This is a genomic window from Paraburkholderia sp. (assembly GCF_036488795.1).
In the GTDB taxonomy this organism is placed as follows: Bacteria; Pseudomonadota; Gammaproteobacteria; order Burkholderiales; family Burkholderiaceae; genus Paraburkholderia.
In genome coordinates this window covers 1-55,819 of sequence record NZ_DASXHA010000150.1, presented here as the reverse complement: position 1 = coordinate 55,819, position 55,819 = coordinate 1, and the positions used below count along the sequence as shown (strand labels likewise).

Below are 55,819 nucleotides of genomic sequence, written 5' to 3'. Positions count from 1 at the left end.
TCGCCGCGTCGCTGTTGCGCACCAGTGCGCCGATGCGCAAGCCGCCGTCCGGCAAGGTGCCGATCGTATCGAGCCCGCGCAAGTGGGTAATGTCGACGAGCCGCAGCGGACGCTCGACGCCGCCTTTCATCAGGTCGAGCAGGTTGGTGCCGCCGCCGATAAACATCGTTCCGGGTTGCTGCGCTGCGCGCAGCGCGCTGCCGATGTCGCCAGCGCGTTCGTAGGAAATCGCGTCCATGCGGCGCTCCGTCAGGCGTTGCCGGGATTACCGCCGTGCACCGAACGCACCGCGGCAACAATGTTCGCATACGCGCCGCAGCGGCAGATATTGCCGCTCATGCGCTCGCGGATTTCTTCGTCGGAGAGTTGCGGCGGACGGGCTCGCACATCGGCGGTCACGGTACTTGCCGTGCCGCTGTCGAATTCGCTCAACAAGGCAGTCGCCGAGCACAATTGCCCCGGCGTACAGTAGCCGCATTGAAACGCATCGTGTTCGATGAAGGCCTGCTGGATCGGGCTCAGCGTACCGTTGTTCGCGAGGCCCTCGACGGTGGTGATCGTTTCACCCTCATGCATCACGGCAAGTGTCAGGCACGAATTGATGCGCCGTCCTTCGACCAGCACCGTGCACGCGCCGCATTGCCCGCGGTCACAGCCTTTCTTCGTGCCCATTAGCCCAGCGTATTCGCGCAGTGCGTCGAGCAAGGTCACGCGCGGCTCGAGTTGCAGCGAGTAGGTGCGGCCATTCACGTTGAGCGTGACCGGTCGCGGCGGTTCGGGGGCGCGCGCCTGCGGCGGCGCGGCGGCGGATGGCGTCTGCGCCTGCACATGCGGTGCGGCGCCGACAGCGGCGACGGCTGCGGCGGATTGCAGGAAGCGTCGGCGGGATGGCTGTTGAGGGGTGGCGACAGAGGGATCGTCGTCAGAGCCGGCGGGGACTCGATTGCTGGACATGACGTTCTGTTTGCTCCATGAAAGGTCGATGCACTGGCGCGACACATCGGGAGTCCGATGCATCGCGGTTACAGCGATTCATTCACTCAATAGCAATTTCGGTGCCGCGAGGACACGTGACGTCAGATGGGGCGATAGAACGAAGGTGAGTCCTCGGCGGCGCCAAGGCTGCGCGCCGCGCTTAACTATATGCAAAGCGGGAAAGTGCGACGCGCGTTTTATACGGCCAAAAACGAAACACTGTTTTGTGCGATCCAGCGGAGTGCGCCTTGCCGAACCGGCGGGGAGCCCGCGCGAGGCGTCATTGCGCCGGCACTTTCCACGCATCGCGCAGCAACTGCAGGAAGCGGGCTTCGCGTTCGCAGTAGTTCCGGTCCGCCATGACGGCTTCGTTGCATAGCTCGATGACGTCGCGACGCAGTTGCTGGTCCTGCACGTCCGCCGCCAGCCACGCGAGCGTTGCGGGGTCGACCTGGCACACGTCGTTCCAGCTCAGGCATCCGAAGCGTGTCAAATCCTCACAGAGCGTTTGCGCGATGGAGAGCAAGCGGTTTCGATTCAGAAACAGGCGCGTTTCCATGCCGCAACGATCGAGTGCTTCGAGTTCGGTGAGACTGAGGTGTCCGTCGGAAAGCAGACACGCCGCCAGAATGCGGCCCGCCGCCTCGGGACTGTTCGGTTGATAGTGATGCATTTTCTACTCCTTGCTGTTTCGGTAGGGAATGGCCGGCCGAGATGGAGTCTGAAAATTCAGAACGAGTCACCGCGGCAGTTTGAAAGACATGCAATATTTAATTAAGGATGACGAATTGATACGAATGTCAGTTCGGAAATACGGGTGCATCAGTTACGCCATCGGAGTGACCGTGCGGTGGCCGTCAGTCAGGCACCCACACGCGGTTTCGCGTATAGCTGATTACGCGAAACCGGTCGCGAAAGCGTGTCGCCTGAGGGGGTGCCGGAGACGATCTGGATCGGTGTGCCGACGTGACGTCGTACCTCCGCGGCGACGTTTTCATCCGGCCAGCGCAGCCAGCTCGACTTGCGCTCTCCGAGAACGATCAGGTCGACCTCCGACTCTTCGGCGTAAGCGGCGATCGCGCGGCCGACCGTGAAGTTCATCATCGGCAACGTAACCATGCGGGCTTCGCCAGGGTGCGCGTGGTCGTCCAGTACATTCGTGACGCGCGTGACGATTTCGCTACCATGTGCCTGCATGGCCTTCACGAGCAGACCGAAGTCGTAATCGACTACGCCTATGAAGCAGGGCGTAGGGTCGACCACGTGCAGAGCAAATAAGCGTGCGTCGTACTTGCGGGCGACATCGAGGGCCGAAGCCAATACGGTGTCGGGGGAGTTTGCGCTGACGGCAACGAGAATCTTCGTAAACATGTTGAGTTCCTTCCTGTAGTGGAACAGTGAGGCACGACAGCTGGCTGTGCTGTTCGTGATCCATGGCCGTATCATCGCGGCGCAGACTGAGCGAAGAATTAGCGCGACGTGTCTTGCACAAGACAACGGCGAATCGACTGGCACTCATTGCGCGCTAATAAGCGACCGCTACGCTACAAGGCATCGAGTCACAAGGAGCGGCCATGACATCCCGATCCCGGAAGTACGCCAGCGGCGGTTTGCCGCCGCGCCAGAAGCGCAATGGCCGCCGCCTCGTTGCGCGGTTGCTGGTTTGCTGCGGTTTGCTTGTCCCGCCGATGCTGCCGATCGCCTATGCCGCGCCAGTCGCCTGGCGGGAGGACATGCGCTGTGGAACTGACATGTCCCGGCCGGATCGCGCAGCAGGACTAAAGGAACAGGTACTCGAGACACCGAATGGCTCGATCGGATACTTCCGGTTCGGCCAGGGCAGTCCAATCGTGCTGATTACGGGTTATCGCGCGAGCATGGCGGAATGGAACGCCTACTTCGTCGACGAATTGGCGAAGCATCATGAGGTCATCGTCTTCGACAATCGTGGAGTCGGGCGGTCCCAGATGCGCGGCACCCGTTACAGCGTGCGCGATCTGGCAAGCGATACCGCTGCGCTGATCCGGCGGCTGGATCTGAAGGACCCGGCGGTATTGGGCTGGTCGATGGGAGGCATCGTCGCGCAGCAACTTGCGATCGACGAACCGTCGCTGATCTCGAAGCTTATTCTGGTTTCGTCGATGCCGCCCGGTCTGCGCGCTGCACCGCCTTCAGCCGAGGTCGGGCGGGTCTTGTCGGGCAGCGGCAGCGGACATTTCGACCGCGTCATGGGTGTGCTGTTTCCTGCGTCGGCACTGCAGAGCGCCAAAGCGTGTTTTCTCGACGACATGTTCACGCCCGAGGGTTACGCCGAACCGCCCATCACAGACGCGGTGACGCATGCCCAGGACCTGATCCTCAAGCGGTGGAAGCAGGACCATCAGGCGCTCCGGCAACTCGATCGCGTTACGGTGCCCACGCTGATCCTCGCCGGCACGAGCGACACGGTGCTGTGGCCGCGCAATTCGGTTGTGCTCAGCCACGCGCTGCCCAACGCCACACTCGTGGAAGTGAAGTCCGGTGGTCACGCGATGATGTATCAGTACCCGCAGCAGCTGGCCGAGCGGATCGACGGGTTCATTGCGAAGCCCGTGAAGTAATCCGTGAAGTAATCGGAGCGCGTCGCCGGTCAGGCGACGCCGCGTGTATCACGCCGGCGTCCGGCTTGTCCGGCCCAACCGGTATCCGACGACGAGGTGGGATGGTCAATATATCTTGCCGTTGGAAAAACTTATGAAGTGAACGATTTCATTCGAACCAGCCGAACCCCGCCGCACGCAATGAACGTCCTCAGACGGCGAGGGCGTCCGCCGTGTAGCGCGCCTTCGGCGGGCATTGCGGCGTCGTCACCAGCACGGGCATCGAGCAATGACGTACGACGTCCTTTGGCACGTTCTCGAGATAGAGGCGGAACCATCCCGGGTCGCTGCTGCCGACAATCACGAGGTCCGCGCCGAGTTCGCGGGCGGCGCCGCCGATAACCTGCCCGATGGTGATATCGGAGAACGGCAACATGCGGATTTGCGCCTCGCCTTGACAGTGGGCTTCGTCGAGCGCGCGGCTGCTCCGCTCGGCGACCATGCGCCCCTCGACCTGGTAAGCCTCAAGTGTGGCTGCGAAGTCGCCCTTGGCCGGCCTGGAGAGATGCGGTGCCGGATTGACCACGTGCAGCGCGGTGATGCGGGCGCCACATTCGAGAGCGATTTCAATGGCGGATCTCAACGTCGTCAAGTCCGCCTTGAGGCCAACAGCGACGAGAATATGTTTGTACATCTTAGGACTCCTTCAACCCGGTGGTGAATGTGGTGCATCGGCGTGCAGCGTTCGGGAAGCAGAGGGAACCGGCCGGTGCGAGGTGTGCGAAGCGTGTCTATTGCGGTTGTGTGCGTTGGGACAGGATCTGTCCTGCATTGGCCGGCCGGCTCGTGTTCCTATACCTGACGATATATTTGTGCGCGATGGCGATCTGACCGGCCAGCAACACGAAGATCGCGGCCGTGGCGGCCGCGCTGGCCACGGCCAGCGCGATGTCGAAAAATTGAGCGAGCACTTCAGTCATGATGGGTGTCCTCTTGCTGTCGTTGTTCGGCGCGGGCCTCGATGCCGTGAGCGGCTGAGTGCGGCGTTTCCATGTAGCGAATCGTATCGGCCGAAACTTAGCGGTGAATGAGCATGGCCGCCTGGCATGAGGAGTCGCGCTGGAAGGCGTTTTCATCGAACGACGGCAGGCATGACGAACACCATTTAAGGACGTATTTCATGGCGGGAATCTACCGGCGCGCCGGTGCAGCCGGTACCAACGGGTTGCACGAATTGCGAACCCCAGTGACGGCATCTTGCGGCATTGAAGAAAGGAATCCCAATGATTGGGATATTTCAGTGCATCAGTGCATCAGTGAGTCAGTGCGGTTGGTTTTCCTGAGACGGACAACGCGGCTCACGCATGAGTCAGGTCGCCGGACGCGCAGCGCTCAGGACACCAACTGTGCGCCGCACAGGCGGGAGGGGGGAATTGATGGGGGTGGTTGCCAGATCACGGGAAGGTTATCCGAGTGGAACTGCCCGTGACCCGCAAGCATGGCGCGCGGATGGCGGCTGTACCTGTCAGTAAGCCCAGTAACCGTAGCGTTGCGGGTAGCCGTAGACGACCGGCGCCGGCGCGTACACGACGGGCGGTGGGGCATAGGCCGGGACAGTCGTATAGACGGTCTGCGCCGGCGGCGAAATGCTGTTGCCTTTGGACGCCATACATTGCGCGTACGCCGCGTTATAACTTGCCTGCAAGCTGGCCGACGAGTGCTGTACACCGTCTGCGCCGAGGGCACCGCCGAGCAGCAGGCCCGCGCCTGCACCGATTGCCGCGCCCACGCCGGCGTTACCCGCTGCGGCGCCGAGCAGTGCGCCGGCGGCGGCCCCGCCTACCGTGCCGACCGCAGTGCTGCCGACACCGCTTTGCATCGCACTGTGGGACGCCTGGGCGCCGTTGTCCGAGCGGAACGCGTAGTCTCGGCATGCATAGTCTTCCTGCTGGAACTGGCTCAGCGTCTTGCCCTGTGGCGGCAACGCGACCACGGACGGGCCGGTGGGCGGCATTACGGCGCAGCCGGTCAATGCAACGGCGACCAGAACCATGGGTACGGTGGCCCGTGAGATGCTTGAGATTTTCATGATTTTCGCGCTCCGCAGTTCGATGGATGCCATCGTAAAGAGGCTGAATGAGCGCAGAATTAGCTTCGATCCGGTTCGGGCCACGGCGATGGCCGTCAGGCATCCTCGCTCAATTGCATGCGATCGATGGCGGCATTCACCAATGCGCGCGCATCGGCGAAATGCCCGGTCGCACTCGCGATACGTTCGAGGCGCCGATCGACCAGCAAGCTCGCGAGGCCATGTACGTAACCCCAGCCGGCGGTGATCGCCACCGCCTGGGCGGCGTCGATCCCGTCGAACAGGTAACCATCCTGGTGCAGCTGCGCTTGCGCGCCGAACACGCTCGCGAGTGCACGTGCTGAAACCTGACGCGCCTCACGCAGTGAAGGCCGGTCCGGGTCGAGCAGTTCGTTGCGCGACATCAGTCTGAAGAGATCCGGATGTTCGACGGCAAACTCGATGTAGGCATGCGCGATCGCCTTGCGTTTCGACTTTGTCGAACGCAAGCCGCGAATGTGTTCCGACATCGTCTCTGCAAGCCGCGTGTGTCCAGTCGCGGCCAGTTCGCTGAGAACCCCGGCGGTATCGCCGAAGTGATGTTGCGGAGCCGTGTGCGATACGCCGGCTTCCCGCGCAATTGCGCGCAGGGTCAAGCCGCGCAGCCCGTCGCGCTGCAGTACGGTCTCGGCAGCCAGCAGCAATGCTTCGGGTAGCGAACCGTGGTGATAGGGGCGCGCCTCGGCCGCGGCCCGACGGGGACGTGCGCCAGCCGGGGTGCGGCGGGAAGGAGTTCGTTCGCTCATGCAAGGGGCTTAAATTTTCCAGTGGAAAGATATATTGGCGGCTTTCTCGTGTCGAGTCAAAATTTTTGCACTGGAAAGATTGGGACGGCTGCATCACTATGCTGCGTCCACTGGAACAACCGGAAACGGAAAGCTGCTTGCCTGCGCCGTTTTCTTCTATATTGGTAGTTCTGTTTGGCTCACCGGTATCCATCTAAAACTCAAATACGAAGGTGCACTCATGAACACGATACTCGCAGCCCTCGGTTTGAGCATGGTGCTCGGCGCGTGCGCTACAGACAGCACGCCGCCAGTGTCAACGCAAACGTCCACGGAACTGCTGCTATCTTCAGCGGGTGTCTACCAAGGTACGCTCTCTACCGGCGTGCCGATTACGCTTGTCACGCTTTACAACGGCACGGCGTATCTGTTCTATCAGAAGCCCACGGCGGGTGTGATCGTCGTGACAAATGGCAGGCAAGCGGCCGACGGCCAGTTCAAGGGTGCTACCGCAACGGACTACAGCTTGTATCCAGGTGCCAAAGCCTCCGCGGTGCAACTGCAGATCGATTTCTCGCATTCACCGGACGTGAACGGGAAAGTGGCGGCGGGCGACGGCGGCGCCGTGCAATCCACGTTCGCGGCGTCACCGGAGCAGATGCTCGGACAGGGGCCGGCGTTAGCCACCATCACAGGGGCATATAAAGGGAGGATGAATTCGTTACATCGCGGCATGAATGCCGAGATCGTGATTACCGCTGACGGACTATTGGCCGGCATGACATCCGGAGGATGCGAGTTTCGTGGCAACGTATCGCCGAACAGCGGTGTCGACGCGTACAACGTGTCGGTCACGTACAGCGCAACCCCGTGCGCCGCCTCGAACGCGACCGTCAGCGGCAGCGCCGTGCTCAATGACGGCCACCTGTTGATTGCATTGCCCGAGCCGGCCCGTCACGACATTGCGGTTTTTGACGGCGCAAAGTAACGGGGCGCGGCGTTCAAACCTCAATCAATGCCGTGAAACACCGCATCGTCCGGCCCGAGGTACACGGGCGGGCGCCATGCCGCGTCGCGCATCGAATGCTGGACCAGCTTTTCCACGCCCAGCAGCACCGCGAAGATCGCCATCCGCACCGGAATGCCATTGTCGGTCTGGCGGAAAATGGCCAGGCGCGAATCGTGATTCAGGTCGGTGCTCAGGTCGTTCGCGCCCGGCCGGCTGTCGCGCGGCAGCGGGTGCATGATCAGCGTATCGACTCCGCACACGCTGTCGACCAGCGCCTGGTTGATCTGGAAATCCGGCGTGTAGCCTTCGAACGATTCATCCGCAAAACGCTCTTTCTGGATGCGCGTGGCGTAGACGACATCGGCGCCGCGCAGGCCCGCGCTCAGATCATGCGTCTGCTCGATCACGTGATCGTTGCGCGAAATGTGTTCGACGATATAGCTGGGCATTTCCAGCGACGGCGGCGAGATCAGCGTGAACTTGATGCCGCGATACAGCGCCAGCAGCTTCACCAGCGAATGCACGGTACGGCCGTACTTGAGGTCGCCGACCAGCGCGATATGCGAGCCGTCCACAATCTTGCCGAGCCGCGAAAACTCGCGCTGGATCGTGTAGAGGTCCAGCAACGCCTGGCTCGGATGCTCGCCCGGGCCGTCGCCGCCATTGATGACCGGCACGTTGGTGGCGCGCGCGAATTCGGCTACCGAGCCTTGCTCCGGGTGGCGGATCACCAGCGCGTCGACATAGCCGCTCATCACGCGGCTCGTGTCGTAGATAGACTCGCCCTTGGCCATTGAAGAGAAGGTGAAACCCGTCGTGTCGCAGACGGAGCCGCCAAGCCGGCAGAACGCCGCGCCGAAGCTCACGCGCGTACGTGTACTGGCTTCGAAGAACAGGTTGCCGAGCACCGCGCCTTCCAGCACGCGGGAGATTTTCCGGCGTCGCGCGATGGGCTGCATGATGTCCGCGACGCGAAACAAGGCTTCCACTGAGTCGCGCGAGAACTGATCGACCGACAGCAATTGCGGCTTGCCTTCAAACAGGATCTGGCTAGCCAGCGACTTCGCGTCTACGCTTTGCGTATATCCCTCGCCCGGTTCGCCGTTGACGACGATTTCCGACACGAAACGCTCGACGATTTCCGGCATGGCGCGCGATTCCTGCGAATCGTCCGGCAATAGCCAGGTGTCCAGCGCCCGGCGCGATACGCCGATGCGGCTTGCGAACGTGTCGCGGGTCATGTTCAGGCGACGCATGGCGTCACGGAGGAAAGCTTGTTGCGGGACGCTCATGCGGGTCACCTGTCAGTTGGGATTGATGTACGCGGTGCGTATATTAGTTTGGCGGTGACAGAAGTCAAGTATTTTTGCGATGAAGTCCGCGGCATAAGGGCTCGAGCCGGGTTTGGGGAGGTTTGTGCGCGGTTTGCGAAGTTCGCCGGGGTGTGTGCTGCGCCGGGTCGCTCGACACCACGCTCGCGCTGATTCTGGATGGCCGCCTGCAGGTGCTTGCCGGCGACGACATCAATCTGTTCAATACGATTTGCGCGGGCGGCAGCGGCGCGATTGCGGCGTCGGCGCACGTGTGGCCCGAGCGATTCGTGGCGTTGTATCGCGCGCTGCAAGGAGGGCGCCTCGACGAAGGCCGTGCGATCTTTCACACGCTCGTGCCGCTGATCCGGGCGTTGACTTCGGAGCCCAATCCCGGACCTGTGAAGGCCGCGCTCGCCGCACAAGCACTGATCTGCGATGAACTGCGCGCGCCGATGACGCGCGCAAGCGCGGCGTTGCGCGAACGGCTGCGGCACATGCTTGCCGCTTAGGGTGTTTTCGGCGGAGGTTTCACGAAAAGTGCTTCGGAATCCTGTTAATTGAAGAGCAGCGAAACGGCATGCGCGAATTTGAGATGATGCCGTGCAAGCACAGGGGATAATCGGCGCCTTTGTCTTTATCCCACGTCGGGTCTTATCCGACTCACGCTGCATGCTGGTTCGCCTCTTCGCCACCGAGTGTTTGCCTGTTCTGTCCGCGCATCGCGCTCGCCCGGGCCTTGGCGCGGATTCGCTGCGTTACGCAGCGCAGACGGGGCGCCGCTGATGTCCTCGATTCTCGGCGCGACCAGCCAGCTCAGCAGCGGTGCAGTCCGTTTTGTCACGCGACGCGCGGCATGGACGGCCGCGCTTGCAGCCGCAGTGGGGTCGGCGGCACTGGCGTTGGCGGCCGGTATCGCAATTGGCGCGCATCTGCCCGCACACGAATCAACGGGTGCTGATGCCGAGGTCGTGAGCCGCGTCGAGCACGACTTTGCGATCGATCAGCTCGGTAAGCTGAACGCGTCGGTCGCGCAGATCGAGCCGCGCATCGAACGTCTGACCACCCAGGTCGGGGCACTACGCGATTTCGAAGCCCGGCTGAAGACGCCGAAGGCGGCGCCTCGCTTGCCCGCAAGCGCGACTGACGCAGCCACGGCAGATGCAGACGGCGAAGGCGGTCCCCTGCTGCCGCCACGGCGTTGCGTCGAGGCGGCGACGCAGTCTGAGCGGCACGATGCTGCAGCGACGCTCCAGCAACTCGACTGCATCACCGCCACGTTATCCGCGCTACAACAGGAGATCGACGCGCACGAGGTCGCGTACAGCGCGTTCCCCGGGCGCATGCCGGCTGAGGGCGCGCGTTTCGGCTCGCCGTTTGGCAATCGCACGGATCCGTTCACGCATCGTCTGAGCTTTCATCCCGGCGTCGATCTGGTCGCGCCGACCGGTACGCCCATTCTGGCCGCAGCCGGCGGTCGGGTGATCTTCGAGGGACCCAAGGGCGGCTACGGCAATGCGGTCGAGATCGATCACGGCAACGGTCTCGTCACGCGCTATGGTCACGCGTCGCGCATTCTCGTCCATGAAGGCGATCTGGTGCTACCGCATCAGCATGTTGCCGACGTCGGCTCCACCGGGCGTTCGACCGGACCGCATGTGCATTTCGAAGTGCTGATCAACGGTTCGCCCGTCGATCCCACGGCCTACCTTGCGCTGTTCGGCGCCTATCCTCATGGTTGATCTTCGTATGGCCCGCGATGCGGCCAGTCTCGCGCGGCGCGCCTATGCGCTGCAGCCGGTGCGCTCACGCACCGTTCGTGCGGCAATCTGGGTCACGGTTTGCGCATGCAGCGTCGGCGCGGGCGCGGGGGCCATGTACTGGTATGCGCACCGCGTCGAAGCTGAGACAAGCGCGTGCGTCCAGGAGCCGGTCTCGCCGGACAGTGCGCAGGCGGAACTGGAGCGCACCCGTCTCGCGCTGGCGCAGGAAGCCGCCGCGCGGGTTGCCGTGCAAAAGGCCGCCAATGCGGCAGCAGCCGAAGTCAGCCGCCTGAACACCGAACTACTGTTTCTGCGCGCTCAAGGCCAGAAACGCCGCTGATCGTTGCGACAAATCCGGCCGTCGCGTCGGAGGCGCCCCATATGCGGCGAACGTCTTCCTTCCTTAGTTAGAGAGTTTTATGTTCAACAAGAAGAAATCCGCGAGCATCCAGCATGCCAAACTCGCAACCCTGATCGCCCATGACGTGCGCATTACCGGCGACCTCGAATTCAGTGAAGGTCTGCGCATGGACGGTTACGTGAAAGGCAATGTGTCCGGCAAGGCTGGCACGCAGACGCTGCTGGTGCTGAGCGATCGCGGCTCGATTGAAGGCAACGTGCATGGCTATGACGTGGTCGTCAACGGCAAGATTGTGGGCGACCTGATTGCCGACCACTTCGTCGAATTGCAGTCCAACGCGCATGTGACCGGCAATATTCTTTATCAGCAGTTGCGGATGGATTGCGGTGCGTCGGTGGATGGCAAGCTGACTCGGCGTGCGCCTGCACCGGCGCCTACCGTCGTGGGACGCGAGACGCGCGAAGCGGGCGCAAAGGGCGCGTAATGTTTCGGGCGCAGGCCGGTCGATTGCCGCGACAGGCGCTTCAAGCCGACGGCAGCGACGGCCGCGCCTCCGGCTCCTCGAAGCAGCCAATCCCATTCTCAGTCCCCGGTGCCGCGCGGCCCGGATTGGACCTTCGCGCCGCACCCTTGTCCAGATGCGACAGGATGCCCTGTTCGACGAACAGATGCTGCAGGGCCATCATCATCAGGCAGATAACCAGCAGCAGATCGGCCGCGAAAACGATTGCATAGAGCGGCGACGTGGTCGGTGCATCGCTCAGCAACAGCGCCAGATCATTGCGGCGCGTGAGCACGAGCGCGAGCGGCAGCACGGCGGCAAGCGTGGTGATGACGCTCGCGCATACCACCAGCACGCGCGCAGGTCCAAGATCGGGCCTGCGTCTTCGGCAAACTTCGTAGAGCGTCAGCGCGCGAAATGGAAAGAAGAACAGTGTGATGAGCGCGGCGCGACACAGCGGCGACGCATCGAAATATTGCGCGAGGGAGAACAGCACGCAAAACAGGGCACTCACAGCGAAACCCGCCGGTAGCGACACGTGGGAACCGAACAGGACACGCGTGCCGTTCCACAAGAAAATCCGCGCCTGCAAACTAAACGTTGCCGTAGCCACCAGCAGTGCGCGCGAGTCCGATTGGGAATGCGCCGCAAGGCACGCGGCCGCCGCGCTCATCAGAAAGAAGGCTGCAGCCCAGAAGCGGAACGCCACCGCGCGCGCGAACATCCACGACAGCGCGGTTGAAACGACGGCGCTACAGAAGAACGTGATCAGGCAAAGCGCGTTGAAGGTAGCAACGTCGAGTTTCATGAGGCCTCCAACCGGCAAGGGCGTGCTTGTCATGCACGCCGGCGGTGAACCTTCTGCCGGGCCCTGCCGGTATCAATGACATGACGAGGCTTGCCCTCGTCATGTCCCCTTGTACTGAGCCACCCTATACCGCGGCCATTCGATCTTTAAGCAAGGCGCTGAACGCATCGGCGGTGAGCGGCCTGCCCAGCAGGAAACCTTGCATCTCGTCGCACATCATGTCTTTGAGCTTGTCGAGTTGCGACGCCGTTTCGACGCCCTCGGCCACCACGTCCATATCGAGCGAGTGTGCAAGCGCAATGATTGCCGAGACGATCGCCTCGCCTTCCGGACCGTGATCGTCCAGACCATTGGTGAAAAATCGGTCGATCTTCAACTGCTTCACACGAAAACGCTGCAGGTAGGCGAGGCTCGAGTAACCGGTGCCGAAATCGTCGATGGCGATCTCAAAGCCGTTCGCCTGAAATTCGCGGATCATCTCGATGGTACGGGGCGCGTCCTGCATGGCCACCGTTTCGGTGATCTCAAACATGATCTGGTCGCAGGCCACCTGTTCGGCTCGCACGATCTCGAGAATGGTCGCGACCAGATTGGGCTGCGACAACTGGCGCGGAGACAGATTGACGGCCACTTTCATCGACGGCAGGCCGTCGGCGACCCACTGGCGAATCTGCCGGCAGGTCTCGCGCACCACCCAGTAGCCGATCTGCAGGATCTGTCCTGAGCGTTCCGCAATCGGGATGAATTCGAGCGGCGTCAACTCCCCAAGCAACGGATGATTCAAACGGATCAACGCCTCGGCGCCCGCCAGTTCATCGCTGTCGCCGCGGAATTTGGGCTGGAAATGCAGGGTGAAATGGCCGGCAATCAGCGCTTCGTGCAATGCGTGCTGAATTTGCAGCGTGCGCGTCGCCGCTTCGTTCATGCTGGCTTCGAAGAAGCGATAGGTGCTGCGGCCCGCGCGTTTGGCTTCGTACATCGCGGCGTCCGCGTGCTTGAGCAAAGTGTCGACGGTGTCGCCATCCTGTGGAAAGAGCGCAATGCCGATGCTTGGCATGACCTGCAGCGGCTCGTTGTCGCTCCATACACCTTCGCGCATTCGCTCCAGGACGGCTTCCGCGATCAGCCCCGCATCGTGGCTCGACGCAAGGTTTTCCGTCAGCACCACGAATTCGTCGCCGCCCAGACGCGCGACCGTATCCGTGGCGCGCACGCAGACCTGCAGACGCTGCGCGAACGCCGCGAGGACCTGATCGCCGGCCGAGTGGCCGAGCGAATCGTTGATGGTCTTGAAGCCGTCGAGATCCATGAACAGGACGGCAAAGATGTTGTGGCGGCGGCGCGCCAGTGCGATCGCAGAGTCGATCCGCTCGGTGAGGGTCGCGCGATTGGGTAAGCCGGTCAGCGTGTCGAGCGTGGCGAGCCGCACGATCTGTCCGTTCAGGTTGGTTACCGCGCTTACGAGGAAGGTTGTGCGCGCATCGAAGCGCGACAGCATCAAGGTCACGATCAGGATGGCGAACGTGAAGAGCGTCACGGCGGTCGCGAGCCATACGGTATTGACACCGTGCGCCGCGCCGCAAATCGAGCCGGGCGGAAAGTGAGCGGCGGCCATACCCGAGTAGTGCATGCCGCTGACGGCCATGGCCATGACCAGCGCGGCGCCAAAGCGTGCGCGCGTGACGTTGCGGGCGTCGTCGTCACGCAGGTGGCGGGCGATCATCAGGGCGGCCATCGACGCGGCAATGGCAATCGCAATCGAAGCGGCAACCCAGTTCGGCTGATAGTCGATGCCGGGTTGCATGCGCATCGCGGCCATGCCGGTGTAGTGCATGCCGGCGATGCCGAGTCCCATCAGCACGCTGCCCGCGAGGAGATGAGCCGGCGTCAGCTGCGCGCGCGTGGTGACGAAGAGAGCGAAATAGGACACGATCACGGCAATGCCCAACGAGTACGCCGTCAGCGCGAAATCGTAGCCGAGCGAAATGGGCAGGGACAGCGCCAGCATCGCGATGAAATGCATCGACCAGATGCCGACCCCCATTGCCGCGGCGCCACCCGCAAGCCAGGCGTGCCGCAGGCGCGACGATCCAAGCTGCGCAATGCGGCCGGTGAGGTCGAGTGCGGTGTAGGAAGCGAGCGTTGCGACGACGAACGAGACCGCCACCAGCCAGAAGTTGTATGTACCGAGCATGTTAGGTCCAGCCGCGCAGGGATAGACGGCTCTACTGGATATCGACCGCTGGCGGAATTTATTAAATTAAATCAGGTCTCTTCGCGCCCGGGACTTCCCTTATTTCCCGTCATATGGGGTAACGGACGTCTGCACAGGGCCGCGACGGTGTCCGCGGGGCAATCCACGAGTTGCGCGGCGAGGATTTTAACCCGTGAGGCCGACCTGACCCCGAGAGGATCGATTTGGGGGCGGATGGGGCGGCTTGCTCGATCAGAGTGGCGGTTTCAGGTGGCAATATTCTGCCGCCTGAGGCAAATCTGACGGCTTGCGTCGGCGCGAGAAAATGCGTAATCTAACTAGGATTCAATTGGTCGGAGTAACTATGTCCCACATCAGCACCGGCGTCGAATACGGGCTGCATTGCCTGCTTTACCTGACCGGGCCGGGTCAGGGCGTAACCGAGGCCAGCGTGCGGGATCTGGCGGAGATGCAGGGCGTGCCGGTCGACTACGTCGCAAAGCTCTTTACCAAACTGCACAAGGCGGGGCTCGTCATTGCGACGGAAGGCGCGAAAGGCGGTGTCGCGCTCGCGCGGCCTGCGCACCAGATTTCCGTGCTTGATGTCGTGACTGCGATAGACGGCGACAAGCCTTTGTTCGACTGCCGCGAAATTCGCGGACGCTGCGCGGTATTCGGCGACAGTCCGCCAGGATGGGCGACGAGCGGCGTCTGTTCGATACACGCCGTCATGCTGCAGGCCGAGAAGCGGATGCGCGAATCGCTAGCAGAGCAATCTTTGGCTGATTTATCGGTTCGCGTCAACGCCAAAGCGCCGCGGGCTCATGGACCGCACATCGTGAAGTGGTTCGAGGCCAAGGCAACGGGGCGGCGCCGCGATCGAGGCAGTTCCGCGGTTTCGGAGTAAAGAAGCAACCGCGCCGTACAAAGGGCACGGTGCGGTTGTGCTCCCGCGTTGCTGCGCCTGCGGCGCCCTTTAAGCCTCCTGCAACTGCTCTTCTGCCGAGCGGGCACGTTCCCAATGGGCCCATTCGCTGGCAACGCTTGCCAGTTCGAGCTGGGCGCGCGCCAGTGCTTCCCTGCGTGCTGCCTGATCCGAGAACTGCAACGGCTGCGCGTCGACAAACAGCGGCTCGGCCACGCCAATGAATCCAAACGCGGCTTTGAGCGCGGGTGTCAGGGCGTCCATTGATGAGAAGGGCGAGCCCGCACGCAAATCGGCGCCGCGGGTAGTGATGAACAGCACCTTCTGCCGCTTCAACTGGCCTTCAATCCGGCCATCTGCCGTGTTCTTGTAGGTGAGGCCGGTGCGCGTGACGTTGTCGATGAACGCCTTGAAGGCAGATGGCATCGACCAGTTATACATAGGCATGGCAAAAACGAGCGCGTCCGCTTCGAGCATGCGTTGACACAACGCATCCGATGCCGCCAGCGTCGCCTTCATTTCCGGAGTCCGCTCGCTTTCCGGATGGTATGTCGCGATAGCGAACGCCTCGCTGACGTGCGCGGGCGTATCCACCGTGACGTCAAGATAGTCCAGCTCAACGCTTACGCCCTGTTGACGCAGATTTTCAATGAATTGCCGCGACAGCGCGCGAGAGTTGGACCGGTCGCGCTTGGCACTTGAATCGACGTGAAACAGCTTCATGATGATCCTCTTTATTGACAATAAGTGGCGTGCCGGCATTTGCGGCAAACGATTTGGCGGGACCTGCCGTCTCGGGATGAAACGTCGATTCGATCATCACGTCTCTTTAACTACGACTCAACAGATCGTAGTAAAGGATAGCGTATTTCACAGCCGGGATCAAGCGGCGCAAGGCGCGTCCAGCACGGAAACGATCCTTTGGACTGGAACGCGCGCCACACGGGATTCATTTCTTGTCCCACATAACGAGATCTTTGTCGTTGTCGTCGGCGACGAAGATCGCCAGAAGCTTTGCTGGCTTCGTGCTGCTCGCGTTTTCGCTGATCATGTGATGCGCGCCGGGCGCTTCGGTCCAGCTTTCTCCGGCATGGAAAACACGTGCCTCACCGCCGTCCACCTGGCTGCGAATGGCGCCTTGCAACACGTAGCCGACAACGAACGCAGAGCCATGGCGGTGGGCTGGCGATTTGCCGCCTGGTTTGTAGTCGACGATAACGGCAGTCATGGTCTTTCCAGGCACATTCGCGATGGCGGCCTGAAATGCGGGGCTGATGGTTTCTCGTGGACCGTCCATGTCGTGGGCATGGACGACGGGTGATGCGGCAAAAACCGCAACGGCTGCGGCAGCCGAGGCAAGGACTGTTTTGGCAAACTTCATTTCATGGCTCCAGTTCGGACGGGTAGAGGGTGGGTGCGATGCCGCCGGCGAGCAACGCAGCGCTGGCCAGTTGTACGGAGTATGCGCAGCATGATGGTGCGTTATTTGCGGCCCGGAGCAGACAGCAGAGTGCTTCAGGCCGGCACGGCGAGCTTCTCGTTACGAAACTACGACTTGAACTATCGTAGTTGAGAATTTAAAGGGTTTTTGGCGCGAGTGCAAGAGTGGCGCCGCAAGTCAAGGTGAACGCGCGTGCGAATGCATGGCGTGGCTGGCGGCGGCGCCTGCTGCATGGACGTAATCGAGGATACGGCGCCAGGCGAAGGGAGAGATTGCGAACGTCGTCGCAAGGCGCGCTCAGGCCTGCGTCGTGGGAAAAGCAGGCTCGTCGAAGAAACGCCGCGCCAGGCGCGGCGTTTTGGTTTTTCCACCGACAAAACAAGTGTTCTTCTTTTAAGGCCCGGTCTCTATTCAAGCGCTGAAGCGGGACCGAAGAATTCGTAGCGGCTTTGGGCCTCCGGCACGCCCAGCGCCTTCAGATGCTTCTTCACCGCCTTCATGAAGGCAATCGGACCAAGGAAGTAGGCATCCACGTCACGCGTTTCCGGCAACCATTTAGCCAGCAGTTTCTCGTCCAGGTAGCCAATACCGTGTACTTCCCCATCTTCATCGCGCTTTTGTTCATAGCAATAGAAACGCTTGAGCCGCGGATGGCGGCGTGCAAGCTCGTCGATCGTATCGCGGAAGGCGTGCACGCCGCCATGACGGGCAGCGTGGATGAAATGCACGGTCCGATCCGTTTTGAGCGCGGCTTGCAGCATCGCGAGCGTGGGCGTGATGCCGACGCCGCCGCTGATCAGCACGAGTGGCTTGTCGTTCGGTTCGAGCTTGAAGTCACCCGCCGGTGCGAACAGTTCGAGCGTGTCGCCTTCTTTGACGTTCGCGTGCAGATGGTTCGACACCTTGCCGTTGGGCTCGCGCTTTACGCTGATGCGGTATTCGCGATCATTGGGCGCGGCCGACAGCGAATAGTTGCGGCGCACTTCCTCGCCGTTGATGGACAGGCGCACACCGGTGTATTGCCCAGGTTGAAACGCCAGCAGTTCGGCGCCGTCGTCAGGACTCAGATGGAATGACGTAATTTCGTCGCTTTCGCGTACTTTGCGGATGACCCGGAACAGACGCGTGCCGCGCCATCCGCCGGGCGCAGCTTCCCGTTCGGCATACATCTTTTCTTCGAGGCCGATCAGCAGGTCGGCGAGCTGCTTGTACGCGGCGGCCCATGCGTCGATCACCGCGTCCGTGGCGATTTCTGCGCCGAGTACTTCGCGAATCGATCGAAGCAGGCATTGCCCGACAATCGGATAATGCTCGGGCAGGATATTCAGTGCCACATGCTTGTTGATGATCTGGCCGACGAGACCGCCGAGTTGTTCAAGCTCGTCGATGTGACGCGCGTACATCAGCACGCCGTTTGCCAGGGCGCGCTGTTGGGCGCCGCTTGCCTGATTCGCGAGATTGAACATCGGCCGCACTTCGGGATGCTCATCAATCAGCATGGTATAGAAATGCCGGGTCAGGGCTTCACCGCCGCTTTCGAGAAGAGGGACGGTTGCTTTTACGATGGCGCGATGTTCGGCAGAAAGCATGGTGCGGATTCCTTGTTGGATGCAGGTTGAGCCGAGGACGGCTACTGCCTCTCCCTATCCATGTTTCGTGCCAGAGTTAAACCGCTGTTAAATCAAATGGTTGATAAGGTATGAAGTCTATTTGACGTAGTCAGACAGACTGCGTGGATAGTCAAAAAGACTCCATTCAACGCGCCTGGCTCTCTGCATCCCTGCACCAGCGTCCGGACTCTGGGCACACAGTGGCGGGCGCACCATTCACCCTGATCTGCTCTGCATCCAGTTGCAGCGAGGTCAAAGGATCGATATCGAAGGCAAGCTTGAGTGCGTCCCCAACATGGGCATCTTCGATGGGCAACTCCCAGGTCAGGAAGATCTGCACGCAATCGCACTCCGGTGCGAACTCGGCCGCGTTAAAACCGCTGCTGTGACGCTGAATGACGCCATGAGGCTGGCCAGTATCGAATATCACAACCGTTCCCCGGGTCAGAGGAATGCGATGGTCCAAAGCGGGAAAGTGCAGGTCCAGACCCTTGTCCTCGCTCAGGAACAGATTGCAAAAGGCTGCACCGCCATATTGTTCGCCGTCGTGGTGATATCGTGCGCCGCGACAGGCCATCAGCGCGATGTCACTCGCGCCAGGCACCTCGGGTAGCCCAAGCGCAGATGCCCAATCCGACACTGCCTGCACGCAGCGGGTGTAGTCCGGCCAGCGCATTCGCGCGCGGGCCAAAGGCATGACTTCAACGTCGCCGGGCTCCAGAACCATGCGCGACGACGTCTCCCGCTCCCAATCGGCAAGCAGACGTGCAGGGGGCTCAGGCACGTCGAGCGTGCCTGACAGGACGATGTCACTCACGCGTCGACTGCGGATGGCGTCGCCGCTCCAGAAATAGGAAGTGAGGATGTCTTGCACGCGTTGCTGTCGGGAGGATAGGTCTGATGCATTGTAACGACTCCACCCAGGCGCCTCGGCGCAAGCCGGCACTGGCCGCCTGCCGGCAGCCAGTGCATTTTTTGCAGCAGATCGTCTTTAGACAGTGAGTGGCGCGTTTTGCGGAAACAGCGCGCGACGAGTCTCCTCGTCGAATTCCGCTTTCAGCGTGAGCGTTTCCTTCAATGCCTGGGCACGCACTGCGGCCGGACGAGCGGAGATTTCGTCTATCAGTCGCTTGACGTGCGGATAGTCGGTCAGTCCTTTCTCGCCGAGAATGTAGCCCGCGAAACTGGCCCAGCCCCACAGCGCCATATCGGCGATCGAGTAGATATCACCAGCCAGGTATCGCGAGTCGGCGAGGCGCGCATCGAGAATGCGGTAGTGGCGCTCGACTTCTTTCAGGTAGCGATTGCGCGCATAGGGCAGCGGCTCCGGCGCGTGATGCAGGAAGTGCACGGCCTGACCCGAGAACGGTGACAGTCCGGTTGCGACGAACATCAGCCACGAGAGCATCTGCGCGTGCTGTGACGGCGTGGATGGCACGAACTTGCCGTGTTTCGCGCCGAGGTGCAGCAGAATGGCGTGCGAATCGAACACGGTGATGCCATCTTCGACGATAGCCGGCACCTTGCCGTTCGGATTGATCTTCAGAAATTTGGGCTCGTGCTGCTGACCCTTGAACGTATCGACGGCCACGAGTTCGAACGGCGTTTGCAGTTCTTCGAGCAGGAGCGCCACTTTTAGCGGGTTCGGCGAGGGGTGGAAGTAAAACTGCAGCATGGGATTTCCTTGTTGATAAGAAGGGTTCAAAAGCCGGGTTCAAAAACCGGATTACCAGGGCGAGGCCAATCGCGCACACACAGGTTGTGCGTGACAGATGTGCAGCTTCGTTGCTCGAATGGTGGACTGGGCCGATGTTTTTGCCGTACGATTTTTCCGATGTACACGTTCGATGGAGTCGAACATGTTGTCCGAAGAAGAACTGGCGCTCCTCGACGCGATTCGCGAAACCGGCAGTCTGTCGCGCGCGGCGGCGCGGCTTGGCAAGGCGCCGTCGACTGTCTCGCATGCAGCGCGACAGCTTGAAACCCGTTTTGACGCTTTGCTGTTCGACCGTCGTCGCTATCGGCTGCAACTCACGCCAGCGGGGCTTTTGCTGGCCGAAGAAGCGAGCCGCTTGATGCTGGATATGGCGCGTATGACGCAGCGCGTCCGGCAGGTTGCGAGCGGCTGGGAGGATCGGCTTTGGATCGTGAGCGACGAGATCATTGAGTTCGATCTGATGATGCCGGTGATCCACGCGTTCGACGCGTTGCAATCGGGGGTCAAGCTGCGCCTGACCCATGAAATCCTGAGCGGAACGTGGGAGGCGCTGCGCGATGGAAGGGCGGATCTGATTATTGGTGCTACTAATGAACCGCCCGCGATACCGGGTCTGCGATGGTTCGAACTCGGCGTGATGGAATGGGTGTTTGCTGTTTCACCACGCCACGCGCTGGCGAAGCTCAAGGGGCCGCTCACTCGCGAAGAAATCACGGCGCATCGTGCGGTGGTGGTGGCCGATTCATCGCGATCGACGCCTGGAAGAGTGTATGGACTCGTGGGCGGTCAGGCGTCGCTCGCCGTGCCCAGCATGCGCGCCAAGATTCTGGCTCAGCGCGACGGGCTGGGAGTGGGCTGGTTGCCGAGACGTCGTATCGCTTCACTCCTTAAGCGCGGCGCACTGGTCGAAAAAGCTACGGCGGACCCGCGCGAGCCAAACGTGTTGTACGTTGCATGGCGAGGCGATCAGGAAGGTCGCGCGCTGCAATGGTGGTTGGAACAATTGCGCCAGCCACGGCTTGCCAGGCGTCTGGTGCAAGGCGCCGATCTGTTTGTTTGAGTCACACGATTACAGATCGCCGTCAACTGCCCAGCACATTCGGATCCCGCCACGCTCGTTCGAACGGAAGCCGCCACGCGCGAGGCGCGACGAGTTGATGGATGGCGTTGGGCCCCCAGGAGCCCGGCGCGTAGAAACGAACCGGAGGGGGCGATTCGAGCAGAGCGGTCGATACTTCCCACAACCGCTCGATCCCTTCGGCCGTGGTGAAAAGAGTGCGGTCGCCGCGCATGGCGTCAAGGATCAACCGCTCATAGGCTTCCAGCACTTCGCCGATCAGCCCGGTATCGCGCATGGCGAACTGCAGGCTCAGCTTGTCCAGCCGCATCCCCGGTCCCGGACGTTTGCCATAGAACGAAAGCGACATTTTCGAGGCGTCCGCGAGATCGAAGGTCAGATGATCGGGGCCTTGCGAACCGACGCCCGAGCCCGCAGGAAACATGCTCTTTGGCGGCTCGCGAAACGCAATGGAAATGATGCGCTGTCCTTCGGCGAGGCGCTTGCCCGTGCGCAAATAGAACGGGACACCGGCCCAGCGCCAGTTGTCGATCGAACACTTCAGCGCAATAAATGTCTCCGTTTCGGATTCGGGATCCACGCCTTGTTCGGCGCGGTAGCCCGTGTACTGGCCGCGGACGACGTCGGTTGGCTGGATCGGCAGCATGCTGCGAAACACCTTGTTCTTTTCTTCGCTGATGGGCGACGGTTCCAGCGACGTCGGCGGCTCCATTGCCATGAACGCGAGAATCTGGAAAAGGTGCGTGACGACCATGTCGCGAAACGCGCCGGTTTGCTCATAGAAACCCGCGCGCTTGCCCAGGCCCAGCGTTTCCGGCACATCGATCTGAACGTGGTCGATGAAGTTGCGATTCCAGATCGGTTCGAACAAGCCGTTCGCAAAACGGAAAGCGAGGATGTTCTGGGCCGGCTCCTTGCCGAGGAAGTGATCGATGCGGAAAATCTGCTCTTCTTCGAAGACTTCGTGCAGCCGGGCGTTCAATGAAACCGAACTCGCCAGATCGGTGCCGAAGGGCTTTTCCATGATGATCCGCGAGCGGTCCACGAGGCCCGCTTCCTTGAGCATGCCGACCGCGGAGAGCGCGGCATTAGGCGGAACACTCAGGTAATGCAGCCGCCTGCACTCGCCCTCGAAGCTCTGCTCGGCCTTCAGCACGGCAGTCTTGAGTGCCTCGGCCCCTGCGGTGAGCGGCAGATAGTCGAGATTGGCGGCGAAGGTGTGCCATTCCGGCTCGGCGACCTTGCGAGTAGAAAACTCGTCGAGCGCCTCACGCGCCGTCCGGCGAAAGTCGTCGGGCTGAATGTCGTCGAGTGCGACGGCAACGATCCTGCAGCCCGGAATGAATCCTGCGCTCGCCAGGTGGAACAAACCTGGTAGCAGCTTGCGCCGCGCCAGATCACCGGTGGCGCCGAACAGAACGACGACTTGCGGGAACCGCGGACCCACCCCTGGAGAGATCTTGGCCATCGTGCAACTCCTTAATAGGTTGTCGATGCCTGACGAGGAGAACGCGAGACAGTATATCCGGCGAGCGCGCCCATCAGCGCGCGCTGCTGGAACTTCGCCAGGACGCCCGGGAAGCGCCACCTTTCTTGAGACGGTGGCCCCATGGCGGCCGCCGAGTACGTCCGCGAAACGATCCCAGACTCAATTTGCCTTTGACTGCGGGTTAATCATCGGGTGTTCATGGCGCGGCGCCCGGGTATCTTGCATCACACCGCATGCCCTTGAGCAATGCGGCTCTCGCCCATCACACCTGCATTCGCATCCGCCAGGACGACGCGGCGTATGGCGTATGGAGACTAACCCGTGGCCGAGGCGCGGCGCAGAAAGCTGAAACAGTGCGGGTCAGAGGTAACCTCATTCCCATCGACGGCGAGATTGCCGTCCGTTGGGTGCTGAATGGCCGCGGCATGCCGATGCGCGCTGAATGGGGCTTACCCGACTATCTGCGTGAAGACCAATTGGTGCATGTTGTTCCCCGTACTGAACGCCGGCCGCGGATATCTATGCCGTTTGTTCGCCGCATCATCAACTTTCAGCGCGGATTCGCGCATTCGTCGATTTTCTGTCAGGATCATTGGCGACGCCCGAGCCCGTGAAAGGGAAATCACGTAGCGGGCGCGCTCACAGCAGGCGCTCCTTCGCGAACGCGTCACTACCACCGGTTCTGCTCATGCGTGTGAAATACCTTGCCGTTGCTGCTATTGCCGCCACTGCGGCGGTTGCCAGTATCGTAGCTGTCGTACCGTCGCCGGCCGCCGCCCAGGCGTTCGAGAGCGGCTCGCGCGCCGAACTGTATCGGCGCAACATTCTGGCCGGCAAGGATGTGCAGTGCAGAACCAACGCGTCGTGCGCGGCCCTGGGTGTGGCCGCGCTCGATGCCGGGCGCATCAACGACGCACAAACGCTGGTCGACATGGAAGCCATGCTCGCGGATGCCGCGACCCTGCAGGCCGAAGAAGAGAACTCGCCCAAGGCCCTGATTTCCGCCAACGCGCGTGTTGCGATGGCGTTGGTCCACGAAGGCGACGTGCAGGCCAAACTGGGCGTCTTTCAAGATGCGCGTGCCTATTACAAGACCGCGATCGGCCGCGCCAAAGATTCGCCCGACGACATGGTGCTGAGCCGCGTGATTGCGGTGGCGCAGCAACGTCTGACGAGCGTCGCGGATAAACAGGTCGTAGAGGGTCTGCCGACAACCGGTGTGCACTTTGCGCGCTATCAGAATCTGGGTGCCTGGAGCACGGTGACGCTGACACCGGTGAAAGGACGCCGCGGCGTGTACCGACTCCAGGCGGACCTCATCGATCCGAGCGTCAACCGCGATGGCCAGCCGGTGGCCAACACCGGCACTCTGACGGCGAATGTGCGTTTCTACGGCGCGATCGCGCGGATTGTCGTGTCGGAACCGCCCGGCGCGACGCTCGACGGCACTGCGCGAATCTCCAACGTAAGCGCGTACGATGGACGCCATGACAAATGCCTGCTCGAATTCAGGCTGACCGAACCCGAAACGCTGGATGTTGCAACGCATGGCGCCGCCGGCGCATGCGGCTTCGGCGCAAAGGTTACGGCGGACGGCCGCTACTATCTGAGGACGGGCTCCTAAGCCTCGCTTGTCGCACCTGGAGTCGAGATGGCCGTATCGAATGCAACACGCCGGAGGAACCCGACATGATCGACGTCGTCAAGGACATTGCGACCTTCAACGCAAAGCGCGACCCTGAGCGGCTCGCGATGAAATACAAGCTTATGCGCACCTCGCCGTTCGTGTTTCTGCGCGGCACCTGTCATCTGTTTTACGAACGTCTCGCGCAAGGAAGTGTGCTCGATGCGGCCCCGCCAGTCTGGATTTGCGGTGACATGCATCTGGAGAATTTCGGCAGCTACAAGGCTGATAACCGGCTTGTCTATTTCGACATCAACGACTTCGACGAAGCGTGCCTGGCACCAGGCCTCGTCGAGCTGATCCGTTTGCTGGCGAGCGTGATGGTCGGCGCGCAAGACTTGAAGGTGAGTCGGGCCGAAGCCCTCGCGTTGTGTCATACCGCGGTGGAAGCGTATGCCGCGACGCTGGGTTTCGGCAAGGCGCGCTGGATCGAGGAGGAAACTTCGGAAGGCATGGTGCGCGATCTGTTCGACGCATTGCGCAAGACCACGCGCGTTGATCTGTTGAGCAGGCGCACTGAACTGAGGGGCAAGAAGCGCGTGTTGCGCGTCGACGGAAAGAAGGCGTTGCCGGTCAGCGACAAGGCCCGTGCCGCAGTCACGGCTTTCATGAACGACTTCACGAGTCACGAGGCCAACCCGGATTTCTTTCGCATCATCGACGTTGCGCGGCGCATTGCGGGCACCGGCAGCCTGGGTGTGGACCGCTATGTGATTCTGGTCGAAGGCAAGGGCTCGCCGGATGGCAATTATCTGATCGACCTGAAAGAAGCGCTGCCTTCGTCAGTTGCGCCACGCGTCAAGACGAAGCAGCCCGCATGGGGCACGGAAGCGCAGCGTGTCGTGGAGATTCAACGGCGCTGCCAGGCGATGTCACAGGCCTTTCTGCATGCGGTCGAATTCAATCAGCGCCCGTATGTGTTGCGCGGCTTACAGCCGTCGGAGGATCGCGTTGCGTTGAGCGCGTGGAATGGCAAGCTGCCGCGGCTGGAGTCGGTCGTCAGGAATATGGGCGAACTCAGCGCGTGGGCCCAGTTGCGCAGCGGCGGCCGGCAAGGTTCTGCCATTGCCGACCAGCTCATAGAATTCGGCAACCGCAAGGACTGGCAGATGCCGCTCATCGAACTTGCGTTGCAATGCGAGACGCAAGTGGTGGAAGACTGGAAAACCTATTGCGAGGCATACGATCGCGGCGCCTTTGCTGCGTTTGGCGGCCCGGCGAAAACGTAGCCTCGCCCGAACGGACTCGGCTACGCTTTGCCTAGTTCGCTGCGTTGCCGGGGCCCGCCGAATAGGTTCGACGGCCCCGCAGACGCGCGGCGATGCGGCCGAACGCATAGACCTGCTGCGCAAGCAGCCCTTCACCGTAATCGCGCCCCGTGCCGTGCGGTACCGGCAATTGATCGCGGATGCCGGTCGGTTCCAGTTCGCGGTTCCACGAAGCGGTGCCCAGCATCATGTCCCACCACGGAAACAGCACGCCGAAGTTGCAGCCATAAGTTGTGCCTTCGTGGCCGTAACCAATTGCGTGATGGCGGCGATGAAAGATCGGGCTGACGATGATGCGCTCCAGCAACCAGCCATACGGCAGGCGCGCATTCACGTGCTGCACGCTTTGCATGAAGTTGCTGACGGCAACCAGCACCACGAATTGCCCAGGCTGCACACCGATGAACAGCGAAATCACCGCAAAAAACGCCGCCTGGATCATGTCGTCGAGCAGGTGGTTGCGGTCATCCGTCCATAGCGACATCTGCTGCTGGCTGTGATGCACCGCATGCAGTTCCCACCACACGCCGAAGCGGTGCTGCCAGCGGTGATACCAGTAGCCCGCGAAATCGAGCACGACCAGATAGATCAGGAACGACACCACCGGCTGATCCGTCACGCCGGGCCATAGACTGTCGACGTCGATGCTCGGAATGTTGTGGATCGCCATCAGACTCTGCCAGTGAAAAAACAATGGCTGAATCAGAAAGAAGAACGCCATATTGATGATGCCCAGCTTGGCGATCCACGTGTAGATCACGTCGGCGCGCAACGCCTTGCGATCCGACCAGGCTTCGATGGGACGCAACGCTTCGAGCGGCCGCAACGCCAGGTACATGACGACGACCTGGAGCGCGCCGATGATGACCCAGTACAGCGCGTCATACGTGTCTTCGTCGTAGCCCATCAGACCGAAGCGGTAGAAGAACGGTTGCACGACATCGACATACAGCAGTGTCTGCAGCGCGGACACCATGTTGTCGAGTTGCGCGACGATTTCGTGAAGCATCAGAACCCTCGTTGATTTTTGCTCATGCTAAAGCCAGCCATGACAGCTTGCCATGTGCGGAACTCAGTCCGGATTAGGCGACACGACCGGCGCGCGATTGTCGAAGAAGATACCGTGCGGCGAGCGGCCCACCGCAATGGTGTCGATCAGCTTGTGCGTGGTCATGTCGATGACGCCCACATGCCGCGCGAAACGGAATCCCACCCATAGATAGCGCTTGTCCGGAGTTAGTTCCATGTCGTCCGGTCCGGGCATCAAACCGGTGATGTCGCCGACGTTGGTGAGCGTCGTGTAATCGATGATGCTGATCGTGCTGTCGACGCGATTCGAGACGACCACATGCTTGCCGTCGTCGAGATTGCGGAAGTTGTGCGCACCACGTCCCGTATGAATCTTCTTGATGATCTGCTGCTTGTGCCAGTCCACCACGGTCACGTCGTCTTCGCCGGTCATGCCGACCAGCAGCTCGCGGTCTCCAGGCGTCATCCACAAGCCGGCGGGTTCGTTGCCCACGTGCATTTTCCAGAGCACGGTCTGGGTCGGCAGGTCGATCGCCGCCAGTTCGCCGGAATCCTGCAGCGTGACGAACACGGTGCGGTTGTCGGAGGCGAACGTCATGTGGCTAGGCGTCTTGGCAAGCGCAATGTGTTTGACCAGCGTGATATTCGTGCCGTCGTAACGGTAGATGTCGACCCGGTCCATCCGCAGCGCGGCGGTGACGAACCATTTATGATCGGGAGAGAAGCCGAGCTGATACGGGTCTTCGATCCCTTCGAGCGTGCGCTGGACCGCACCGCTATGCGGGTCGACGAACATCAGGTTGTTCGACACGGAATCGGCCACGATCAATGATTTGCCATCCGGCGTGATCATCAGGTGATGTGGTTCCTTGCCGGTCTGCTCAGTGCCGACCACCTTGTGGCTGGCTTCGTCGATCAGCGTGAGTTCGGCTTCGCCCGAATCGAGCACGATGACGCGATCAGCGGCGTAAGCGGTATTCAAGGGGCCGATCAGAGAGCAGACGACCGCGGCGGACAAGGTTGCCCTCGAAAGAAATGTAACCGGCAAGTAAGACATTCTGTAAAGTATCCGAAGGTGTAGTGCAACACCGAAAGCGAGGTGGTTCTGGAAGTGCAGCAAGGCTGCATTTCTCTAACGTTTCGCGCTCGGGTTTCGATGACGCGCACAGGCGTCAAATGTGAGAAATTAGCATGTATCAGCCGATCAAAACGCGCCGGGACGAATTCATGTGACGTCCAGTCGCATTCGCGTGAGGCATCAATGGACGAACGCGTTCGCAATGAAGCCGCCCGGGCGACGGTGACAGGGCGTACACGCCTCGCAATGCGTGAGGCGCTCGAAGGCCGCCGCCGCGGTGTGGCCATGGTGTTGCCTTTCGCCGGCCCTGCGGTGGTCGTCTCCGTGGCTTACATGGACCCCGGCAACTTCGCCACCAACATCCAGGCGGGTGCACGCTACGGCTATGCGTTGTTGTGGGTAGTGTTGCTGGCCAATCTCGTGGCAATGCTGTTTCAGGCGCTTTCCGCGCGGCTTGGCATCGTCACCGGGCGCAATCTCGCGGAACTGTGCCGCATGCATTTTCCGGCACCCGTCGTCTTCGCGATGTGGGGCGTGAGCGAAATCGCTGCAATGGCCACGGACCTGGCAGAATTTCTCGGCGGCGCGATCGGGCTCGCCTTGCTGTTTCATATGCCGCTCGTTGCCGGCATGCTCGTCACGGCAGCGGTGACTTACGGCTTGCTGCTGTTCGAGAAGGCCGGCTTCCGGCCCCTTGAACTGGCTATCGGCGCTCTGGTCGGAATCATCGGTCTTTCCTATCTGGCAGAACTCTTCATCGCTCCGGTCGCATGGGCTGGCGTCTTTCGGAACCTTGTCACGCCGCAATTGCCCGATGTGGACGCGGTGACGATTGCAGTGGGCATCATCGGCGCCACGGTGATGCCGCATGCGCTCTTCTTGCATTCCGGCCTCACGCAAAACCGCGCCACTGCCGAGAATGACGTCGAACGGCTCAAGCTGCTGCGGTTCTCGAATATCGAAGTGGTGATCGCGCTCAGCATTGCGGGTCTGATCAATATGGCGATGGTCATCATGGCGTCGGGCGCGTTTCACGCGGGGCATCCCGAAGTCGCGGAAATCGAAACGGCTTATCACACGCTCGGGCCGCTGCTTGGCATCGGTGCAGCGGGCATCTTTTTGTTGTCGCTGATTGCTTCGGGTATCTCCAGTTCAGTCGTCGGCACGATGGCGGGACAAATGATCATGCAGGGTTTCGTCGGCTTTCAGATTCCTTTGTGGCTGCGCAGGCTCATCACGATGGTCCCGTCGTTTGCCGTCGTGGCCATGGGGGTCAATGCGACGCAAGCGCTCGTCATGAGCCAGGTGGTGCTCAGTTTCGCACTGCCCGTGCCCATGGCCGCGCTCGTATGGTTCACGTGCCGCAACAGCGTGATGGGCAAGTATCGAAACGGCGCGCTGATGATCGTTACAGCGAGCGCGTCGGCATTGGCCATTGTTGCGCTCAACGTGTTGCTGGTGCTGCAAATGTCGGGAATCGACATGCCGCGGCCTGGCGGTTAGGCGATCCGGAGCCGCTCAAACGACGCTGCGCTTTGAGCCTGTTTTGTCATTCTGTCGACTTCTTTCTGTGCCTCCTCTTCGTCTCGTTGCGAAACAGATGACACGTTCACAAAGCGCGGTCAGAATCAGGTATTCGCCGTTTCCTGAAGACCGTCTGAACGGCTGTCCATCCCTGCAATACGACAACCATCTCTATGCTATCCAGAGGTCACAGCATTTCCTGCGTCATCTGCGCGTATAACGAAGCACCGCGAATCGGCAGCGTGCTGGCGGTTGCTTCGGTTCATCCATTGCTTGGCGAAGTGATCGTCGTGGACGACGGTTCAACTGACGGCACCGCGGAGATCGTCAGGTCGTTTCCGTCGGTGAGGTTGATTCGACGCGAGACGAACGGCGGCAAGAGTGCGGCTATGGCGCTTGGCATCGCAGCCGCGCAACACGAATGGCTCATGTTGCTGGACGCGGATCTCAAGGGACTCGCGCCGGATCACATCAGCGCGCTTGCGGCACCGGTTCTAAGCGGGCGTGCCGAGGTCAGCCTGAGCTTGCGGCAAAACAGTCTGCTGATTTTCCGCATCATCGGACTGGATTTTGTTTCTGGTGAGCGGGTCGTCAGAAAGCAGTTGCTCGACGCGGCGCTCAAGGAAATTCATGGACTGCCGCGTTTCGGCATTGAGGTGTTCATGAACCGGCGCATCATCGCGCGGCGGCTTTCGATTGCGGTCACGCATTGGCCGCACGTCACGCAAGCGCGCAAAACAGAGAAGCTGGGCTACTTGAAGGGCATGCGTGCAGAGTGGCGCATGATTGCAGATCTCCTGAAAGTGACCTATCCGCTTGCGCTGATTTCACAGACCTTGCAGTTGTTCGCATTGCGGGTCGACCATCCGGGTCGCGCGCGCCTTTCGGTGCGTATCAGGAAGCCGCGTGACAATGCGGTGTGATGCGCGTGTTCCCGGCGTCGTGTCTGCTGCGTTCATTGCGTCACAGGCACGCTTGCGCGACGCTTGCACGCAAGTGCGATGAAGCCTGCGGCACCCAGCAGCAACGGGCAATAAAGCGTCGCAAAGCGCCATAACACCAACGCGGTGGCCATTGCCGCGCGCGGCACCCAGGGTGCGAATGCGGCCGCCAGCGCCAGATCGCCGCCGCCTCCGCCGGCAGGCACACCGGTCCATAGCGCAGCGTGCAATACCACGGCTTGCACCGCGAGTACAAAGCCAAGCGGTAAGCGATAGCCCAGTTCGTGCAGGATGAACCATAGCGCGCTATAGCGAAGCAGCCATTGCAGCGTCGTCAAAAGCAGTAACGCCGCGAGCCGCCAGCGTGGCCCCGTCAGCAATAGAACCCATTGCTGGCGCACACTCTGGCGGAACCTGTTCCAGCGTGCCCGTCGTGCTCTCAGCCAGAGCACGCGACGCGCGGCGGCGTCTAACGCGGCGCCAGCCGGCCGGCGGCAAAGCCACAAAGCGCCGATCACAACCGCAATGCCCAGCAAGGAGCCGACCACGACGTGTGACGGGAAATGCGACGTCACCTGTGTCAGCGAACCGAGTGCAAGCAGAAGCGAGAGCGGCACCGCCACCGCAAAAAAAGTCAGATCGAGCGCCTGGTCCGCGCCTACTACGGTGGTGGCAAGCGCCCACGATGCGCCCGCGCGCTGCAATAAACCCATATTGACGCCATAACCCGCCGCACCCAACGGCGAAACCAGAAAGGCAAAGTCCGTGACGACGGTGATGATGAGTGTGCGGATATAGCGCAACCGCAAACCGAGTGCCGTTTGCATGAGATGCAGCTTGCCGGCTTTCGCTGCGGCGCTCAAGGCGGCGCTTGCCGCCAGCGCCGCGAACACGGGTAACGGGACGCTGCGCAGGCCGGCAAGCACGGCATGCGCACCCAGCACGAATGGTGCGCCCATTGCCAGACCCACACCGAGCAGCGCCAGCAACGTGGCCGCGTGACGGATAGGAAGCCGGGTCATGAGGGGAGCCCGCACCCTGTGCAGGGCATGGGCAAGTTTCGCGCGGCCGCTCGCGGGTGCGTTGCACGGCTCAGAGTTGGGGGTTGGCAAATACGTAGAATAAGCATGCAGAGAGCAGGATCGTGACAGGTAAGGTGACTATCCAGGTGAGGGCGATGCGCGTCAGCATGGAGCCTTGCACGCCCTGGCCGCCAGCTATCATTGTGCCCGCAATTCCCGATGTAATGATGTGCGTAGTACTGACCGGCAGTCCGGTGAAGCCCGCTGTGCCGATCAGCACCGAGCCGACCAGTTCGGCGCTCGCGCCCTGGCCTGGCGTCATGTGCTGTTTGCCCAGCCGCTCGCCCAGGGTCCGCACCACGCGCTTATAGCCGATCATCGTGCCCACGCCGAGACACAACGCGCTTAGCACACGCACCCACCACGGCGCATATTGCACCGGCGGGGCCATCTTCTTCAGCAGCTCGGAGGCCTTTGCCTTATCCGCGGCAGGGGCGCCGGGCAGTTCGCCGACGTGCTTGAGTTCGGAAAGGACGTCGTACACCGCACCGCGAAGCTGCGCGCGAATCGCGGTCTTGCCGGAATTCCCGGCGTGAGCATCTTTGAGTTCGACTGCCTCGCTGGCGAGTTGAGGCCCGGCATTTTGCAGCAGCGTCGCGGACTTCAATGCCTGACTTTTAACGTCGTCGCCATACTGCTGAATCAGCGGAATGGCGGCAGCGGCGTTCTGGCTTAGCTGCGTCATCTGGTTGGACGCTTGCGGATTGAGCGCGTATGCCGCGGGCAGCAAACCGATAATGGTCAGCATGATCAGGCCGATGCTTTTCTGGCCGTCATTGGTGCCGTGCGAAAAGCTGACTGACGTGCAGGTCAGGATCAGCAGACCACGCAACCACCAGACGGGCGGCTCGCCTTCTTTGGGCGCTTCGAACAGATGACCGCGCCGCACCACCAGCCGCAGAATGGCGTACAGGCCGCCGGCGAGCACGAGGCCAAGAATCGGCGAGATCGCGAGGCCTTTCAATACTGTCACGATCTGCTTCCAGTCGACGCCTTGCGTCATGCTGCGCGACTTCAACAGCGCGTCGGCAGCGGCGACGCCGATCAGCGCACCGATGATGCAATGCGAACTGCTGTTGGGAATCGCAAATGCCCAGGTCAGGATGTTCCAGAACAAGGCTGCCGCGAAGATCGAGACGAGCATGGGGACCGCAGGTGAGCCGTCGGGTGGCGTGAGCACATCCGGCGGCAGAATTTCGACCAGTGCATAAGCGACGGAAATGCCTCCCACCAGGACGCCTATGAAATTCATCAGGCCGGACCACACCACGGCTTGAACGGGCTTGAGCGATTGCGTGTAAATCACGGTCGCCACAGCGTTGGAAGAATCGTGGAAACCATTGGTCGCCTCGAATGCCAGGACCATCAGCAGACAGACGATCAACATGGCGACGACGATGCCCGACGAAGGCATGAAGTGAACGAGCATTCGCGCTCCCGGAACGGTTAGCGGAAACGTCACGGATTTCGGCACGCTACTGCGTGAATGCGAACGAGGGATCCTATGACGTTCCGATGAACTTTTTAAGTCAGCGATTGTGACGGTCCGGTTCGGCGCCGCCTGCATGCTGGTCAGCATGAACGATGCCTGCAGCAAGGCGCCTGGCAGAAAGGGCGAGTGTGCCTCGCCGCGTGTCGCGCCTAGTGGGAGATCAGGGAAGGCGGCGCATGATCGTCGATGGCGTTGACCACGCTGCGTTGCTCCGCTGCTTTCATCGAATGCAGCGGCAGTGCCACAAACACGCTGACACGCCGCAGAATCTGCCGGAACACCTGTTCAAAGATGCGCTTCTGTTCCGCGGGGCTTTCGCTGGCGGCGAGCGGGTCTGCGAAGTTCCATTCGCAGAAAATCGGATTGCCCGGAAAGCGGGGTGCGTGAGATTCGGACGCTTGTTCGCACATTGCAATGACGACATCCATCACGGGTGCTTGCGGATTCGTATAGATGTCCCAGCTCCTGGGCCGCATCTTGCCGAGCTCGCCCATGGTCGGACGCAATTGTGCGAGCGTTAGCGGGTGCACATCGTCAGCGGGTTCGACGCCGGCGCTAAAGGCTTCGAAGCGATCGGCTCCCAACTGACGAAGCAGCGCTTCCCCCATGATGCTGCGCGCAGAGTTTGCGCGACACAGGAACAACACGTTGCATTTCCGGCTCATCGAAGTACCCCCGTAATATTCTGGTGACAATCTTTGTTGAGAATTCTGTGGGTGGAGTTTGGCGCGCCGATGACAGCCGCCGCTGCCTGGCTGTTTTCGTGTAGGTATTTCTGTGTAGATGTTGAGGCTTGCATCGTGCCGACGCACGAGCGACCATTAGTAAAACAGAGCCGGCCGTGCGCGGACCACGCACAGGGTGGCACGTTCAGTTGTACGTCATTGCTTGAGGACCGCTTGAATCACTTTGCCAAATCGATCTCCATGCACACGCGGATGCATCGAAGCGTAGAAGAGCTGTCCTTTGCCTTTGTTGTTTTGCTGAACCAGCCACTCGCAAGGACGGAAGCGGCGAACCGTTTTGAGCGGCTATGGAACGAGACCAACGAAGCGGCAAGCGCCAGTCTCGGCACTGAGCGTGCGATCAGCTATATCGCGCTGCTGAAAGATATGGATGCCCGGTGGCGGCGTCTGAGAGTGTTGAACTAGGCAGCGCCGGCGCTGATCATGACGGGGAACGGTTAACGGCACCCAGCGCGAAAACTTGAGAACTCTTTTCCGGAAAGTGGCTGTTAGGCGCCCCATGCGGCTCGTCCGGCCAAAGTCATCGGGTGGTCACACACCATCCACGATAATCGTGGCGCTCGACAATCCGACTACTTCACAAGATCGAGCAGCTCTCACGAAAGAGCGCAAAAAGCCAGCCAGACCTCGGGGAATTTCAGAAATGACCATCCGTCATCGCATTACGCTATTGGTAGTATTGATGTTCGTCGCGCTGTCCGCCATTGGCGGCTACGCGGTCTACCAGACGCGGCACAGCGCAAGCGAGGTCAGGCAGGTGACGGAAGGCGTCGTGCCGAGCGCGCTCGCTTCGGCCGATCTGGTCTCGCAGGTCAAAGACGTTCAGCTCGCCATCATGACGCTGGTCTATGCCCCGGACGGCAACGTCGTTGCGCAGGTGCAGGACGAGCTCAAGACAAAGAAGGCGGCGCTTCAACAGGCGCTCGCGCTGCAGGGCCGGGACGCAGCCAGCCATGCGCAGCAAGGACTGGTTTCGCAAGCCTCAGACAGCCTCGAAAACTATTTCTCCGCGATCGACGACACGGCCAAAATGAAGGCCGCCGGCAAGAATGAACTCGCTCAGGCGTATCTGTTCGCCAACGTCGCCCAGTATCGTGACGAACTCGAAGGCATCGTGGGAACGCTGCGCATCGAGAAGAACCGCGAGAAAGATGATGCCATCACGAAGCTGAACGGCACGCTTGCCACGACGACCACCATGATTGCGCTGGTCACCGGCATTGCGATCATTCTGCTGACGTCGATCGGCGCACTGCTTTATCGCCAGATCACCCGTCCGCTGAGCCGCATGCAGGCCATGATGAGCGAGATCGCATCGAGCCAGGACTTCACGCGCAGAGTGCCGGTCGGCCGCATGGATGAAATCGGTCACTCCATCGTGGCGTTCAACGGCATGATCGAAAAGATTCAGGAAAGCTCGCTGCAACTCAAGCAGAAGACAGCCGACATCCAGGCGATGTTGCAGAACATGCAGCAGGGCATTCTGACGGTGGTTGAAGGCGCGGTGGTCCACTCGGAGTACTCGGCCTATCTCGAGGCGATCTTCGAAACGAAGGACATCGCCGGCCGCGGTCTGATGGAGCTGGTCTTTGCGGATACGGAGCTCGGTTCGGACGTGCTCTCGCAAGTCGATGCGGCGAGCTACGCATGTCTTGGCGAAGACGCCATCAACTTCGCCTTCAACGAGCACCTGCTGGTCACCGAAATCTCAAAGCGCATGCCCGACGGCCGCGTGAAGATTCTCGACCTGAACTGGTCGGCGATTACCGACGACAGCGACACGATCGTGCGCCTGATGCTGTGCGTGCGCGACGTCACAGAATTGCGCAAGCTGGCTGCCGAAGCGGGCGAGCAAAAGCGCAGACTGGAAATGATCGGCGAAATCCTTGCCGTGAGCGAAGAGAAGTTCCATCACTTCATCGAGAGCTCGGCGGGTTTCGTCAACGAGAACGAACGCATCATTCGCCAGCACTCGCAAGCGGACCGCGAAGCAATTGCGGAGCTGTTTCGCAATATGCACACCATCAAGGGCAATGCACGCACCTACAACCTGCAGTATCTGACCAACATCGTGCACGAAACTGAGCAGCGCTATCACGATCTGCACCACGCCGAGGCTGACGAGGCGTGGGATCAGGACAGCCTGATGCAGGAACTTGCCCGCGTGCGTGCCGCAATCGAAAGCTACGCGACGATCAACGAAGTGAGTCTTGGCCGCAAGGGCGCAGCACGGCGCGACAGCGCGGAACGTTATCTGATGGTCGACATCGCGCATATCCAGGAGAGCTTGCGCCTGATCGAAGCCGCGAAGTCCGACGACCTGCAGGCGCTTCAATCGATGCGCGATACGGTGCGCCAGAACTTGCGCGTGCTGGGCACGCAGAGCGTGGGCGAAGCGCTATCAGGTGTGCTCGACTCGCTGCCGTCGCTGGCGCAGGAACTCGGCAAGGAAGCGCCGCGCGTGCGGATCGCCGACAACGGTTACCGGCTTCGCAGCGAGGCGAGCGGCATGCTGAAGAACGTGTTCATGCATCTGCTGCGCAATTCGGTGGATCACGGCATTGAAGCGGCCGAAGCGCGTGCGGCACAGAACAAGCCGGCTGCCGGTGCGATCGGCATCGAGGTCGGCCTCGACAAGGGCGCAATGCAGATCACGCTCAGCGACGACGGACGCGGTCTGGCGCTCGGCCGCATTCGCGGCATGGCGGTCGAGAAGGGCTGGATTACAGCGGAGCAGCATCTGAGCGACGAGGAAATCGCCGAACTGATTTTCCGCCCGGGATTCTCCACAGCAGAAAAGATCACCGAGGTATCGGGCCGGGGCGTGGGTATGGACGCGGTACGCGATTTCCTGAAGCGCGAACACGGCAGCATTACGTTGCACTTCACGGACGACCATAAGGGCGCGGCGTTCCGCCAGTTCCAGACGGTCGTGAGCTTGCCGGAGCGCTTCGCTGTCGACACCGTCGGCCTGCCGGCGCGCGACGCAGCGAACGAGGTTCAACTCGATACGATGGCCGATTGAGCGGCTCACCTCCCTGTTCATCGCATTGATGGGCATTCCGAAGGATTGGTTGTGATGCAACAGTATTTCGTCGCCGCCTTGGTGGGCAGCGCGCTCACCGCTCTCGTAGCATGGGCCGCGCACCGGTTCGTCCACGCACGGACGATGCGCCGGCTGCGCGCCGAAGCGGATCGTGAGGCTCAGGCGCTCTCCACGGAACAGGCGGCTCAAAGCGAGCAGACGCTTGCGCATGCCCTGGAAAAGCAGGCGCTGGAGTCATTGCTTGAACAGTTGCGTGAGGATTTGACGGCGCAAACAGCGCAGGCTGAGGCCGCACGCGCGGAACTGAAGGCAGCGCTCGAGGGCAAGGAACAGTGGGCCGGCAAGGCTGCTCAGCTGGCAGGCGAAGCGGTGCGGCTAAAGGGCCTCGCCGCCACCTTCGAGCGTTGGCATGAGCAGATGATCTCGCTGATGACGCAGAACCAGGACATGCACGCGAAGAACCACGAGTTGTCGTCGATCGTGCGGCATGTGGTGATCGTTTCGCTGAATGCGTCGATCGAAGCGGCGCGGGCCGGTCCTGCCGGCCGCGGCTTTGCGGTCGTCGCAAGCGAGGTTCGAGCGCTTGCCGCGCGCTCGGAAGAGCTGTCGAAGAGTTACCGCGAGAGCCTGCACAGAAACGATCTGACGACGACGGCCACCTTCCAGGATATCCAGGCGGGCGGCAAGATGATCACCGCATCGCTGAGCAGCGTCGAGTCGCTCGCGAACCAGTTTCAATCAACGCTTCATCAGGCATCAACGTGATTAGTGGGCACGCGAAGGAAAGTATCGAACGCATCTTCTTCAAGGCGGCCAAGTCGCGCCTGACGATGAGCGCGAGCGATGTCTGCGAGATCGTGCCGGGCGCGCAGGCCGTGCCTGCTGCGAACGTCGTGGTGCTGACCATCTCCGGCATGGTGTTCCGGCTGCTGCTGATTTTGCAGTTCGACGAAAACGACAGCACGCGCGATTACTTCATCAAGGACGCGGTAGAGCGTGAGTTCAGGGAAGTGTTTCTGGAGACCTGCAACCTGTGCTGCGGCGCCGTGAATCAGGAGCTGATCGAATACTTTCCGGATCTGGGCATGTCGACGCCCTATGTGCTGGACGCACGCTGCATGTCGTACGTGACAGCGCTCAAGCCGGACCTGCTTGCGTCGTATGCAGTGACTATCAACGGGACGGTCGCGCTGGGCGCGACGATTTGCGTATGCGCTCACGCACCGCTCGACTTTGACGCCGAAGTCAGCGAGGCTGAAGATAGCGGCGGTGAACTCGAGCTGTTTTGAAATCTGCAGGAAGCAGGGAAGCAACATGAATGAGAACAAGCCGGTCAGCAAGGTACTGGTTCTTGAGGACAGTCCGGCGCATGGTGACGCAATCAGGCAGTTCTGCGACGCGAACAACCTGATTGGCGTGAAGGTGCCGAGGAGCCGTCTGTCGTCGGCGTTGCGCGCGAATATCGATCTGGGCGGCATTCTGGTGTCCGAGCGCTATGGCGGCTCGCTGGAGCACAGCGCCGGAATCGCGCTCAGGATCAACGCGGCGCGCCCCGAATTACCCATCATCATGCGGCGCGAGTCGACTCCGACGCTCGACAATTTGCCCACCGGTCTGGACGCCGTCGTGCGAGGTGCCTACGTGGCAAGCGATATGGCGTCGCTGCGCAAAGTGATCGACGAGACCATCTTCAGTCTCGATTACCCGAGCACGTTGATGCACGGCATCCCGGCGATGACATGCACGGTGCTGGAAAATCTCTTCAGCGAAATGAGCGTGACGGCGAGTGCGCCATGCATCGTGCGCGACCGCATCATCTTTGGCGAGGTGTTCAGCCTGATTCCGCTGGAGAGTTCATGGTGCCGCGGCTACATGATGATGCAGGCCGAAGAGGAGCCGATTCTCGATCTGCTCAACCGTGGCCAGATGTCTGGCGGCGCAGCCGGTTTTCGTGAGTTGAACAGTTTGCTGGGCGAGCTGACCAACATGGTGTGGGGCGCCTTCAGGAATCGCTATGTGGGCGACCTGGAAGCGCTCTCGCGCAGCCAGATCCAGGTGCCGCTGCTGATCAACCATAAGCAGAAGTACATTTCATTCGGCTCGGAGAATCCGCAATTGTGCTTCACCTATCAGTTGACGGATCCGGAGTCGAACCACGCGGTGAAGCTGCATCAGCGCTTTGCATTTAGCCTGAACTGGTCGCCGGAGGACTTCAGGGAATTTTCTCAAGAGGCAGAAGTTGCGGTTGAGGCAGGCGAGCTGGACTTATTTTGATTGATGCTTGATTGATGCAAAGGGGAAACAAACATGTCAAAGATTCTGGTGGTGGACGATTCGAGCACGGTACGCGACGAAGTGGCCGGCTTCCTGAGGAAGAACGGTCTCGATGTCGATACGGCGGTGGACGGCAAGGACGGCTTGAGCAAGCTGAAGAGCAGCCCAGGCATCCGGCTCGTGATCAGCGACGTCAACATGCCGAATATGGACGGCCTCACAATGGTCGAGAAGATCCGCGGCGAGCTCGGCAACAGTGCGGTCAACGTGATCATGCTGACTACCGAAAGCAGCCCCGCAATGAAAGAGCGTGGCAAGGCGGCGGGCGTAAAGGGCTGGATCGTCAAGCCGTTCAAAGGCGAGGCTGTGCTGGAAACCTTCAGGAAGCTCGCAAGCTGATCGTGCTGCGGTCTTGCCGCAGCGACTCGATCTGTGCGTGGGTCAACCCACACTAAGCCCTGCGATTGCGGTGATCCGCCGATCCGAGGTAGACGCGTTATGGAGCGTCGAACGCCTCGTGCAAGACCCGGTTTGATCCGGAAGACGAAAACGCACCCCTCGGAGCAGAGCTAGCCTGCGCCGGTGGTGTATCCAGTTGCACGGCTCTCAGCATTGCGCTCTGAAGCGGTCGTGACGCCCGACAGCAAATCCGCAAACGTTGTCGTCCAATCTTCGATGCTCTTCACGCCGAGCGCGTGTAATTCACCCCGGACGGCTGTAAGCGAAATTCGGCGCGCTTCAGTATCATTGACGCCGAATGGCCCGAGGTAAGCGCCGGACTGGCGCGCACGCTGCCAGGCGCATCGGGCGGGCCGACAATAACCAGCGGAGAATGCACTTGGAATCCGGAACCCCCATCGAGACGTGGTTAACAGAGGAGACGGAAGTACTGGGCCGGCTCAACGCGGGCCCTGGCCCCGGACTGGCACGCCCGGAGCAGATTGCCGGCAAGACAGGCCTGGAAGTCATGCAGGCAATGCTGCAAGGTGAAATCCCTTATGCCGCCATTGCAAAGACCCTCGACTTCACGCTGATGGAAGTCAGCTCAGGGCGTGCCATGTTTCAGGGCACCCCGCTCGTCCAGCATCTGAACCCGCTCGGCACCGTTCATGGCGGGTGGATCGCCACCTTGCTCGATTCGGCGCTCGGTTGTGCAGTGCACACCATGATGCCGGCAGGGCGTGGTTACACCACGGCCGAACTGGGCGTGAATTACGTCAAGGCCGTGACGCCGCGCGTAAAACGGGTGCGCGCCGAGGGCACGGTCATCCATTGCGGCCGCCAGCTGGCTACCGCAGAGGCGCGTCTGTTCGGGCCGGACGGCACGCTCTACGCGCACGCAACGACGACCTGTCTCGTGTTCGAGATCCCACCACGTTAACTGACGTGCAGCGTCGGGGCGCCTGGCACGCTGCTGGCGCGCCCTGGCGCTTTCCATTACATTGCGAGGATTGTCTTCGCCGCGGGGTCGAGCGCGTGTGCTCCGGTCCGGCAAAACTCACTGACGTCTCTTGCCCGCTATCGTCTCCTCCATGCAGCCTATCGTCTCTGTCGCGAACCTGTCCAAAACATATGCCTCTGGTTTTCATGCGCTCAAAAGCATCAACCTGGAGATTCGCCGCGGCGAGATCTTTGCGCTGTTAGGCCCAAATGGCGCCGGCAAAACCACGCTGATCAGCATCATCTGCGGCATTGTCAAGCCGACCCAAGGGAGCGTGACGGTAGATGGCCACGATATCGGCAATGACTACCGCGCTGCCCGCTCGTTGATCGGACTGGTGCCGCAAGAACTCACCACGGATTCGTTCGAAACCGTCTGGGCGACCGTTTCGTTCAGCCGGGGTCTGTTTGGCAAGCCGGCCAATCCCGCTCACATTGAGAAGGTGCTCAAGGACCTGTCGCTGTGGGACAAGCGTAACAACAAGATCATCACGCTGTCGGGCGGCATGAAGCGGCGCGTGTTGATTGCCAAGGCCTTGTCGCATGAACCACGTGTGCTGTTCCTCGACGAGCCGACTGCCGGCGTCGATGTCGAGTTGCGACGCGATATGTGGGCGCTCGTGCGTTCGCTGAGTGCGAGTGGCGTGACGATCATTCTCACCACCCACTATATCGACGAGGCCGAAGAGATGGCGGACCGCATTGGCGTGATCAATGGCGGCGAGATCATGCTGATCGAGGAAAAAGCCGAATTGATGCGCAAGCTCGGCAAGAAGCAGCTCTCGCTGCAGCTTGAAGAGCCGTTGCAGGAAGTGCCCGCCGCGCTCGCCGACTTTCGCCTGACGCTCTCGGCGGATGGCAGCGAGCTGATTTATACCTACGACACCGAGCGCGAACGCAACAGCATCATCGCGTTATTGAAGGCGCTGGAAGACGCAGGCATCCGCTTCAAGGATCTGCAGACCACGCAGAGTTCGCTTGAAGACATTTTCGTCAGCCTGCTCAGAGGTGACCAATGAATATCTACGCAATCCGCGCCATCTACAAGTTCGAGATGGCCCGCACCTGGCGCACGCTGATGCAGAGCATCATTGCGCCGGTCATTTCGACCTCGCTGTATTTCGTCGTATTCGGCGCCGCGATCGGCTCGCGCATCAAGGAGGTGGACGGCATCAGTTATGGCGCGTTCATCGTGCCTGGCCTGATCATGTTGTCGCTGTTGTCGCAAAGCATCTCGAACGCGTCGTTCGGGATCTACTTTCCGCGCTTCACCGGCACGATCTACGAATTGCTGTCCGCACCGGTTTCGTATCTGGAGATCGTGGTGAGCTATGTAGGTGCGGCCGCAACCAAATCGATTCTGCTCGGCCTGATCATCCTCGCTACCGCGGGGCTATTCGTGCCGCTGCAGGTACAGCATCCATTCTGGATGGTGCTGTTTCTGGTGCTGACGTCGGTGACCTTCAGCCTGCTTGGATTCATCATCGGCATCTGGGCGGATAGTTTCGAGAAGCTTCAACTCGTGCCGCTTCTGATCATCACGCCACTGACTTTCCTCGGCGGCAGCTTTTACGCTGTCAACATGCTGCCGCCGTTCTGGAAGGTCATTACGCTGTTCAATCCCATCGTTTATCTGGTGAGCGGCTTTCGCTGGAGCTTTTACGGTCTCGCAGATGTGGAGGTCGGCGTGAGTCTCGGCATGACCGCATTGTTTCTGGCCGTCTTTCTGGGCATCGTTGCGTGGATCTTCAAGACGGGTTACCGGCTCAAGACGTAAGCACGTGGCTTGAGGACTTTCATGGCGGCGCGGCGGTCGGCCGGGCAGGAATTGAGCGCAAACTGTCCTGACCGAAGTGGCGGAAAGTGTATCTGTCGACCCGACGGCCGCGCCGACAGAATGATGACCGGCCGACCATCCTGTTCACTGACTACGCGGATACCCAGCCATGACCCGACTTCGAATCACTACCTGCGGCCACGTTTTCCTCGCCGAAACCAACCCGGATGCGCCGCAGACGGTGGCCGCCTTCCTGAAGCTGCTGCCGTATCGCCAGAAGCTGATCCACGTGCGCTGGAGCGGTGAAGGCTGCTGGGTGCCGCTCGGCGAATTCAAGCTCGAAGACGGCGGCAAGGCCGTGGGCTTCGAGAATCACACGAGCCATCCGTCGGTGGGCGACATTCTGTTTTATCCCGGCGGCTATAGCGAAACCGAAATCATCATGGCCTACGGCTCGTGCTGCTTTGCCAGCAAGCTGGGGCAGCTGGCCGGTAATCATTTCCTCACGGTCGTCGAAGGCAGGGAACATCTACGCGAGGTTGGCGTGAAGGTATTGTGGGAGGGCGCGCAAGACGTGCTGTTCGAACTGGCCTGAGCACCGCTGCGGCTTGCGCGCTCGCAATCCGGAGCCGCTGTAACTGCGCCGCGCCATGACCGAACTCTTCCGGGTCCGCCAATGCGGGCCTTTGCGTTTCTTGCCGGCGGCACGCGTGCGCTGCACTCGGGATATTCATCTGACGTAATGCCGGTTTCAGCGCTGCCGCCCGCATGCGGGCCAAGCCACGTGATACGCTGGTACAGCGGCGCATCCGATGCGCGCCGGCCGACGGTGCGCGCCCGCTTTTCTCCTTCCTCGTGGCGGCAGGCCCTATTTCATGCCCGATACGCAAACACGCCCGCTCCGTGCCTTTGCCGAAAGCCTCCGTCGGCGGCAGGTCGATCTGACCGAGCGCTGGATGAGGGCGGTTTTCCACGACGCGGAGCTGAACGAGGCCGAGCAGCTGACTTACGAACAGCTATCGGATCATGTTCCGGCCATTCTCGAAGAGATCTGCAGCGCGCTGGAAACGCAGGATCTCGACGGGGTCGAGCCGGCCATCGAACGTAACGCGCGCCAGCACGGCAAGCTGCGCTGGCGGCAGGGCTACCGGATCGACGAACTGGTGCGCGAGCTTGATCTGTTCCGGCAGATGCTGGCCGGCCAGATCGTCCAGTTCAGCGACTCGCATGCATCCTTCACACGGCGTCATGAAGAGCGCGCGCGGCATTTTATTGACGAGGCGGTGAGTTTTGTCACGCTGACTTCGATTCGCGAGGTGGTCACCGAACGTGATCGCAAGATCGACGAATACACGGGGCGGCTCGAGCGCGCCAATCACGAGCTCACACTCAAGCAGCGGCTGGTGGGCGATCTGTACGAGTCGCGCATGCAGATTACACGGAGCGTCGTGCACGATTTGCGCAACTTCCTCAACGTGTTTTCCATGGCGCTGCAGCTGATCGCGCGGGCACCCGCGAAGCTCGAAGCGGCGCTTGCGCTGGCCAATCGTCAGGCATCCGACATGAAGGCGTTGGTGGATGAACTGGTCGAGTATTCCGTCGTGCTAGGCGATACGAGTCACCTGACGCTCGAGCCGTTTAGCCTGCGTGAACTCTTCGACGAACTGGTGGCCTCGTGTGGCCCCGCGATCGAAGCAAAGGGGTTGCGCCTCGTTTCCTCGTTCGATGCGAGCTTGACGACCGTGGTGTCCAATCGCCTCAAGCTGAAGCAGATCGCGCTCAATCTGCTGACCAACGCGGCGAAGTACACGAAGGTCGGCGAGGTCTCACTGATCATGAGCGCGGACGGCGACACCCAGTGGCGCATGCGTGTATCGGATACGGGCGTGGGCATTGGCCCATCGGACCGCGAGCGGGTGTTCAAGGAATTCGAGCGCGCCACCGCGGAGGATATTCCCGGCGCCGGACTGGGACTCGCGATCGTCAAGGAACTGACCCGGACGCTCGATGGCCAGATCCGTTTCGATTCTCGCGAGGGTGGCGGAACGACGTTTGAGATTACGTTTCCGGTGGAATTGCGCGCAGCGGAGTGAAGGCGTTGATATCAATGCCAGGGCATTGGGCGAGGCGTCAGGCGCGACCCAGCGCGCCTGACGTTGGAGCATTCAGTGTCCATCCCGCGATTGCCGCCGCGGGATGGCCATTTCCCTCTGTTGCGCCCAGCTGCATCTGGCTGGCTCAGCCAGTCGTCAAGCGGCTGTCAGTGGAACAGCTTGATCGCCTGCAGCAGGGTATTCACCACGCCCCACGCCAGCGGAATCAGCACATATAGCCAGAAGACGGCGAGTTTGACCCTCGAGGTAGGGTGGGCAGTCTGGATGGTGCTCATGTCGGTCTCCTTATTGGTCGCTCTTGAGCTGCGCATCGGTCATGTGATGCCGGTCGTCCACACGCTTGATCAGCAGGTTGCAGATGAAGCCGATCACCAGCAGCACGGCCATGATGTGCACGGTCATCGTGTAGGCGTCCGCCTTGGCCACGCCATGCGTCACTTCGTAGGCGCGGATGTAGTTCACCAGCACCGGGCCGGCCACCCCTGCCGCGGCCCACGCGGTGAGCAGACGGCCGTGAATGCCGCCGACGAAAGCCGTGCCGAACATGTCCGCCAGATAGGCCGGCACAGTGGCGAAGCCGCCGCCGTACATCGACAGGATGACGCAGTAAGCCAGTACGAACAGGGCGATTTGCCCCGATGCCGCGAAGCTCGGCACGAGGTAATACAGCACGGCGCCTAGCGCGAAGAAGACGAAGTAGGTGTTCTTGCGGCCCATCCAGTCAGACGCGGACGCCCAGACGAAGCGCCCACCCATGTTGAAGAGCGACAGCAGGCCGACGAAGCCCGCCGCGGCCGCCGCGCTCACCGAATTCTTGAAGCTTTCCTGAATCATGACCGAGGCCTGGCCGAGAATGCCGATGCCGGCCGTGACGTTCAGGAACAGCACGAGCCAGATCAGATAGAACTGCGGCGTCTTCAATGCCTCGTCGATATGCACATGATTGTGCGAGATCATCTTCTTCTGGTTGGCGACCGGCGGCGTCCAGCCTTCCGGCTTCCAGTCGGGCGCCGGCACGCGGATCGCGAGCGCGCCGATCGACATCGAGATGAAGTAGGCAATCCCCAGTACCACGAAGGTTTCCGCGACGCCGATGCTGGTCGCGCTGCGGAAGTGGTTCATCAGTGCAACGGAGAGCGGCGCGGCGATCATCGCGCCGCCGCCGAAGCCCATGATCGCCATGCCCGTGGCCATGCCGCGCCGGTCCGGGAACCAGCGGATCAGCGTCGACACGGGTGACACATAACCGAGCCCGAGTCCGATGCCGCCAATCACGCCGTAACCCAGATACAGCAACACGATCTGGTGAGTCCACACGCCGAGCGCCGAGACCAGGAAACCTCCGCCGAAGCAGCATGCCGCGGTAAACATGGTGCGGCGCGGGCCGACGTGCTCGAGCCACTTGCCGGCAAACGCAGCCGATAGCCCAAGGCACACGATGGCCAGCGAGAAGATCCAGCCGAGTGTGGTGAGCGACCAGTCGTCCGGCGTGGATTGCGTAATGCCGATCACTTTCGTGAGCGGTCCGTTGAATACGGAAAAGGCGTATGCCTGGCCAATACACAGATGCACGGCGAGCGCGGCGGGCGGCACCATCCAGCGTGAGAAGCCCGGCCCCGCAATGGTGGCCTGTTTGGAAAAGAATGGGGGCGAACCCGGAGTTCGGGTCGGCTCAGTGATGCTGCTCATGGTCGGTCTCCTATGACGGTTTTCATTTTGTTATCGGACTACCAGGGAAATGCTTGAGCGTCATGGGGCGCAACCGCATCCTGTCTCAGGGTCGACCCATATGTTTTTTCATTTCATATTAGGTAAAGACCCGAGCCACATCCCCATGGCTGATCAACGATAGGGCGCACAGAGTCTGTTGGCAATATGAAATGTGAGTGCATGAGTAGTTCACCTGAGGTGTCGATGCGCTACGCATGGATCAAGGGCGGCTTTCTGCGCCGCGTCACGCAAAATGCCGCCCGAAGGCGGCATTCGTTACAGCAAGGCGGAGCAGCGCGCGGCTACTACGCCTACGATCTGAGCCCTCAACGAGGCCTCAAACCGTGCGGCCGGTTTTCATCCGCGCGGCGACCAGCAGCGAGATCAGGCAGCCCACGCCGAGGTAAGCCGCCACCGGATGCCACGAACCACCGGCGAGGCTCACCAGTCCGACGGCGATAAACGGCGTGAACCCGCCGCCCACCACGCTCGCCACCTGGTAGCCGACGCCTGCGCCGCTGTAGCGGTATTCGGTGCCGAACAGTTCGGTGAACATCGGTTGCTGGACGCTCACCACCATGTCGTGTGCCACGTTGGCCAGCATCACCGCGAAGAACACGATCCAGACCGTTGCGCGCGCATCGAGAGCGAGAAAGAACGGCACGGCGCTCAACATGCCCACGACCGCGCCGATCATGTAGATGCGCCGACGGCCGAAGCGGTCCGCGGCCATTGCGAAAAGAGGAATGGTGACACAGCTGAGCGCGCCGACCAGCAGACCGATGGTGAGGAAGAAGGTGCGCGGCATGCCGAGATTGGCGGTCGAGTAATTCAGTGCGAAGGCGGTCACGATATACATCGTGAACAGCTCCGCGAGGCGCAGCGCAATGATCAGCAGAAACGCCTGGGGATTTTGCAGCAAGGCTTCGACGATCGGCAGACGCGCGCGGCGCTCCCCCTTTTCCACGACCTTCTCGACGAATTCTTTGGACTCTTCCATGTTCGAGCGAATCCACAGTGCGATCAGCACCAGCAGCACACTGAACAGGAACGGCAGGCGCCAGCCCCAGGCGAGGAAGGTGGCGTTGTCCATCACGTGGCTGATGATCGACACCAATCCGGTAGCCAGCACAAGACCCACGCCGTAGCCGACCTGCACGCCGCTGCTATAAAACGCCTTCTTTTTCTCGGGCGCGCTTTCGCATGCCATCAAGGCCGCGCCGCCCCATTCGCCGCCTACGGCGAAACCCTGGATGGCGCGCAAGGTCACGAGCAGCACGGGCGCCCACCAGCCGATGATGGCGAAAGACGGCAACAGGCCGATTGCGGCGGTGGACAGGCCCATCATCATCACCGTCAGCACCAGCATGCGCTTGCGGCCGAGGCGGTCGCCATAGTGGCCGAACACGAAACCGCCGAGCGGCCTGAACAGGAAACCGACGCCGAAGGTCGCGAAGGCCGCGAGCGTGCCCATCGCGGGACTGACCTTCGGGAAGAACTGGGTATTGAAAACGAGCGCTGCGACGATGCCGTACAGCAGGAAGTCATACCAGTCGACCACCGCGCCGACGAAACTGCCCAATGCGGCCTTGCGAGCCCTGCTGCCGTTGCTGGCGGCTTCGATACGCGCCGCTGCCGATACTGCTGTGGTCATGACCTGTCTCCGATCCCATGCAAGTGGGTTGCTGTCTATCTGAACTGCGCGATGACCGGATCGGCTGCCGGGCCCGGTTGGCCGGCTAGCGCGCATGGTTCGGCGCAGGGTTCCCCGAACAATAGAGAGATCGCGGGGCTTCGACAATCCGCATTTGAAGCGGATTGCGCGATCAGCGCACGAAAGTGCGCGAATAGCGCGCGTTTTCCGCGTTAACACCAAGTGTGGGGAAGCCTAAGGTGAACCACGGCGTGTCATGCGGCATAGAGCGCCGGAACGCGCCGAGGCAGAGGGGAGATGACAGATTCGTCATGATTGCGTCACTTCGTCGCAAGTGCGCGGCGCCGAGAATGGGTTCCGTCGTATCGCTGTTTTGCACACCCGGCCGGAAGCGGTTCAATCCGGCCAACCTCACTCAGGAGCCCGTCATGAAACTCAACCGCTATCTGGCATTGGCCGCCGTCGCCGGCGCATTGCTGTCGTTCGGTCAAGCCTCGTTTGCGCAAAGCGCCGACACCACCGCCAACACCGGCAAGACCCGCGCCGAAGTCCGCGCCGACCTGGTTCAGGCCGAAGCCCAGGGTGTCATCCCCGGTCACAAGACCGACTATCCGCCGAGCCCGCAACAGATCGCCCAGAACCGCGCCACCTACCAGGCCCGGCACCTGGACAACCGCGTCAACATGGCATTCAACTGATGCACCGCGGCGAAGTCTCAGCGCGCCGGAAAATGCAGATGGAAGCGCGTGGCTGTTGCGTCGCTTTCGACGGACGCGCTGCCGCCGTGCAGTTCCATGATGGTTCGCACGATGGCGAGCCCGAGGCCGGTCGAGCCTGACGGATTGCTGCGCGATCCGTCGACGCGATAGAAACGGTCGAACAGCCGCGACAGATGTTCGGGAGGAATCGGCATACCGGGATTGGCAACCGTGACCGTCATGCCGGCCGCGCCGCCGCTTGCCGAGATCGACACGGTGTCGCCGCGCGGCGTATAGCGCAGCGCATTCGCGAGCAGATTGCCGATGGCCCGGCGGAACAGATCGACGTCGGCATATAGCTTGCCGTCTGCGTTCACCGCGATGCCGATGCCGGCGTCGTCGGCGATGCCTTCGAAGTAGTCCGCGACCCGCTCCAGTTCTTCCTGAACCGGGAATTCAGTCGCCGTCGTCATATATTGCGGGTTGTCGGCGCGGGCCAGAAACAGCACGTTCTCCACCATTCGCGACAAACGTTCGCACTCTTCAATATTCGACACCAGCAAGGCCTGATACTCGTCCGCCGAACGTGAACGCGCGAGCGCGACTTCGCTGGCGCCGCGCATGTTGCCAAGCGGGGTGCGCAGGTCGTGGGCGAGATCCGCCGTGAACTGCGAGAGCCGTTCAAAGCCGAGTTCGAGCCGTGCCAGCATGGCGTTCAGCGCATCGACCAGTGCCTCCAGTTCGCGTGGCACGTGATCTGCCGGAATCCGCGTGTCGAGCTTGCCTACCGTCACGCTCGCTGCGCGGCCCGCAATGTCGCGAAGCGGCCGCAGGGACGCGCGCACCGCCAGATAACCGAGCGCGACGGCCGCGATCAGCGCAGCCAGCGTGGTGAGCATGACGGTGTAGCGGTAGCGCGCGAGCATCGCTTCACGGTCGCTCATCTCGCGGCCCACCACCGCGCTGACTACGGAGCCGTCGCCGAGCGCGATATCGGTGGCGACCCCGCGTATCGTCAGGCCGCTGGGCGTATGCCATTGCTGCACGTCGTGTTCGAGAATGCGGTTCGACGGTTTCACGACCGGCAGATCGTTGATCTCGAAGTGCGACGGATTGCGTTCGAGCAGCACGTTCCCGGCTGCGTCCTTCATTCGCAGAAAAAACGCCTGGTCGCCGAGCACCAGACTATCGAGGCGCGACTCGTGAAGGCGGATGGCCTGCGCGGTCTCCAGCTCGCTCGCGAGCCGGCGCAGATGACGGGCCGTCAGCACGAGGCCGATGTCGTCCTGCGAGCGGATCTGTTGCGCCAGCGCCCGATACAGCACGCTGCCGCCCACGCTGAACACCAGCACCGTGATCAGCGCGAACCAGGCGGCGAGCCGGACGGTCAGCGAGATCCGCTTCATCAGGCATCCTTCACTTCGAGCACATAGCCGACCCCGCGCACCGTGTGCACCAGCTTGACCGGATAGTTGTCGTCGATTTTCGAGCGCAGCCGCCGGATCGCCACGTCTACCACGTTGGTGTCGCTGTCGAAGTTCATGTCCCACACATATGACGCGATCTGCGTGCGGCTCAGCACTTCGCCGCTGCGCCGCGCGAGCAGATGCAGCAGTGCGAACTCGCGCGGCGTGAGGTCGATGCGCTGGCCGGCGCGGCGCACCTTGCGCTGGCTCGCATTGATTTCGAGGTCGCCGATGGTCAGCGTATCGCTCTCGCGCGTCTGCCCGCGGCGCGCCAGCGTGCGGACCCGGGCAAGCAGTTCGACGAACGCGAACGGTTTGATCAGGTAGTCGTCGGCGCCGAGCTCCAGCCCGCGCACGCGGTCTTCGATCTCGTCGCGCGCGGTCAGAAACAGCACGGGGGTGTCCTTGCGCCCGCGAATCTGTTGCAGGACTTGCCAGCCGTCCATACCTGGCAGCATCACGTCGAGCACGATCACGTCGTGGTTGTCTTCGAGCGCGAGGTGCAGGCCGTCGACGCCGTTGCGCGCGACATCTACCGTAAAGCCGGACTCTTCCAGGCCTTTTTTCAGGTACTCGCCGGCCTTCGGCTCGTCTTCGATTACGAGAATCCTCATCTCGGTCGCCTTTCAGGTTGCCTTGGGTTTTGCATGATGCAGATGCTGTCGATGATACCCGGCTCGCACCCTAAAATTCATTACGTGTTTGTCATCCGCGGGCCGGCTGGTCACAAAACGCCGCTGGCCACGCTGCGCCCATCCTTATCGTCGAGGCGCTTGTGTTTTCATGTGGATCGCCAAAGTCGCCGTCCGTCTTCCCTGGACGGTTATCGTGCCGGCGTTTGCTGATCAGCATCGCGCAGTCCGCGTTTTATGCGGACCCGGTGGTGACGGTGATGGGCGGAATCTGGTGAGATCGGGTGACCAGGGCCGCTTCGGTGCCCCCCGACGGCTACTGTTAGAGGAAGCGCTGGCAGAGAAAAGGCGAATAGTTGTCGATGGCGTCCTGGATCGGCGCATGGTGGCCGTACGCCGCTGCCGATACGGCGACCAGCGATGCAATCGCATAAGGCCGCAGCCGTGACGACAGCAGCGGCGTTTCCTTCCAGCTCACGAACAGCAAGGTCACGACCATGCCCAGCGTCCAGCCGGCGATCACCTCCGACAGCGTATGCGCCTTGTCGAAAACGCGCGCCGTGCCGATCAGCGCGGCGAGACCCAGTCCGATCATCAGCGCGATGCGCGTGCCGCTGCTCGCCGCGCTATCGCTCCCGCTGCGCAAGGCAATCAGGAAGGCCATGGGCCAGACCGCCGAGGCGAGCATCGTATGTCCGCTGATGACGCGAAAACCGATGCTCGGAAACTGCACGCCGCAGCCCGCATAGAGGATCTTGGTCACACCGACCATCAGCATGCCCGCGGCGAGCGGCGTGAGCCACACGAGCGCGGCGCGCCATCCCGACAGCGACACGGACAGCCATGCGCAGCAGACGATCGCAAGCGGGAGCGTCAGGGCGGCGTCGCCCAGATCGCTAATAGCAGGCCACATTTCGGATCCTCGCAAACTTCGGAAAGGGACGCGGCATGTCAGTTCACCGACCTGACGAACGCCGGGTCGCGGATCAACGCCGAGACGCTCAGCTTAACCGTATCGTCGAGCGCAATCGTGACGTTGGTGAACTTGGGATTCTTCTGCCGAACGGTTTTGGTGCTGGCATAGACAACGCGGTGCGTGGCCGCGTCGTGGACGATGTAGTGGACCTTCAGCGTCCACACGGCCGGCGAGCGGACGTCGTCCACTGCGAATACTTCGATATGTCCGCTCAGCACCTTGCCACTATCAGCGACCTTGAAGCCGGCAATTTGCAGCTCATGCGCAATGTCGTTGCGAACCGCCTCGTTGATGTCGAATCTGGTCACGATGCCGGTCATGGCCGTGTTTTCGATGCGATTGGCCGACACCCGGCCGGCGCGCGCCGGCTCGTAGACGAACTCGCTTGCGGGGGCAATGCTGAGCGCGCCCGTGGGATGTTCCACCGGCGGCGCGGAATGAAAGAAGCTGAACAGCGAACAGGCAGACAATTGCAGCGCGGCGAAGGCGATGCCGCAGCGCCTGAAGAGAGCGGATTTCACGTCGGGATGGGCAAGCCATGCCGCGCGCCGTGCCTGAGACAGGGCGCACGGCAAGCCAGATGCTGTGCGAGAGAAAACGTGATTTTGTGTCAGAAACAATTCCGCCGAAATGAGACCTGTCCTAAATTTACGATTATGCATTGAGACCCAGACGCCACCTGAAATTTCCGCGTATGGGTGGAAAATCGGCCACGCCCCGTCTTATAAATCGTCCTGAGATGCAAGACTAGTCCTATTTTGTGGCAATACGCCTATCAGTAGACGACAGGTTCCTGTTGACGGGCCGCGCGGTCCGATGTCGTAACCGTGTCCAGGCGGCTTATCCCTCTGTTCCGCGCCGCTGCGACGCGCCGAGGTACGCTCGCCGCTGCCCGCAGCCTTCTGTTTCGACTGCGAGAACCCCTACGCATGTGGTTGTATCAACGTAACACCTTCGCGCGCGCGCAGGTCATTTCCACTGATGCGAGCCGTCAGGCTCATCCCAAAAGCCGATCCTCGCTGGGCTCGGCCGCCGGCACGGCAGTGCTGAGCGGTGCGATGGCCGTGCTGGGCGTGCCTGCGCCGGACGCGGTGCCGGGGCAAAACCGCACGGCCCCGGCTGGCACAGGCGAGATTGAAGTGGAAGCGGCCGGGCTGCGCGCGCCGGAATTTGCCTTGAACTGTGGAACTTCGCAAGAGGTTATGGCAAGCATGTCGTGCTGCGTCACGCGCACGGTTACACGACCGGCTACGCGCATCTCTCGGCTTTCGAGGCGGGTCTGCGAGTCGGTGCGCCGGTGGCTCGGGGACAGCGCCTCGGCGCGGTTGGCGAGAGCGGTGTGGCGACCGGCCCGCATCTGCATTTCGAAGTGCGTCTGAACAACCAGCCCACTGATCCGCTGAAACTGACGAGCCGCGTCCTCGCCGTACCGCTGGCGGGTGCGCAGCGAACCGCGTTCGAGCGCGTCGCGAGCACGGCGCGCGAACAGTTGGCGGCCTTGTCAGGCGAGATGCGTAGCGCGTCGAATCCGTCGTCAAGTGGTTCGCCGGCGTTGTTCTGACGTTGCGTCGGATGAGCGGGTGGTGCTCTGCCCGAGTGCTACCCGTTGTCATCACGCCCAATGTGATATCCCTTATCACGTGTCAATCAGCACACCTCAATTGCGCAGACGCGTGGCATAATTCGCCGGCTTTCATTTTCCAAACCGCATCGCATGTTGCGTCGCCATCTACAGAAGATCGGCAGTATCCTCGGATTGCTCGCAATCCTGATGGCGACGCTCGCGCCCACGGTATCGCAAGCGTTGAGCGCGCACGACAGGCTCAACGTCGCGCTTGCCGAGCGTTGTTCGGTATTGCAGGGCGCGGCGGACAGCGAGCACGGCCCAGCGCACCCGCTCACGTTCCATTGGCAGGCCTGCGGCTATTGCGGGTTGCTTGCGCATTTCCCCGTGGTCCCGCCTGCCGGTGTGGTGTTCGCCACGCAAGCCGCGTTTGCACATACGGTGCTCGTGCATGCAAGCGCCGGCACACACTCTCTTCCTCCTGTCACATCGGCGCAACCTCGCGCGCCGCCTCTGCACGTTTCTTGATGCCGTTATGACCGCGCGGATCGCCGCGTGGCGTACTCGTCTTTCCAGGAAACGCTTATGCACACTCGTACTTTCACACGCGTGGCGGCTCGGCTCGCGCTCGTTTTTAGCGCTGCAATCTGTAGCACGCACGCTTTCGCACACATCACCGCGCAGCCGAATGAAGCCGTGGCGGGTAGCTATTTCGAAACCTCGCTGAAGGTGCCGCATGGTTGCGACGGTTCATCCACCGTCGCGATTCAGGTGACGATTCCCACTGACGTGCTGTCCGTCAAGCCGCAGATGAAACCGGGCTGGCAAGTCGACTTGCAAACCCGTGTGATCGATCCGCCGCTGAAGGGCGAACATGGCGCGGTGATTGCGAAGGCCGTCAGTGCAGTCGAATGGCGTGGCGGTCCGTTGCCGGACAGTCTGTATGACAGCTTCGGCCTGGTGATGAAGCTGCCCGATACACCCGGCAAAACGCTATGGTTCCCGGTCGTACAGACCTGCGAGAACGGCCGGCGCGAATGGACCGGAATTCCCGCTGAGGGACAAAGCTGGCACGCGCTGCCTGGGCCGGCGCCGTTCGTTCGGCTCAAGGTCGTTGACGAAACGGCAGCGCATTCCGCGGCACATTGATCGCGAACCTGGTTCGCATTCCAGATCTATCCAGATCGCGCTGCCTCGGTGCAGCGCAGGATCCTTTTATCATGTATCGATTCATCCAGCGAAGCGGCCTGCTCTCCGGCACCGCCGCTCTTTTTGCAAGCCGCGCGCTTGCGCAGATCGCCGATCCCGCGGCGGCTGATCCGCAGACGCATCTGCTCGAACCCGTGATCGTACAGGGAAGCGCCAGCCATTCACTGACTTCGGGTACGGTCGCCCAACAGAAACGCACGCTCGACGAAACGGCTGGCTCGGTCGGGTTCGTGGATAGCGCGTCGTATGCGGACACCTACGCGTTCACGTTGCGCGATGTCCTGAAGAACGTGCCCGGCGTTTTCGTGCAGAACCGCTATGGCCAGGAGCTGCGGTTGTCGATCCGCGGTTCGGGTATTGCGCGCTCGTATCACACGCGCGGCCTCGAAATTCTGCAGGATGGCATTCCCACCAACCTCGCGGATGGCAGCGGCGACTACTACCAGATCGATCCGCTCGCGTTGCAGGCCACCGAGGTCTACAAAGGCGGCAACGGTCTCGCGTACGGATCGTCGACGCTGGGCGGCGCAATCGATTTCCTCACGCCCACGGCGTCGAGCGCGCCCGCACCGAACCTCGTGCGGCTCGAAGGCGGCAGCTACGGCACGGTGCGCGGCAGCGCGCAGGTGTCGCGTGTGATCGGGCCGCTCGATTTCATCGGCACCTTCACCGTGAATCACGCGGATGGTTTTCGTCAGCACGAACGTGGTCAGTACGAGCAGTTCAATGCGAACGTCGGCTATCGTTTCAGCCCGACCGTGGAGACGCGGTTCTATCTCGGCGCGTATATCGTCGATCAGCAGTTGCCGGGCACCCTGTCGCTCAACGACGCGCTGAACAACCCGACCAAAGCGGCCGCGAGCGCACTCTCGGGCGACCAGGCGCGCAACACGCGCACCGGGCGCATCGCCAATCGCACCACCGTCAGGCTCGACACCGGCCAGCTCGACTTCGACACGTGGGCGATCCACAAGAGCCTGTATCACCCGATCTTTCAGGTGATCGATCAGGACGGCTGGACCTACGGTTTCGCGCCGCGCTATACGGCGACGCTCAACTTTGGCGGTATGCGTGACGACGTGATTGCGGGCGCGCGTTTCTTCGGCGGCAATACGCAGGCGCGGCAATATCTGAACATCAACGGTTCGCGCGGCGCGCAAACGCTGGATGCATCGCAGAACGCCTACAACTACGAGGCGTATGTCGAGAACCGGCTGTTCTTTGTGCCCACCCTCGCGTTGATGACCGGCATCAAGGCGCTGCGCGATGTGCGCGAGTATGTCGACCATGGCGGCCTCGCGGCTGATCCGAACTACCGCTCGGCGAGCCAGACGTACAACGGCGTCAATCCGAAGCTAGGGCTGTTGTGGCAGCCCAATCGTGAGATTCAGGCATTCGCGGATATCACGCGCAGTCAGGACGTGCCGGATTTCACCGACCTCACGCAGACGTTCGCCGCCACCACGCGTTTCACGCCGCTGCAATCGCAGCATGCGTGGACGCTCGAAGTCGGCACCCGTGGCAGCCGCGATCGCCTCAGCTGGGACTTCACTGCGTATCAGTCGCTGGTGCGCGATCAACTGCTGCAGTACACCACCAACCCGGACGTCCCGGCCTCGACGTTCAACGCGAACCGGACCGTGCTGCGCGGTATCGAGGCTGCGGCGTCCGTCGACGTATGGCGCGACATTGCAGGGCCGGGCGCCGGTGACCGCGTCACGCTCTCGGGTTTATGGAACCTGAGCGATTTCCGCTTCAAGGACGATCCGCAATACGGCTCGAACCGCATTGCCGGTGTGCC

The 55,819-nt window shown here is 61.5% G+C and carries 56 protein-coding genes and 2 pseudogenes (1 of these 58 cut by a window edge); 29 read left to right on the top strand and 29 right to left on the bottom strand.

Annotated elements, in window-relative coordinates; genetic code table 11:
* The 4 genes from VGH41_RS22190 to VGH41_RS22175 all read right to left on the bottom strand — a co-directional run.
* Positions 1-238 carry the start of a xanthine dehydrogenase family protein subunit M gene (locus tag VGH41_RS22190; RefSeq protein ID WP_331599744.1) on the bottom strand. 764 nt of this gene lie to the left of the window's left edge, so 238 of the gene's 1,002 nt are visible here — the first part of the coding sequence; its start codon is at positions 236-238; its stop codon lies off the left edge, out of view.
* A gap of 11 nt (positions 239-249) precedes the next feature.
* Complete coding sequence (locus tag VGH41_RS22185; protein ID WP_331599743.1) at positions 250-954, bottom strand: (2Fe-2S)-binding protein; 705 nt, start codon at positions 952-954, stop codon at positions 250-252.
* A 301-nt stretch (positions 955-1,255) separates the two neighbouring features.
* Positions 1,256-1,648, bottom strand: a complete 393-nt coding sequence (locus VGH41_RS22180) for a TerB family tellurite resistance protein (protein ID WP_331599742.1) — start codon at positions 1,646-1,648, stop codon at positions 1,256-1,258.
* Positions 1,649-1,836: 188 nt separating this feature from the next.
* A complete protein-coding gene (locus VGH41_RS22175) occupies positions 1,837-2,346 on the bottom strand; it encodes a universal stress protein (protein WP_331599740.1) in 510 nt (169 codons plus the stop codon).
* A gap of 317 nt (positions 2,347-2,663) precedes the next feature.
* Here VGH41_RS22175 and VGH41_RS22170 point away from each other — a divergent pair, with 317 nt between their 5' ends.
* A complete protein-coding gene (locus VGH41_RS22170; protein ID WP_331599739.1) occupies positions 2,664-3,575 on the top strand; it encodes an alpha/beta hydrolase in 912 nt (303 codons plus the stop codon).
* 190 nt (positions 3,576-3,765) lie between these two features.
* Here the strand turns inward: VGH41_RS22170 and VGH41_RS22165 are convergent, their stop codons facing one another.
* The 4 genes from VGH41_RS22165 to VGH41_RS22150 form a co-directional block, all read right to left on the bottom strand.
* Positions 3,766-4,248 (bottom strand): universal stress protein, encoded by a 483-nt coding sequence (locus VGH41_RS22165; protein WP_331599738.1) that lies wholly within the window; start codon positions 4,246-4,248, stop codon positions 3,766-3,768.
* Between the two features lie 97 nt (positions 4,249-4,345).
* Entirely contained in the window at positions 4,346-4,534 is a 189-nt protein-coding gene (locus tag VGH41_RS22160) for a hypothetical protein (RefSeq protein WP_331599737.1), read from the bottom strand.
* Positions 4,535-5,079: 545 nt separating this feature from the next.
* Positions 5,080-5,643, bottom strand: coding sequence for a glycine zipper family protein (locus VGH41_RS22155; protein ID WP_331599736.1), 564 nt, complete (start codon positions 5,641-5,643; stop codon positions 5,080-5,082).
* Positions 5,644-5,738: 95 nt separating this feature from the next.
* Positions 5,739-6,428 (bottom strand): TetR/AcrR family transcriptional regulator, encoded by a 690-nt coding sequence (locus VGH41_RS22150; RefSeq protein WP_331599735.1) that lies wholly within the window; start codon positions 6,426-6,428, stop codon positions 5,739-5,741.
* 34 nt (positions 6,429-6,462) lie between these two features.
* On the opposite strand from VGH41_RS22150, the gene VGH41_RS22145 reads away from it, so the two are divergent.
* Positions 6,463-7,395 carry a hypothetical protein gene (locus VGH41_RS22145; protein ID WP_331599734.1) on the top strand — a complete coding sequence of 311 codons (933 nt, stop codon included), beginning with the start codon at positions 6,463-6,465 and terminating at the stop codon, positions 7,393-7,395.
* A gap of 20 nt (positions 7,396-7,415) precedes the next feature.
* Here VGH41_RS22145 and VGH41_RS22140 read toward each other — a convergent pair whose 3' ends face one another.
* The gene (locus tag VGH41_RS22140) at positions 7,416-8,708 is read right to left on the bottom strand and encodes an aspartate carbamoyltransferase (RefSeq protein WP_331599733.1); all 1,293 of its coding nucleotides are present in this window, start codon (positions 8,706-8,708) and stop codon (positions 7,416-7,418) included.
* 158 nt (positions 8,709-8,866) lie between these two features.
* On the opposite strand from VGH41_RS22140, the pseudogene VGH41_RS22135 reads away from it, so the two are divergent.
* From VGH41_RS22135 to VGH41_RS22120, 4 genes and pseudogenes are all read left to right on the top strand, one after another.
* Positions 8,867-9,238: pseudogene (locus VGH41_RS22135) on the top strand (dihydrodipicolinate synthase family protein); the annotation flags it as partial.
* Between the two features lie 273 nt (positions 9,239-9,511).
* A complete protein-coding gene (locus tag VGH41_RS22130) occupies positions 9,512-10,468 on the top strand; it encodes a M23 family metallopeptidase (RefSeq protein WP_331599732.1) in 957 nt (318 codons plus the stop codon).
* The gene (locus tag VGH41_RS22125; RefSeq protein WP_331599731.1) at positions 10,461-10,829 is read left to right on the top strand and encodes a hypothetical protein; all 369 of its coding nucleotides are present in this window, start codon (positions 10,461-10,463) and stop codon (positions 10,827-10,829) included. Before VGH41_RS22130 ends, VGH41_RS22125 begins: the two co-directional genes overlap by 8 nt.
* A gap of 79 nt (positions 10,830-10,908) precedes the next feature.
* Positions 10,909-11,334: a polymer-forming cytoskeletal protein gene (locus VGH41_RS22120; protein ID WP_331599729.1), complete on the top strand. Its 426-nt coding sequence runs from the start codon at positions 10,909-10,911 to the stop codon at positions 11,332-11,334.
* 40 nt (positions 11,335-11,374) lie between these two features.
* Here VGH41_RS22120 and VGH41_RS22115 read toward each other — a convergent pair whose 3' ends face one another.
* Entirely contained in the window at positions 11,375-12,160 is a 786-nt protein-coding gene (locus tag VGH41_RS22115; protein ID WP_331599727.1) for a hypothetical protein, read from the bottom strand.
* A 124-nt stretch (positions 12,161-12,284) separates the two neighbouring features.
* Entirely contained in the window at positions 12,285-14,354 is a 2,070-nt protein-coding gene (locus VGH41_RS22110; protein ID WP_331599726.1) for a putative bifunctional diguanylate cyclase/phosphodiesterase, read from the bottom strand.
* 364 nt (positions 14,355-14,718) lie between these two features.
* On the opposite strand from VGH41_RS22110, the gene VGH41_RS22105 reads away from it, so the two are divergent.
* Entirely contained in the window at positions 14,719-15,261 is a 543-nt protein-coding gene (locus VGH41_RS22105) for an Rrf2 family transcriptional regulator (RefSeq protein WP_331599725.1), read from the top strand.
* Between the two features lie 69 nt (positions 15,262-15,330).
* Here the strand turns inward: VGH41_RS22105 and VGH41_RS22100 are convergent, their stop codons facing one another.
* The 5 genes from VGH41_RS22100 to VGH41_RS22080 all read right to left on the bottom strand — a co-directional run bounded on the left by VGH41_RS22100 (position 15,331) and on the right by VGH41_RS22080 (position 20,005).
* Positions 15,331-16,002, bottom strand: coding sequence for an FMN-dependent NADH-azoreductase (locus tag VGH41_RS22100; protein ID WP_331599745.1), 672 nt, complete (start codon positions 16,000-16,002; stop codon positions 15,331-15,333).
* A 226-nt stretch (positions 16,003-16,228) separates the two neighbouring features.
* Positions 16,229-16,660 (bottom strand): cupin domain-containing protein, encoded by a 432-nt coding sequence (locus tag VGH41_RS22095; RefSeq protein ID WP_331599723.1) that lies wholly within the window; start codon positions 16,658-16,660, stop codon positions 16,229-16,231.
* Positions 16,661-17,127: 467 nt separating this feature from the next.
* The gene (gene hmpA, locus VGH41_RS22090) at positions 17,128-18,309 is read right to left on the bottom strand and encodes an NO-inducible flavohemoprotein (RefSeq protein ID WP_331599721.1); all 1,182 of its coding nucleotides are present in this window, start codon (positions 18,307-18,309) and stop codon (positions 17,128-17,130) included.
* Positions 18,310-18,475: 166 nt separating this feature from the next.
* The gene (locus tag VGH41_RS22085; RefSeq protein WP_331599720.1) at positions 18,476-19,204 is read right to left on the bottom strand and encodes a hypothetical protein; all 729 of its coding nucleotides are present in this window, start codon (positions 19,202-19,204) and stop codon (positions 18,476-18,478) included.
* Positions 19,205-19,321: 117 nt separating this feature from the next.
* Entirely contained in the window at positions 19,322-20,005 is a 684-nt protein-coding gene (locus tag VGH41_RS22080) for a glutathione S-transferase family protein (RefSeq protein ID WP_331599719.1), read from the bottom strand.
* A gap of 184 nt (positions 20,006-20,189) precedes the next feature.
* Here VGH41_RS22080 and VGH41_RS22075 point away from each other — a divergent pair, with 184 nt between their 5' ends.
* Positions 20,190-21,107: a LysR family transcriptional regulator gene (locus VGH41_RS22075; RefSeq protein ID WP_331599718.1), complete on the top strand. Its 918-nt coding sequence runs from the start codon at positions 20,190-20,192 to the stop codon at positions 21,105-21,107.
* A gap of 22 nt (positions 21,108-21,129) precedes the next feature.
* Here the strand turns inward: VGH41_RS22075 and zwf are convergent, their stop codons facing one another.
* A complete protein-coding gene (gene zwf, locus VGH41_RS22070) occupies positions 21,130-22,593 on the bottom strand; it encodes a glucose-6-phosphate dehydrogenase (RefSeq protein ID WP_331599716.1) in 1,464 nt (487 codons plus the stop codon).
* Positions 22,594-22,847: 254 nt separating this feature from the next.
* Here zwf and VGH41_RS22065 point away from each other — a divergent pair, with 254 nt between their 5' ends.
* The 3 genes from VGH41_RS22065 to VGH41_RS22055 all read left to right on the top strand — a co-directional run bounded on the left by VGH41_RS22065 (position 22,848) and on the right by VGH41_RS22055 (position 25,527).
* On the top strand, positions 22,848-23,228 hold the full coding sequence (locus tag VGH41_RS22065) for a hypothetical protein (protein ID WP_414696698.1): 381 nt from the start codon (positions 22,848-22,850) through the stop codon (positions 23,226-23,228).
* A gap of 74 nt (positions 23,229-23,302) precedes the next feature.
* Positions 23,303-24,238 carry a hypothetical protein gene (locus VGH41_RS22060; protein WP_331599715.1) on the top strand — a complete coding sequence of 312 codons (936 nt, stop codon included), beginning with the start codon at positions 23,303-23,305 and terminating at the stop codon, positions 24,236-24,238.
* Between the two features lie 65 nt (positions 24,239-24,303).
* Positions 24,304-25,527 carry a DUF2252 domain-containing protein gene (locus tag VGH41_RS22055; protein WP_331599714.1) on the top strand — a complete coding sequence of 408 codons (1,224 nt, stop codon included), beginning with the start codon at positions 24,304-24,306 and terminating at the stop codon, positions 25,525-25,527.
* Between the two features lie 31 nt (positions 25,528-25,558).
* On the opposite strand, the gene VGH41_RS22050 is transcribed toward VGH41_RS22055, so the two are convergent.
* Together VGH41_RS22050 and VGH41_RS22045 are read right to left on the bottom strand one after the other, a co-directional pair.
* Positions 25,559-26,575: a sterol desaturase family protein gene (locus VGH41_RS22050; protein ID WP_331599713.1), complete on the bottom strand. Its 1,017-nt coding sequence runs from the start codon at positions 26,573-26,575 to the stop codon at positions 25,559-25,561.
* Between the two features lie 63 nt (positions 26,576-26,638).
* Positions 26,639-27,652 (bottom strand): beta-propeller fold lactonase family protein, encoded by a 1,014-nt coding sequence (locus tag VGH41_RS22045; RefSeq protein WP_331599712.1) that lies wholly within the window; start codon positions 27,650-27,652, stop codon positions 26,639-26,641.
* 204 nt (positions 27,653-27,856) lie between these two features.
* Here VGH41_RS22045 and VGH41_RS22040 point away from each other — a divergent pair, with 204 nt between their 5' ends.
* Positions 27,857-29,176, top strand: a complete 1,320-nt coding sequence (locus VGH41_RS22040; protein WP_331599711.1) for an Nramp family divalent metal transporter — start codon at positions 27,857-27,859, stop codon at positions 29,174-29,176.
* 194 nt (positions 29,177-29,370) lie between these two features.
* Entirely contained in the window at positions 29,371-30,120 is a 750-nt protein-coding gene (locus VGH41_RS22035) for a glycosyltransferase family 2 protein (RefSeq protein ID WP_331599710.1), read from the top strand.
* Between the two features lie 32 nt (positions 30,121-30,152).
* On the opposite strand, the gene VGH41_RS22030 is transcribed toward VGH41_RS22035, so the two are convergent.
* From VGH41_RS22030 to VGH41_RS22020, 3 genes are all read right to left on the bottom strand, one after another.
* Positions 30,153-31,160, bottom strand: a complete 1,008-nt coding sequence (locus VGH41_RS22030; protein ID WP_331599708.1) for a flippase-like domain-containing protein — start codon at positions 31,158-31,160, stop codon at positions 30,153-30,155.
* A gap of 70 nt (positions 31,161-31,230) precedes the next feature.
* Positions 31,231-32,649, bottom strand: coding sequence for an inorganic phosphate transporter (locus tag VGH41_RS22025; RefSeq protein WP_331599707.1), 1,419 nt, complete (start codon positions 32,647-32,649; stop codon positions 31,231-31,233).
* A 212-nt stretch (positions 32,650-32,861) separates the two neighbouring features.
* On the bottom strand, positions 32,862-33,320 hold the full coding sequence (locus tag VGH41_RS22020) for a hypothetical protein (protein ID WP_331599706.1): 459 nt from the start codon (positions 33,318-33,320) through the stop codon (positions 32,862-32,864).
* Between the two features lie 291 nt (positions 33,321-33,611).
* Here VGH41_RS22020 and VGH41_RS22015 point away from each other — a divergent pair, with 291 nt between their 5' ends.
* The 11 genes from VGH41_RS22015 to VGH41_RS21965 all read left to right on the top strand — a co-directional run bounded on the left by VGH41_RS22015 (position 33,612) and on the right by VGH41_RS21965 (position 44,088).
* Positions 33,612-33,863 (top strand): hypothetical protein, encoded by a 252-nt coding sequence (locus VGH41_RS22015; RefSeq protein ID WP_331599705.1) that lies wholly within the window; start codon positions 33,612-33,614, stop codon positions 33,861-33,863.
* 238 nt (positions 33,864-34,101) lie between these two features.
* Entirely contained in the window at positions 34,102-36,483 is a 2,382-nt protein-coding gene (locus VGH41_RS22010) for an MCP four helix bundle domain-containing protein (RefSeq protein WP_331599704.1), read from the top strand.
* A 51-nt stretch (positions 36,484-36,534) separates the two neighbouring features.
* Positions 36,535-37,269 (top strand): methyl-accepting chemotaxis protein, encoded by a 735-nt coding sequence (locus VGH41_RS22005; RefSeq protein WP_331599703.1) that lies wholly within the window; start codon positions 36,535-36,537, stop codon positions 37,267-37,269.
* Positions 37,266-37,793, top strand: a complete 528-nt coding sequence (locus tag VGH41_RS22000; protein ID WP_331599702.1) for a hypothetical protein — start codon at positions 37,266-37,268, stop codon at positions 37,791-37,793. Before VGH41_RS22005 ends, VGH41_RS22000 begins: the two co-directional genes overlap by 4 nt.
* Before the next feature lie 25 nt (positions 37,794-37,818).
* Positions 37,819-38,778 (top strand): chemotaxis protein CheX, encoded by a 960-nt coding sequence (locus VGH41_RS21995; protein WP_331599701.1) that lies wholly within the window; start codon positions 37,819-37,821, stop codon positions 38,776-38,778.
* A 33-nt stretch (positions 38,779-38,811) separates the two neighbouring features.
* Positions 38,812-39,177 (top strand): response regulator, encoded by a 366-nt coding sequence (locus VGH41_RS21990; protein WP_331599700.1) that lies wholly within the window; start codon positions 38,812-38,814, stop codon positions 39,175-39,177.
* Positions 39,178-39,616: 439 nt separating this feature from the next.
* Positions 39,617-40,159, top strand: coding sequence for a PaaI family thioesterase (locus tag VGH41_RS21985; RefSeq protein WP_331599698.1), 543 nt, complete (start codon positions 39,617-39,619; stop codon positions 40,157-40,159).
* A gap of 151 nt (positions 40,160-40,310) precedes the next feature.
* On the top strand, positions 40,311-41,237 hold the full coding sequence (locus tag VGH41_RS21980) for an ABC transporter ATP-binding protein (RefSeq protein WP_331599697.1): 927 nt from the start codon (positions 40,311-40,313) through the stop codon (positions 41,235-41,237).
* Entirely contained in the window at positions 41,234-41,995 is a 762-nt protein-coding gene (locus VGH41_RS21975; RefSeq protein WP_331599696.1) for an ABC transporter permease, read from the top strand. Before VGH41_RS21980 ends, VGH41_RS21975 begins: the two co-directional genes overlap by 4 nt.
* A gap of 169 nt (positions 41,996-42,164) precedes the next feature.
* Positions 42,165-42,590: a DUF3830 family protein gene (locus tag VGH41_RS21970; protein WP_331599695.1), complete on the top strand. Its 426-nt coding sequence runs from the start codon at positions 42,165-42,167 to the stop codon at positions 42,588-42,590.
* Between the two features lie 280 nt (positions 42,591-42,870).
* The gene (locus VGH41_RS21965) at positions 42,871-44,088 is read left to right on the top strand and encodes a sensor histidine kinase (RefSeq protein WP_331599694.1); all 1,218 of its coding nucleotides are present in this window, start codon (positions 42,871-42,873) and stop codon (positions 44,086-44,088) included.
* Positions 44,089-44,255: 167 nt separating this feature from the next.
* Here the strand turns inward: VGH41_RS21965 and VGH41_RS21960 are convergent, their stop codons facing one another.
* From VGH41_RS21960 to shiA, 3 genes are all read right to left on the bottom strand, one after another.
* On the bottom strand, positions 44,256-44,384 hold the full coding sequence (locus tag VGH41_RS21960) for an MFS transporter small subunit (RefSeq protein ID WP_331599693.1): 129 nt from the start codon (positions 44,382-44,384) through the stop codon (positions 44,256-44,258).
* 10 nt (positions 44,385-44,394) lie between these two features.
* A complete protein-coding gene (locus VGH41_RS21955) occupies positions 44,395-45,798 on the bottom strand; it encodes an L-lactate MFS transporter (RefSeq protein WP_331599692.1) in 1,404 nt (467 codons plus the stop codon).
* 358 nt (positions 45,799-46,156) lie between these two features.
* A complete protein-coding gene (gene shiA / locus VGH41_RS21950) occupies positions 46,157-47,473 on the bottom strand; it encodes a shikimate transporter (protein ID WP_331599691.1) in 1,317 nt (438 codons plus the stop codon).
* A 428-nt stretch (positions 47,474-47,901) separates the two neighbouring features.
* On the opposite strand from shiA, the gene VGH41_RS21945 reads away from it, so the two are divergent.
* Entirely contained in the window at positions 47,902-48,171 is a 270-nt protein-coding gene (locus VGH41_RS21945; RefSeq protein WP_331599690.1) for a DUF4148 domain-containing protein, read from the top strand.
* A gap of 17 nt (positions 48,172-48,188) precedes the next feature.
* On the opposite strand, the gene VGH41_RS21940 is transcribed toward VGH41_RS21945, so the two are convergent.
* The 4 genes from VGH41_RS21940 to VGH41_RS21925 all read right to left on the bottom strand — a co-directional run bounded on the left by VGH41_RS21940 (position 48,189) and on the right by VGH41_RS21925 (position 51,766).
* Positions 48,189-49,577 carry a heavy metal sensor histidine kinase gene (locus VGH41_RS21940; RefSeq protein WP_331599689.1) on the bottom strand — a complete coding sequence of 463 codons (1,389 nt, stop codon included), beginning with the start codon at positions 49,575-49,577 and terminating at the stop codon, positions 48,189-48,191.
* On the bottom strand, positions 49,577-50,251 hold the full coding sequence (locus VGH41_RS21935) for a heavy metal response regulator transcription factor (protein WP_331599688.1): 675 nt from the start codon (positions 50,249-50,251) through the stop codon (positions 49,577-49,579). Before VGH41_RS21935 ends, VGH41_RS21940 begins: the two co-directional genes overlap by 1 nt.
* 340 nt (positions 50,252-50,591) lie before the next feature.
* Positions 50,592-51,182, bottom strand: coding sequence for a phosphatase PAP2 family protein (locus tag VGH41_RS21930; protein ID WP_331599686.1), 591 nt, complete (start codon positions 51,180-51,182; stop codon positions 50,592-50,594).
* Positions 51,183-51,220: 38 nt separating this feature from the next.
* Positions 51,221-51,766 (bottom strand): hypothetical protein, encoded by a 546-nt coding sequence (locus VGH41_RS21925; RefSeq protein WP_331599685.1) that lies wholly within the window; start codon positions 51,764-51,766, stop codon positions 51,221-51,223.
* A gap of 644 nt (positions 51,767-52,410) precedes the next feature.
* Here VGH41_RS21925 and VGH41_RS21920 point away from each other — a divergent pair.
* From VGH41_RS21920 to VGH41_RS21905, 4 genes and pseudogenes are all read left to right on the top strand, one after another.
* Positions 52,411-52,806: pseudogene (locus VGH41_RS21920) on the top strand (M23 family metallopeptidase); the annotation flags it as partial.
* A gap of 153 nt (positions 52,807-52,959) precedes the next feature.
* Entirely contained in the window at positions 52,960-53,337 is a 378-nt protein-coding gene (locus VGH41_RS21915) for a DUF2946 domain-containing protein (protein WP_331599684.1), read from the top strand.
* Between the two features lie 57 nt (positions 53,338-53,394).
* Positions 53,395-53,958 (top strand): YcnI family protein, encoded by a 564-nt coding sequence (locus VGH41_RS21910; RefSeq protein WP_331599683.1) that lies wholly within the window; start codon positions 53,395-53,397, stop codon positions 53,956-53,958.
* 71 nt (positions 53,959-54,029) lie between these two features.
* Positions 54,030-55,819: TonB-dependent receptor family protein (locus VGH41_RS21905; protein ID WP_331599682.1), on the top strand; the 1,790-nt coding region annotated here is incomplete at its 3' end.

What these genes read in the sequence shown, in the direction of transcription:
- VGH41_RS22120 (WP_331599729.1), top strand. Translation starts at nt 10,909, where the DNA reads ATGTTCAACAAGAAGAAATCCGCGAGCATCCAGCATGCCAAACTCGCA.
- VGH41_RS21945 (WP_331599690.1), top strand. Translation starts at nt 47,902, where the DNA reads ATGAAACTCAACCGCTATCTGGCATTGGCCGCCGTCGCCGGCGCATTG.
- VGH41_RS22125 (WP_331599731.1), top strand. Translation starts at nt 10,461, where the DNA reads ATGGTTGATCTTCGTATGGCCCGCGATGCGGCCAGTCTCGCGCGGCGC.
- VGH41_RS22020 (WP_331599706.1), bottom strand. Translation starts at nt 33,320, where the DNA reads ATGGGGGAAGCGCTGCTTCGTCAGTTGGGAGCCGATCGCTTCGAAGCC.
- zwf (WP_331599716.1), bottom strand. Translation starts at nt 22,593, where the DNA reads ATGGCCAAGATCTCTCCAGGGGTGGGTCCGCGGTTCCCGCAAGTCGTC.
- VGH41_RS22035 (WP_331599710.1), top strand. Translation starts at nt 29,371, where the DNA reads ATGCTATCCAGAGGTCACAGCATTTCCTGCGTCATCTGCGCGTATAAC.
- VGH41_RS22130 (WP_331599732.1), top strand. Translation starts at nt 9,512, where the DNA reads ATGTCCTCGATTCTCGGCGCGACCAGCCAGCTCAGCAGCGGTGCAGTC.
- VGH41_RS22155 (WP_331599736.1), bottom strand. Translation starts at nt 5,643, where the DNA reads ATGAAAATCTCAAGCATCTCACGGGCCACCGTACCCATGGTTCTGGTC.
- VGH41_RS21960 (WP_331599693.1), bottom strand. Translation starts at nt 44,384, where the DNA reads ATGAGCACCATCCAGACTGCCCACCCTACCTCGAGGGTCAAACTCGCC.
- shiA (WP_331599691.1), bottom strand. Translation starts at nt 47,473, where the DNA reads ATGACCACAGCAGTATCGGCAGCGGCGCGTATCGAAGCCGCCAGCAAC.
- VGH41_RS21980 (WP_331599697.1), top strand. Translation starts at nt 40,311, where the DNA reads ATGCAGCCTATCGTCTCTGTCGCGAACCTGTCCAAAACATATGCCTCT.
- VGH41_RS21915 (WP_331599684.1), top strand. Translation starts at nt 52,960, where the DNA reads ATGTTGCGTCGCCATCTACAGAAGATCGGCAGTATCCTCGGATTGCTC.
- VGH41_RS22040 (WP_331599711.1), top strand. Translation starts at nt 27,857, where the DNA reads ATGGACGAACGCGTTCGCAATGAAGCCGCCCGGGCGACGGTGACAGGG.
- VGH41_RS22185 (WP_331599743.1), bottom strand. Translation starts at nt 954, where the DNA reads ATGTCCAGCAATCGAGTCCCCGCCGGCTCTGACGACGATCCCTCTGTC.
- VGH41_RS22160 (WP_331599737.1), bottom strand. Translation starts at nt 4,534, where the DNA reads ATGACTGAAGTGCTCGCTCAATTTTTCGACATCGCGCTGGCCGTGGCC.
- VGH41_RS22010 (WP_331599704.1), top strand. Translation starts at nt 34,102, where the DNA reads ATGACCATCCGTCATCGCATTACGCTATTGGTAGTATTGATGTTCGTC.
- VGH41_RS21935 (WP_331599688.1), bottom strand. Translation starts at nt 50,251, where the DNA reads ATGAGGATTCTCGTAATCGAAGACGAGCCGAAGGCCGGCGAGTACCTG.
- VGH41_RS21995 (WP_331599701.1), top strand. Translation starts at nt 37,819, where the DNA reads ATGAATGAGAACAAGCCGGTCAGCAAGGTACTGGTTCTTGAGGACAGT.
- VGH41_RS22045 (WP_331599712.1), bottom strand. Translation starts at nt 27,652, where the DNA reads ATGTCTTACTTGCCGGTTACATTTCTTTCGAGGGCAACCTTGTCCGCC.
- VGH41_RS22180 (WP_331599742.1), bottom strand. Translation starts at nt 1,648, where the DNA reads ATGCATCACTATCAACCGAACAGTCCCGAGGCGGCGGGCCGCATTCTG.
- VGH41_RS22150 (WP_331599735.1), bottom strand. Translation starts at nt 6,428, where the DNA reads ATGAGCGAACGAACTCCTTCCCGCCGCACCCCGGCTGGCGCACGTCCC.
- VGH41_RS21910 (WP_331599683.1), top strand. Translation starts at nt 53,395, where the DNA reads ATGCACACTCGTACTTTCACACGCGTGGCGGCTCGGCTCGCGCTCGTT.
- VGH41_RS22100 (WP_331599745.1), bottom strand. Translation starts at nt 16,002, where the DNA reads ATGAAGCTGTTTCACGTCGATTCAAGTGCCAAGCGCGACCGGTCCAAC.
- VGH41_RS21990 (WP_331599700.1), top strand. Translation starts at nt 38,812, where the DNA reads ATGTCAAAGATTCTGGTGGTGGACGATTCGAGCACGGTACGCGACGAA.
- VGH41_RS22075 (WP_331599718.1), top strand. Translation starts at nt 20,190, where the DNA reads ATGTTGTCCGAAGAAGAACTGGCGCTCCTCGACGCGATTCGCGAAACC.
- hmpA (WP_331599721.1), bottom strand. Translation starts at nt 18,309, where the DNA reads ATGCTTTCTGCCGAACATCGCGCCATCGTAAAAGCAACCGTCCCTCTT.
- VGH41_RS22050 (WP_331599713.1), bottom strand. Translation starts at nt 26,575, where the DNA reads ATGCTTCACGAAATCGTCGCGCAACTCGACAACATGGTGTCCGCGCTG.
- VGH41_RS22065 (WP_414696698.1), top strand. Translation starts at nt 22,848, where the DNA reads ATGCCCTTGAGCAATGCGGCTCTCGCCCATCACACCTGCATTCGCATC.
- VGH41_RS22140 (WP_331599733.1), bottom strand. Translation starts at nt 8,708, where the DNA reads ATGAGCGTCCCGCAACAAGCTTTCCTCCGTGACGCCATGCGTCGCCTG.
- VGH41_RS22095 (WP_331599723.1), bottom strand. Translation starts at nt 16,660, where the DNA reads ATGAAGTTTGCCAAAACAGTCCTTGCCTCGGCTGCCGCAGCCGTTGCG.
- VGH41_RS22080 (WP_331599719.1), bottom strand. Translation starts at nt 20,005, where the DNA reads ATGCTGCAGTTTTACTTCCACCCCTCGCCGAACCCGCTAAAAGTGGCG.
- VGH41_RS22030 (WP_331599708.1), bottom strand. Translation starts at nt 31,160, where the DNA reads ATGACCCGGCTTCCTATCCGTCACGCGGCCACGTTGCTGGCGCTGCTC.
- VGH41_RS22060 (WP_331599715.1), top strand. Translation starts at nt 23,303, where the DNA reads ATGCGTGTGAAATACCTTGCCGTTGCTGCTATTGCCGCCACTGCGGCG.
- VGH41_RS22105 (WP_331599725.1), top strand. Translation starts at nt 14,719, where the DNA reads ATGTCCCACATCAGCACCGGCGTCGAATACGGGCTGCATTGCCTGCTT.
- VGH41_RS22165 (WP_331599738.1), bottom strand. Translation starts at nt 4,248, where the DNA reads ATGTACAAACATATTCTCGTCGCTGTTGGCCTCAAGGCGGACTTGACG.
- VGH41_RS22055 (WP_331599714.1), top strand. Translation starts at nt 24,304, where the DNA reads ATGATCGACGTCGTCAAGGACATTGCGACCTTCAACGCAAAGCGCGAC.
- VGH41_RS21955 (WP_331599692.1), bottom strand. Translation starts at nt 45,798, where the DNA reads ATGAGCAGCATCACTGAGCCGACCCGAACTCCGGGTTCGCCCCCATTC.
- VGH41_RS21970 (WP_331599695.1), top strand. Translation starts at nt 42,165, where the DNA reads ATGACCCGACTTCGAATCACTACCTGCGGCCACGTTTTCCTCGCCGAA.
- VGH41_RS22115 (WP_331599727.1), bottom strand. Translation starts at nt 12,160, where the DNA reads ATGAAACTCGACGTTGCTACCTTCAACGCGCTTTGCCTGATCACGTTC.
- VGH41_RS22025 (WP_331599707.1), bottom strand. Translation starts at nt 32,649, where the DNA reads ATGCTCGTTCACTTCATGCCTTCGTCGGGCATCGTCGTCGCCATGTTG.
- VGH41_RS21940 (WP_331599689.1), bottom strand. Translation starts at nt 49,577, where the DNA reads ATGAAGCGGATCTCGCTGACCGTCCGGCTCGCCGCCTGGTTCGCGCTG.
- VGH41_RS22170 (WP_331599739.1), top strand. Translation starts at nt 2,664, where the DNA reads ATGCTGCCGATCGCCTATGCCGCGCCAGTCGCCTGGCGGGAGGACATG.
- VGH41_RS22110 (WP_331599726.1), bottom strand. Translation starts at nt 14,354, where the DNA reads ATGCTCGGTACATACAACTTCTGGCTGGTGGCGGTCTCGTTCGTCGTC.
- VGH41_RS21975 (WP_331599696.1), top strand. Translation starts at nt 41,234, where the DNA reads ATGAATATCTACGCAATCCGCGCCATCTACAAGTTCGAGATGGCCCGC.
- VGH41_RS22175 (WP_331599740.1), bottom strand. Translation starts at nt 2,346, where the DNA reads ATGTTTACGAAGATTCTCGTTGCCGTCAGCGCAAACTCCCCCGACACC.
- VGH41_RS21930 (WP_331599686.1), bottom strand. Translation starts at nt 51,182, where the DNA reads ATGTGGCCTGCTATTAGCGATCTGGGCGACGCCGCCCTGACGCTCCCG.
- VGH41_RS21965 (WP_331599694.1), top strand. Translation starts at nt 42,871, where the DNA reads ATGCCCGATACGCAAACACGCCCGCTCCGTGCCTTTGCCGAAAGCCTC.